The sequence below is a fragment of the Campylobacter sp. S4:11 genome (genome assembly GCF_024723695.1).
Classification (GTDB): Bacteria; Campylobacterota; Campylobacteria; order Campylobacterales; family Campylobacteraceae; genus Campylobacter_D; species Campylobacter_D jejuni_C.
The window spans coordinates 1-57,671 of record NZ_JANQDC010000011.1 but is presented as its reverse complement, the minus strand read 5'-3'; the positions used below and the strand labels follow the sequence as shown (position 1 = coordinate 57,671).

55 protein-coding genes and 1 tRNA gene (1 of these 56 running past the window's edge) are annotated in these 57,671 nt (G+C 29.8%); 49 read left to right on the top strand and 7 right to left on the bottom strand.

Translation table 11 applies throughout. The features are described 5' to 3' along the window. Window positions 1–653: part of a nucleoside recognition domain-containing protein coding region (locus CAMP5053_RS05360; protein ID WP_337217427.1), annotated on the top strand (this coding region is incomplete at its 5' end). Its footprint begins 2 nt before the window's first position; the window shows 653 of its 655 annotated nt. A gap of 15 nt (window positions 654–668) precedes the next feature. Here CAMP5053_RS05360 and tenA read toward each other — a convergent pair. Next, the gene (tenA, locus tag CAMP5053_RS05355) at window positions 669–1,334 is read right to left on the bottom strand and encodes a thiaminase II (protein ID WP_263667090.1); all 666 of its coding nucleotides are present in this window, start codon (window positions 1,332–1,334) and stop codon (window positions 669–671) included. Between the two features lie 145 nt (window positions 1,335–1,479). Between tenA and acpP the strand changes: the two genes are divergently transcribed. From acpP to CAMP5053_RS05335, 4 genes are all read left to right on the top strand, one after another. Beyond that, window positions 1,480–1,713 (top strand): acyl carrier protein, encoded by a 234-nt coding sequence (gene acpP, locus CAMP5053_RS05350; protein ID WP_039617517.1) that lies wholly within the window; start codon window positions 1,480–1,482, stop codon window positions 1,711–1,713. A 19-nt stretch (window positions 1,714–1,732) separates the two neighbouring features. Next, window positions 1,733–2,947, top strand: a complete 1,215-nt coding sequence (locus CAMP5053_RS05345; protein ID WP_039627924.1) for a beta-ketoacyl-ACP synthase II — start codon at window positions 1,733–1,735, stop codon at window positions 2,945–2,947. 1 nt (window position 2,948) lies between these two features. After that, window positions 2,949–3,884: an acetyl-CoA carboxylase carboxyltransferase subunit alpha gene (locus tag CAMP5053_RS05340; RefSeq protein WP_087700711.1), complete on the top strand. Its 936-nt coding sequence runs from the start codon at window positions 2,949–2,951 to the stop codon at window positions 3,882–3,884. Window positions 3,885–3,952: 68 nt separating this feature from the next. Next, window positions 3,953–4,028, top strand: a tRNA-Phe gene (locus CAMP5053_RS05335). Window position 4,029: 1 nt separating this feature from the next. On the opposite strand, the gene CAMP5053_RS05330 is transcribed toward CAMP5053_RS05335, so the two are convergent. After that, window positions 4,030–4,827: a ferritin-like domain-containing protein gene (locus tag CAMP5053_RS05330; protein ID WP_261529584.1), complete on the bottom strand. Its 798-nt coding sequence runs from the start codon at window positions 4,825–4,827 to the stop codon at window positions 4,030–4,032. 81 nt (window positions 4,828–4,908) lie between these two features. On the opposite strand from CAMP5053_RS05330, the gene kpsM reads away from it, so the two are divergent. The 27 genes from kpsM to CAMP5053_RS05195 all read left to right on the top strand — a co-directional run bounded on the left by kpsM (window position 4,909) and on the right by CAMP5053_RS05195 (window position 35,726). After that, entirely contained in the window at window positions 4,909–5,685 is a 777-nt protein-coding gene (kpsM, locus tag CAMP5053_RS05325) for a capsule polysaccharide transporter KpsM (RefSeq protein ID WP_087700713.1), read from the top strand. Beyond that, complete coding sequence (locus CAMP5053_RS05320) at window positions 5,682–6,353, top strand: ABC transporter ATP-binding protein (protein WP_087685146.1); 672 nt, start codon at window positions 5,682–5,684, stop codon at window positions 6,351–6,353. Before kpsM ends, CAMP5053_RS05320 begins: the two co-directional genes overlap by 4 nt. After that, window positions 6,343–7,458 (top strand): capsule biosynthesis protein, encoded by a 1,116-nt coding sequence (locus CAMP5053_RS05315; protein WP_214135666.1) that lies wholly within the window; start codon window positions 6,343–6,345, stop codon window positions 7,456–7,458. The genes CAMP5053_RS05320 and CAMP5053_RS05315 overlap by 11 nt, the downstream gene beginning before the upstream one ends. After that, a complete protein-coding gene (locus CAMP5053_RS05310) occupies window positions 7,458–9,116 on the top strand; it encodes a polysaccharide biosynthesis/export family protein (protein WP_337217426.1) in 1,659 nt (552 codons plus the stop codon). The genes CAMP5053_RS05315 and CAMP5053_RS05310 overlap by 1 nt, the downstream gene beginning before the upstream one ends. Window positions 9,117–9,124: 8 nt before the next feature. Then, window positions 9,125–10,081, top strand: coding sequence for a KpsF/GutQ family sugar-phosphate isomerase (locus CAMP5053_RS05305; protein ID WP_442863256.1), 957 nt, complete (start codon window positions 9,125–9,127; stop codon window positions 10,079–10,081). A 23-nt stretch (window positions 10,082–10,104) separates the two neighbouring features. Further along, entirely contained in the window at window positions 10,105–10,902 is a 798-nt protein-coding gene (rfbF, locus tag CAMP5053_RS05300; RefSeq protein WP_337217425.1) for a glucose-1-phosphate cytidylyltransferase, read from the top strand. 16 nt (window positions 10,903–10,918) lie between these two features. After that, entirely contained in the window at window positions 10,919–12,247 is a 1,329-nt protein-coding gene (rfbH, locus tag CAMP5053_RS05295) for a lipopolysaccharide biosynthesis protein RfbH (protein WP_337217424.1), read from the top strand. Window positions 12,248–12,260: 13 nt separating this feature from the next. Next, window positions 12,261–13,379, top strand: coding sequence for an NAD-dependent epimerase/dehydratase family protein (locus CAMP5053_RS05290; RefSeq protein ID WP_337217423.1), 1,119 nt, complete (start codon window positions 12,261–12,263; stop codon window positions 13,377–13,379). After that, window positions 13,376–14,638 carry a UDP-glucose dehydrogenase family protein gene (locus CAMP5053_RS05285; RefSeq protein ID WP_337217422.1) on the top strand — a complete coding sequence of 421 codons (1,263 nt, stop codon included), beginning with the start codon at window positions 13,376–13,378 and terminating at the stop codon, window positions 14,636–14,638. The genes CAMP5053_RS05290 and CAMP5053_RS05285 overlap by 4 nt, the downstream gene beginning before the upstream one ends. Continuing rightward, window positions 14,639–15,523 (top strand): NAD-dependent epimerase/dehydratase family protein, encoded by an 885-nt coding sequence (locus CAMP5053_RS05280; protein WP_337217421.1) that lies wholly within the window; start codon window positions 14,639–14,641, stop codon window positions 15,521–15,523. It abuts the gene before it with no gap. Continuing rightward, window positions 15,513–16,829, top strand: coding sequence for a protoporphyrinogen/coproporphyrinogen oxidase (locus CAMP5053_RS05275; RefSeq protein ID WP_261529578.1), 1,317 nt, complete (start codon window positions 15,513–15,515; stop codon window positions 16,827–16,829). Before CAMP5053_RS05280 ends, CAMP5053_RS05275 begins: the two co-directional genes overlap by 11 nt. Window positions 16,830–16,831: 2 nt before the next feature. Further along, entirely contained in the window at window positions 16,832–17,935 is a 1,104-nt protein-coding gene (locus CAMP5053_RS05270; RefSeq protein ID WP_337217420.1) for a CDP-glycerol glycerophosphotransferase family protein, read from the top strand. 9 nt (window positions 17,936–17,944) lie between these two features. Then, window positions 17,945–18,664 carry an IspD/TarI family cytidylyltransferase gene (locus CAMP5053_RS05265; RefSeq protein WP_261529576.1) on the top strand — a complete coding sequence of 240 codons (720 nt, stop codon included), beginning with the start codon at window positions 17,945–17,947 and terminating at the stop codon, window positions 18,662–18,664. Continuing rightward, window positions 18,661–19,662, top strand: coding sequence for an alcohol dehydrogenase catalytic domain-containing protein (locus CAMP5053_RS05260; RefSeq protein ID WP_337217419.1), 1,002 nt, complete (start codon window positions 18,661–18,663; stop codon window positions 19,660–19,662). The genes CAMP5053_RS05265 and CAMP5053_RS05260 overlap by 4 nt, the downstream gene beginning before the upstream one ends. After that, window positions 19,655–20,320: a ribulose-phosphate 3-epimerase gene (locus CAMP5053_RS05255; RefSeq protein ID WP_052780926.1), complete on the top strand. Its 666-nt coding sequence runs from the start codon at window positions 19,655–19,657 to the stop codon at window positions 20,318–20,320. Before CAMP5053_RS05260 ends, CAMP5053_RS05255 begins: the two co-directional genes overlap by 8 nt. After that, window positions 20,320–22,509 (top strand): bifunctional glycosyltransferase/CDP-glycerol:glycerophosphate glycerophosphotransferase, encoded by a 2,190-nt coding sequence (locus CAMP5053_RS05250; protein ID WP_337217418.1) that lies wholly within the window; start codon window positions 20,320–20,322, stop codon window positions 22,507–22,509. Before CAMP5053_RS05255 ends, CAMP5053_RS05250 begins: the two co-directional genes overlap by 1 nt. Then, window positions 22,499–23,677, top strand: a complete 1,179-nt coding sequence (locus CAMP5053_RS05245) for a hypothetical protein (RefSeq protein ID WP_337217417.1) — start codon at window positions 22,499–22,501, stop codon at window positions 23,675–23,677. Before CAMP5053_RS05250 ends, CAMP5053_RS05245 begins: the two co-directional genes overlap by 11 nt. A gap of 23 nt (window positions 23,678–23,700) precedes the next feature. Further along, window positions 23,701–24,594 (top strand): sulfate adenylyltransferase subunit CysD, encoded by an 894-nt coding sequence (gene cysD, locus CAMP5053_RS05240; RefSeq protein ID WP_261529572.1) that lies wholly within the window; start codon window positions 23,701–23,703, stop codon window positions 24,592–24,594. Next, entirely contained in the window at window positions 24,594–26,018 is a 1,425-nt protein-coding gene (cysN, locus tag CAMP5053_RS05235; RefSeq protein ID WP_337217416.1) for a sulfate adenylyltransferase subunit CysN, read from the top strand. Before cysD ends, cysN begins: the two co-directional genes overlap by 1 nt. Next, on the top strand, window positions 26,015–27,730 hold the full coding sequence (locus tag CAMP5053_RS05230; protein ID WP_337217415.1) for an SLC13 family permease: 1,716 nt from the start codon (window positions 26,015–26,017) through the stop codon (window positions 27,728–27,730). Before cysN ends, CAMP5053_RS05230 begins: the two co-directional genes overlap by 4 nt. An 8-nt stretch (window positions 27,731–27,738) precedes the next feature. Continuing rightward, window positions 27,739–28,320, top strand: coding sequence for an adenylyl-sulfate kinase (gene cysC / locus CAMP5053_RS05225; RefSeq protein ID WP_337217414.1), 582 nt, complete (start codon window positions 27,739–27,741; stop codon window positions 28,318–28,320). Next, a complete protein-coding gene (locus CAMP5053_RS05220; protein ID WP_337217413.1) occupies window positions 28,320–29,483 on the top strand; it encodes a sulfotransferase family 2 domain-containing protein in 1,164 nt (387 codons plus the stop codon). The genes cysC and CAMP5053_RS05220 overlap by 1 nt, the downstream gene beginning before the upstream one ends. A gap of 44 nt (window positions 29,484–29,527) precedes the next feature. Continuing rightward, a complete protein-coding gene (locus CAMP5053_RS05215; protein WP_337217412.1) occupies window positions 29,528–31,555 on the top strand; it encodes a capsular polysaccharide biosynthesis protein in 2,028 nt (675 codons plus the stop codon). Beyond that, on the top strand, window positions 31,552–32,730 hold the full coding sequence (gene kpsS, locus CAMP5053_RS05210) for a capsule polysaccharide modification protein KpsS (RefSeq protein ID WP_337217411.1): 1,179 nt from the start codon (window positions 31,552–31,554) through the stop codon (window positions 32,728–32,730). Before CAMP5053_RS05215 ends, kpsS begins: the two co-directional genes overlap by 4 nt. 132 nt (window positions 32,731–32,862) lie before the next feature. After that, window positions 32,863–33,993: a DUF829 domain-containing protein gene (locus tag CAMP5053_RS05205; protein WP_337217410.1), complete on the top strand. Its 1,131-nt coding sequence runs from the start codon at window positions 32,863–32,865 to the stop codon at window positions 33,991–33,993. Window positions 33,994–34,002: 9 nt separating this feature from the next. Continuing rightward, on the top strand, window positions 34,003–35,376 hold the full coding sequence (locus tag CAMP5053_RS05200) for a cytochrome P450 (RefSeq protein ID WP_337217409.1): 1,374 nt from the start codon (window positions 34,003–34,005) through the stop codon (window positions 35,374–35,376). Beyond that, window positions 35,373–35,726: a membrane protein gene (locus CAMP5053_RS05195; RefSeq protein ID WP_039625388.1), complete on the top strand. Its 354-nt coding sequence runs from the start codon at window positions 35,373–35,375 to the stop codon at window positions 35,724–35,726. Before CAMP5053_RS05200 ends, CAMP5053_RS05195 begins: the two co-directional genes overlap by 4 nt. Here the strand turns inward: CAMP5053_RS05195 and nusA are convergent. Continuing rightward, window positions 35,723–36,814, bottom strand: a complete 1,092-nt coding sequence (nusA, locus tag CAMP5053_RS05190; protein ID WP_039617565.1) for a transcription termination factor NusA — start codon at window positions 36,812–36,814, stop codon at window positions 35,723–35,725. The genes CAMP5053_RS05195 and nusA overlap by 4 nt on opposite strands. A 123-nt stretch (window positions 36,815–36,937) precedes the next feature. On the opposite strand from nusA, the gene CAMP5053_RS05185 reads away from it, so the two are divergent. Genes CAMP5053_RS05185 through CAMP5053_RS05160 form a run of 6 tightly spaced genes read left to right on the top strand, consistent with a single transcriptional unit; the run spans window position 36,938 to window position 41,128 of the window. After that, window positions 36,938–37,180: an HP0268 family nuclease gene (locus CAMP5053_RS05185; RefSeq protein WP_039617566.1), complete on the top strand. Its 243-nt coding sequence runs from the start codon at window positions 36,938–36,940 to the stop codon at window positions 37,178–37,180. Continuing rightward, window positions 37,177–38,475 carry a tRNA (N6-isopentenyl adenosine(37)-C2)-methylthiotransferase MiaB gene (miaB, locus tag CAMP5053_RS05180; RefSeq protein ID WP_337217408.1) on the top strand — a complete coding sequence of 433 codons (1,299 nt, stop codon included), beginning with the start codon at window positions 37,177–37,179 and terminating at the stop codon, window positions 38,473–38,475. Before CAMP5053_RS05185 ends, miaB begins: the two co-directional genes overlap by 4 nt. Further along, window positions 38,459–39,082 (top strand): lysophospholipid acyltransferase family protein, encoded by a 624-nt coding sequence (locus tag CAMP5053_RS05175; protein ID WP_087700341.1) that lies wholly within the window; start codon window positions 38,459–38,461, stop codon window positions 39,080–39,082. Before miaB ends, CAMP5053_RS05175 begins: the two co-directional genes overlap by 17 nt. A gap of 5 nt (window positions 39,083–39,087) precedes the next feature. Further along, window positions 39,088–40,053: a hypothetical protein gene (locus CAMP5053_RS05170; protein WP_087700343.1), complete on the top strand. Its 966-nt coding sequence runs from the start codon at window positions 39,088–39,090 to the stop codon at window positions 40,051–40,053. After that, window positions 40,050–40,592 (top strand): hypothetical protein, encoded by a 543-nt coding sequence (locus CAMP5053_RS05165; RefSeq protein WP_087700345.1) that lies wholly within the window; start codon window positions 40,050–40,052, stop codon window positions 40,590–40,592. Before CAMP5053_RS05170 ends, CAMP5053_RS05165 begins: the two co-directional genes overlap by 4 nt. Beyond that, window positions 40,589–41,128 (top strand): hypothetical protein, encoded by a 540-nt coding sequence (locus CAMP5053_RS05160; protein WP_087700347.1) that lies wholly within the window; start codon window positions 40,589–40,591, stop codon window positions 41,126–41,128. The genes CAMP5053_RS05165 and CAMP5053_RS05160 overlap by 4 nt, the downstream gene beginning before the upstream one ends. Here CAMP5053_RS05160 and CAMP5053_RS05155 read toward each other — a convergent pair. Next, complete coding sequence (locus tag CAMP5053_RS05155) at window positions 41,115–41,906, bottom strand: membrane lipoprotein lipid attachment site-containing protein (RefSeq protein WP_337217407.1); 792 nt, start codon at window positions 41,904–41,906, stop codon at window positions 41,115–41,117. The two genes, CAMP5053_RS05160 and CAMP5053_RS05155, sit on opposite strands and share 14 nt — an antisense overlap. 72 nt (window positions 41,907–41,978) lie before the next feature. On the opposite strand from CAMP5053_RS05155, the gene lgt reads away from it, so the two are divergent. From lgt to CAMP5053_RS05125, 6 genes are all read left to right on the top strand, one after another. Beyond that, complete coding sequence (lgt, locus tag CAMP5053_RS05150; protein WP_087700350.1) at window positions 41,979–42,794, top strand: prolipoprotein diacylglyceryl transferase; 816 nt, start codon at window positions 41,979–41,981, stop codon at window positions 42,792–42,794. Between the two features lie 77 nt (window positions 42,795–42,871). After that, window positions 42,872–43,651 carry a fumarate reductase cytochrome b subunit gene (locus CAMP5053_RS05145; protein ID WP_337217406.1) on the top strand — a complete coding sequence of 260 codons (780 nt, stop codon included), beginning with the start codon at window positions 42,872–42,874 and terminating at the stop codon, window positions 43,649–43,651. After that, window positions 43,635–45,626: a fumarate reductase flavoprotein subunit gene (locus CAMP5053_RS05140; RefSeq protein ID WP_039617579.1), complete on the top strand. Its 1,992-nt coding sequence runs from the start codon at window positions 43,635–43,637 to the stop codon at window positions 45,624–45,626. Before CAMP5053_RS05145 ends, CAMP5053_RS05140 begins: the two co-directional genes overlap by 17 nt. Next, window positions 45,619–46,344 (top strand): fumarate reductase iron-sulfur subunit, encoded by a 726-nt coding sequence (locus CAMP5053_RS05135; RefSeq protein WP_012661078.1) that lies wholly within the window; start codon window positions 45,619–45,621, stop codon window positions 46,342–46,344. The genes CAMP5053_RS05140 and CAMP5053_RS05135 overlap by 8 nt, the downstream gene beginning before the upstream one ends. Beyond that, the gene (locus CAMP5053_RS05130; protein ID WP_337217405.1) at window positions 46,322–48,547 is read left to right on the top strand and encodes a dynamin family protein; all 2,226 of its coding nucleotides are present in this window, start codon (window positions 46,322–46,324) and stop codon (window positions 48,545–48,547) included. Before CAMP5053_RS05135 ends, CAMP5053_RS05130 begins: the two co-directional genes overlap by 23 nt. Continuing rightward, on the top strand, window positions 48,537–50,354 hold the full coding sequence (locus CAMP5053_RS05125) for a dynamin family protein (RefSeq protein WP_337217404.1): 1,818 nt from the start codon (window positions 48,537–48,539) through the stop codon (window positions 50,352–50,354). Before CAMP5053_RS05130 ends, CAMP5053_RS05125 begins: the two co-directional genes overlap by 11 nt. Here CAMP5053_RS05125 and CAMP5053_RS05120 read toward each other — a convergent pair. Then, window positions 50,344–50,928: an NAD(P)H-dependent oxidoreductase gene (locus CAMP5053_RS05120; RefSeq protein WP_337217403.1), complete on the bottom strand. Its 585-nt coding sequence runs from the start codon at window positions 50,926–50,928 to the stop codon at window positions 50,344–50,346. The two genes, CAMP5053_RS05125 and CAMP5053_RS05120, sit on opposite strands and share 11 nt — an antisense overlap. A gap of 230 nt (window positions 50,929–51,158) precedes the next feature. Here CAMP5053_RS05120 and CAMP5053_RS05115 point away from each other — a divergent pair, with 230 nt between their 5' ends. The 4 genes from CAMP5053_RS05115 to CAMP5053_RS05100 all read left to right on the top strand — a co-directional run bounded on the left by CAMP5053_RS05115 (window position 51,159) and on the right by CAMP5053_RS05100 (window position 54,616). Beyond that, entirely contained in the window at window positions 51,159–51,887 is a 729-nt protein-coding gene (locus CAMP5053_RS05115) for a gluconate 2-dehydrogenase subunit 3 family protein (RefSeq protein ID WP_263667075.1), read from the top strand. A gap of 3 nt (window positions 51,888–51,890) precedes the next feature. Continuing rightward, window positions 51,891–53,612: a GMC family oxidoreductase gene (locus tag CAMP5053_RS05110; RefSeq protein ID WP_261529559.1), complete on the top strand. Its 1,722-nt coding sequence runs from the start codon at window positions 51,891–51,893 to the stop codon at window positions 53,610–53,612. A gap of 225 nt (window positions 53,613–53,837) precedes the next feature. After that, on the top strand, window positions 53,838–54,167 hold the full coding sequence (gene rrpA, locus CAMP5053_RS05105) for a MarR family transcription factor RrpA (RefSeq protein ID WP_087700365.1): 330 nt from the start codon (window positions 53,838–53,840) through the stop codon (window positions 54,165–54,167). Further along, on the top strand, window positions 54,164–54,616 hold the full coding sequence (locus tag CAMP5053_RS05100; protein ID WP_337217402.1) for a lipocalin family protein: 453 nt from the start codon (window positions 54,164–54,166) through the stop codon (window positions 54,614–54,616). The genes rrpA and CAMP5053_RS05100 overlap by 4 nt, the downstream gene beginning before the upstream one ends. On the opposite strand, the gene CAMP5053_RS05095 is transcribed toward CAMP5053_RS05100, so the two are convergent. Next, window positions 54,613–55,695 carry an NAD(P)-dependent alcohol dehydrogenase gene (locus CAMP5053_RS05095; protein WP_214134991.1) on the bottom strand — a complete coding sequence of 361 codons (1,083 nt, stop codon included), beginning with the start codon at window positions 55,693–55,695 and terminating at the stop codon, window positions 54,613–54,615. The genes CAMP5053_RS05100 and CAMP5053_RS05095 overlap by 4 nt on opposite strands. 538 nt (window positions 55,696–56,233) lie before the next feature. Continuing rightward, on the bottom strand, window positions 56,234–56,455 hold the full coding sequence (locus CAMP5053_RS05090; RefSeq protein WP_337217401.1) for a hypothetical protein: 222 nt from the start codon (window positions 56,453–56,455) through the stop codon (window positions 56,234–56,236). A gap of 214 nt (window positions 56,456–56,669) precedes the next feature. On the opposite strand from CAMP5053_RS05090, the gene CAMP5053_RS05085 reads away from it, so the two are divergent. Continuing rightward, on the top strand, window positions 56,670–57,671 hold a 1,002-nt coding region (locus CAMP5053_RS05085; RefSeq protein WP_337217400.1), incomplete at its 3' end, for a type I restriction enzyme HsdR N-terminal domain-containing protein.

Below are 57,671 nucleotides of genomic sequence, written 5' to 3'. Positions count from 1 at the left end.
GTGCGTTTTTGGGCTTAATTGCAGCTAAGATTTTAAGAATGAGTGCTTTTAGAGGACAAGATGAACCTTTTGTAATGGAAATGCCAAAATATAGAATGCCAAATTGGAGCTTAGTATGGTTTATGGTGTTTAACAAAGCAAAAATGTATTTAAAAAAAGCAGGAACATTTATTTTGATAGCTTCTTTGCTTATTTGGTTTGCGAGCAATTTTCCTGCACAAGAAAATAATGCTCAAGATACTTTAACTCAAGAGCTTCAGATAGAAAATAGTTATCTTGGACAATTTGGTAAAGCAATAGAGCCTATTTTTGCACCACTTGGCTTTGACTGGAAACTTAGTGTATCTTTGGTGAGTGGTTTAGCGGCTAAAGAAGTGATGATTTCTACTATGGGTGTGCTTTATTCTTTAGGTGATGAAGTTGATGAGACAAGTTTAAATTTACAAGAAGCTATAAGAGAAAACATCCCTCTTAGTACAGCAGTAGCTTTTATACTTTTTGTTATGATTTATAATCCTTGCTTTGCAGCAACTATAGTTTTTGCTAAAGAAGCAGGAAATAAAAAATATGCATGGTATCTTTTTATATTTACATCTTTATGTGCGTATTTGGTTGCATTTATAGGGATCAATATTGCTAAATTGATAATTTAATCATCTTTATGATGATTAAATTTCCATTTTTTGCTCTAAGGAGTGTTGCCAAAAAGCTATTTCAAGTCTTATGGTAGTGTAAAAAATTTCACTTAATTTTTTAAATTTTTCTTCACTAATGCTATCGGTATAAGAATTAAAAAAGTCTTTAAATTCTTTGATTTCATCTTGAAATTCTTTTCCCGCATAGGTTAAAATCCACTCTTTGTAAGGATGATTTTCTAAGCTTTTTTCACTAAGTCCTTTATAAATTTCTTCTCCTATATATGCATAACCTATAGCACAAGCACTCAAAGCACATAGCATATCCAAATAATCTCCATTTTGTCCCACACTTAGTAAGTACCTTGTATAAGCAATATTGGTTAAACTTTCATCTTTATAGTCTAGTTTTTCTACATCAATACCTAGCTTTAAAATACTTCTATGAAGTTCTAATTCTCCTTCTAAAGTGTAGTTTTGATTTTTAATGGCAAAATGAATTTCTTTAGTATTGTTCGCATTTAAAGCAAGTAGGGCATAACACTTTGCATAATTATTTAAAAAGATGTAATCTTGTTTAAGATAAAATAAAAATATATCTTTTTCTAAAGTGCCATTTTGAAGTTTTTTTACAAATTCATGATGGATATATTGATCCCAAGTTTTTTTATTTTCATTTATAAGTTTATCCAAAAGCATCAATTTCCTTTGTTAAAAATTAAGCTTTTATTTAAACACAGATAGTTAAATTTTTCGTAATAATCTTTAATTTTTGACTTTTTAAACAAGAAATTTATTTTTTTATTGTAAAATGTGGTTTAATTTTTTAAACTAGGAGATAAAAATGGCAATTTTTGATGATGTAAAAAAAGTAGTTGTTGAGCAACTTAGTGTTGATGAAGATGCAGTTAAAATGGAATCTAAAATCATTGAAGATTTAGGTGCAGATTCTTTAGATGTTGTTGAATTAGTTATGGCTTTAGAAGAAAAATTTGATGTAGAAATTCCAGACAGTGATGCTGAAAAACTAGTAAAAATCGAAGATGTTGTTAATTATATAGAAAATCTTCAAAAATAATTTTAATAAGGAGTGCGGTTTGAAACGCGTTGTAGTAACAGGTATAGGAATGATCAATGCTCTTGGTTTAGACAAAGATAGCTCATTTAAAGCGATTTGTGATGGTAAAAGCGGCGTTGATAAAATCACTCTTTTTGATACCACTGATTTTCCAGTGCAAATTGCTGCTGAAGTGAAAAATTTTGATCCTTTAAGTGTTTGTGATGCTAAAGAGGTTAAAAAAATAGATCGTTTTATACAACTTGGTATTAAAGCAGCAAGAGAAGCTATGGAAGATGCTAAATTTGATGAAACTTTAAACAAAGAAGAATTTGGTGTAGTTTCAGCAGCTGGTATAGGTGGTTTACCAAATATAGAAAAAAATTCTGTTACTTGTGCACAGCGTGGACCACGCAAAATTACTCCTTTTTTCATACCATCAGCTTTAGTTAATATGCTTGGCGGGATTATTTCGATCGAACATGGATTACAAGGACCAAATATCTCATGCGTAACTGCTTGTGCGGCAGGAACTCATGCTATAGGCGAAGCTTATAAAAGCATAGCTTTGGGTAATGCAGATAAAATGCTTGTAGTAGGCGCTGAAGCAGCCATTTGTGCTGTAGGTATAGGTGGCTTTGCTGCTATGAAAGCTCTTTCTACTAGAAATGATGATCCAGCTAAAGCTTCAAGACCATTTGACAAAGAAAGAGATGGTTTTGTAATGGGCGAGGGTGCTGGTGCTTTAGTGTTTGAAGAGTATGAGGCTGCTAAAAAGCGTGGAGCTAAAATTTATGCTGAGTTGGTAGGTTTTGGTGAAAGTGCAGATGCGCATCATATCACTTCGCCTACTTTAGAAGGGCCATTGCGTGCTATGAAAAAAGCTTTAAAAATGGCAGGAAATCCAAAGGTAGATTATATTAATGCGCACGGAACTTCTACTCCGGTAAATGATAAAAATGAAACGGCAGCTATTAAAGAGCTTTTCAAGGATCAAATTCCTTTAGTTAGCTCTACAAAAGGTCAAACGGGGCATTGCTTAGGTGCTGCTGGAGCAATTGAAGCTGTTATTTCTTTAATGGCACTTGATCAAGGTATATTACCACCAACTATCAATCAAATCGTAGCAGATGAAAATTGCGATCTTGACTATATACCAAATACTGCAAGAAAAAGTGAAGTTAATGTAGTAATGAGCAATTCTTTTGGTTTTGGTGGAACAAATGGTTGTGTGATTTTCAAAAAAGTAGATTAATATGGCTTCTTATTTAGATTTTGAAAAAAATATTCAGCAAATTGATGAGGATTTAGCAAATGCTAAAATCAAAGGCGATGATGAAGCGGTAAAAATTTTAGAAAAAAATCTTGAAAAAGAAACTCAAAAAGTTTATAAAAATTTAAGCGATTACCAACGCTTGCAGCTTGCAAGACATCCTGATCGTCCCTATGCGCTTGATTATATTCAAGCTATATTAAGTGATGCTTATGAAATTCATGGTGATCGTGCTTTTAGAGATGATCCTGCTATTGTGTGTTATGCAGGTTATATAGGTGGTAAAAAAATTATTGTTATAGGTGAGCAAAAAGGTAGAGGTACTAAAGATAAACTTCATAGAAATTTTGGTATGCCTCATCCTGAAGGTTATAGAAAAGCTCTAAGAGTAGCAAAAATGGCTGAAAAATTTGACATACCAGTATTATTTTTAGTGGATACTCCAGGTGCTTATCCGGGAGTGGGTGCTGAAGAGCGTGGTCAAAGTGAGGCTATAGCTAGAAATTTATATGAATTAAGCGCTCTTAAAACAATCACTATAGCAGTAGTTATAGGCGAAGGTGGAAGTGGTGGTGCTTTGGCTATAGGAGTAGCTGATAAACTTGCTATGATGAAAAATTCAGTTTTTTCTGTGATTTCACCTGAGGGTTGTGCTGCTATTTTATGGAATGATCCATCAAAAAGTGAAGCTGCTACTAAAGCCATGAAAGTAACTGCTGATGATTTAAAAACCCAAGGTTTGATCGATGATGTCATCGAAGAGCCAATGAGTGGAGCTCATAGAGATAAAGAAAATGCGATTAAAAATTTAAGTGATTATGTCTTAAAAGCTATAGAAGAATTAGAACAATATGATAAACGTGAATTAGCAGCATTAAGAATGCAAAAAATCTTTAAATTTGGAGCTTTTTCTGAATAATTTGCATTTTTATGCAAATTTCAACTTTTTTTAAAAAAACTATTGTATAATTACAACTTCAATTCAGTGGTTGGATAGCTCAGTCGGTAGAGCAGCAGACTGAAAATCTGCGTGTCGGCAGTTCGATTCTGCCTCTAACCACCATTCATTTTCTATTATAAAAATCATCTAATTCTTGAAGTTCATTTTCGTTAAATCCTGCTTGAATTCTAGCTGTTTTATTATATACTTTTCCTAAAAGATTAAATTCCTTATATTTAGCACAAAGATCAAGGTAGTTATCATTTTCATTTTTTGCATAATTCCACCAAAAATCTCCTTTATTTACATGTTTAATCTCATCATTTAATATAATGGTAAAAATTTCACCAAATAAACTTTTTATAGGATGATTGGTTGTATTTAATTTTTCTAAAACAAAAGGATTAGCATCAAGTCCTTTTGCTTCAAGTCCTCTATGCACTATGCCCATTCTATGAGCAAGATTATCTTTGGTTAAGAATAAGGCTTTTTCAAGATTATCATGAGCATGGAAATCTCCATATTTAAAACCAAGTTCATTTAAAGTTTTTTCTAAAAGTAAAAAATGCTTAATTTCCTCATCAGCTACCTCAAGCCAATCTTGGTAAAATTTCAATGGTAGGTTTTTAAATCTATAACTAGCATCCAAGGCTAAGTTTATAGCACTATATTCTATATGTGCAACTGAATGTAAGATTTTAGCTAAAGACAAAGTGCTATTTGCTTCTTTTGGACGCCTTATTTTCATAGGATGAAGGATTTTAACTTGTGAGTTTTCACAAATGATCGCCTCATGGGAATGATTAAAATCATACAAATTAGCTTTAAAATTTTCATAAAATTCATTAAATAATTCAATCTTTTTAAAAATATCTTTATGATATAAAATTTTTTCTAATTCTTCAAAGAAATTTCTTTTCATTTTTAAACCTTGTTAAATATTATATAAGATAAAAAAGTATAATATAAAAATTTTGAAAATTTAAAAAGGTTTGCTAAAAATATGTTTAATGTCATACATGCTCTATTTTTTAGAGAGCTAAAGACAAGATTTGGTATTAATAAATATTTGGGCTATTTTTGGGTAATCGGTGAGCCTATGATGGTTGTTTTGGTAATTACTTCTATTGTATCAGCTATTAGAGAATTTCATCATCAAATCATGCCTGAGGGTGTTTCTATCTTTTTATTTTTAGCAGTAGGGATTATACCTTTTTTTATGTTTAGAAGCATTATTACACAACTTTTAAATGGTATAGGTGCAAATTTGGCGCTATATGCTTATAAGCCAGTAAGACCTATACATGTTTTTATTGCAAGAGCATTGCTCGAGTTTTGTATCTATTTTACTATTTTTATTTGTGTGATGTTTTTAGCAGGTTGGTTTTTGCATATGCAAGTTATACCTAAACATTTTTTAGAAGTGATGTTTTCGCTTTTTTTACTTGTGGTATTTGGTTTTGCTATGGGGATGTGTTTTGCTATAGCAGGACATTTTGCAGAGCCTTTAAAAATGGCTTTAAATTATTTAAATATAGTTTTATACTGGACAGCTTTAGTAGTATTTCCAGTATGGATAGTTCCAAAACCTATTTTAGATATTTTATATTATAATCCACTTTTACATATTATGGAGCTTTTAAAATATAATTTTTTTCAAAATTATCCATTACTTGATGATTATAATTACTACTATCCTATTATATGTTTGAGTGTGATTTTGTTTTTTGGTTTGTTTTTTTATTATTTTACTAGAGAAAAGTTGATAGCGGTACGATGATAAAATTAGTTAATTTAACAAAATCTTTTCCTTTACGCAATGGTGAAAGACATTATGTTTTTAAAAATTTAAGTTTTGAGTTTCCTGAAAATTGTAGCATAGGTTTAATGGGGCGTAACGGTGCTGGAAAGTCTACCTTAATGAAACTTTTAAGCGGGTCATTGCTTCCTGATAGGGGTAAGATTATAACCAATAAAAAACTCTCTTGGCCTCTAGGCTTGGCAGGTGCATTTCAACACAGACTCTCAGCAAGGGACAATGCGCGCTTTGTAGCTAGAGTATACGGTTACAAAGGAAAGGCTTTAGAAGAAAAGATTAAATTTGTTGAAGATTTTGCTGAGCTTGGTAAGTTTTTTGATGAGCCTATGAATACTTATTCAGCAGGTATGAGCGCTAGAATATCTTTTGGCTTAAGTATGGCTTTTGATTTTGATTATTATTTAATTGATGAGGCAGGTGCTGTGGGAGATCCTAAATTTAGAGAAAAAAGCTCTAAAATCTATAAAGAAAAATTAAGTCAGTCAAAAGTCATCATGGTTTCACATAATGTAGCTGAAATTAAACAATGGTGTGATAAAATTATATTCATGCAAGATGGACAAGCTACTATATATGATGATGTAGATGAGGGTATAGCGGTGTATCAAGGAAAAATAAATGCAAAATGATTTATTAAAAAAGTTTAAAAATTTAAAGATACTTAACTCTTTTAAAATAGTGTTAATTTTGACAGCATTTGTTGTATTTTATTATGTTTTTATAGCAGCAAATCGTTATGTGAGTGAAAGTATTTTAAGTGTGAAATCAACCACAGGAGATAGCGGAGCTATCACCGGAATTGCTGCATTTTTGACTAATAATTCTTTTTCAAGCGAGGATATAACTTTCTTAAAATCTTACATTCATTCTTTAGATATGTTAAATATTTTAGAAGAAAAAATTCAAATTCGTGAGTTATATCAAAAACAAAAACTTGATTTTTTTTATAGTATTTCTTCATCGGCTGACCAAGAGGATTTTTTAAAGTATTATCAAAATCGTGTTAAGATTATTCAAGAAAACTCAGCCAATGGGCTTTTGCGTGTAGAAGTTGAAGGTTTTGACCCGCAAAGTGCACATTTAATAGCTTCAACTATAGTTAAAGAAAGTGAAAAATTTATCAATGAAATTTCACATAAAGCCGCAAGAGATCAAATGCAATTTGCCGAAGAAGAGCTTTTGCAGTTTAAAAAAAGATATCAAAAGGCTAAAGATGAACTTTTAGCTTTTCAAAATAAATATGGAGTATTTGATCCACTCAAACAAGCAGAAGGCACTCTAAAACTCATAGCCGAACTTGAATCAAAAATAGCAGCTAAAGAAGCTGAGCTTTTGATGATGCAAAGTTATATAAATGATAATGCACCGCAAATTGTTACTATAAAAAGTGAAATCACAGCTTTAAAAAAACAACTTCAAAAAGAAAAATCTAAAGTTTCATCCCCAAAGTCTTCTCAAAAACTTAATGATCTTGCGGCTAAATTTCAAGATCTGACTATAGAAGCAGGTTTTGCAGAAAGTGCTTACACAGCTGCATTAAAAGCTTATGAGAGCGCTAGGATAGAAGCTTTAAGAAAGATAAAACAAGTGGTTATAGTGCAAAGTCCAAGTTTACCTCAAAGTGCTAAATACCCAGAAGCTTTGTATAATATACTCACAGCTTTTATGATTTTATCTTTGATTTATGGAATTGTTAAATTTATTAAAATGATTATAGAGGAGCATAGATACTAATGAAAAAGATATTTTTATTTTTACTTTTACCTTTGTTTTTATTTTCTGCGGTAGATGTTTCTCAAATTGCAAAAATTCAAAATCAACCATTAGCTCCATCTTTAGAGCCACAAATTATAAATTATGATAATAACCAAAGTGATTTTAATCAAACTCAAGCTTCGATAACTAAAGTTTTTGGTGCACATTTATTTAATGGTAATTTTACTAAATTTACTCAACATGTTTATAACCCTGATTATAAACTAGCAGTAGGCGATAGGATTAATGTAAAAATCTGGGGTGCGGTAGAGTTTATACAAACTTTAACAGTAGATTCTCAAGGAAATATTTTCATACCAAAAGTAGGAGCAATTAATCTTTTGGGTGTGAAAAATAGTGCTTTGGTACAAGTTATTACAAAAGCTATTAATAAAATCTATAAAAGCAATGTCTATGTATATGCAGATATGGATATTTATCAAAATGTATCGGTATTTGTTACAGGAAATGTAAATCAACCAGGTCTTTATCAAGGACTAAGTTCAGATTCTATCATACAGTATTTAGATAAAGCTAGTGGTATTAATTTAGAATATGGTAGTTTTAGAGATATTCAAATTTTAAGAGATAATAAAGTCATTAAAAAGGTAGATTTATATGACTTTTTACTTAAAGGTCAGCTTGATCTTTTCCCTTTTAGAATGGGCGATGTGATTTTAGTAGGTAGTGTGCAAAAGTATGTTTTTGTAGAAGGAGATGTGCAAAAACCTTTTAGATTTGAGCTCAGTAATGATATTTTAAATTTAGAAGATATAGCAAAAGTTGCAGGAGCTAAGCCTATAGTAACTAATGCTGTGGTAAAAAGCTATAGAGATGATCATAAATTACATGTAGATGCTTACAGCAAAAAGCAGTTTTTAGGCGTGAAATTATATAATGGTGATGAGATAGAGTTTAGACCTGATTATACTGCGCAAAATATTAGCATTAGTATAGAAGGTGAGCATAGTGGTTTACATTCGGTGGTGATAAAAAAAGGCACAACCTTAGCTGAACTTGCTAAAATGATTACAGTTAATGATCAATCAAACATTAATGCCTTGCAAGTTTTTAGAAAAAGTGTAGCAGCTACCCAAAAACAACTTATTGAAGCCCAGCTTAAAGAGCTTGAAACACTAGCTCTAACAAGCTCTTCGGTTAATGCTGAGCAAGCTAGCATTAGAGCTACTCAAGCTAAAACGATTTTAGAATTTATTGCGCGTGCAAAGCAAGCTCAGCCAAAAGGGCAAATCGTTATAGATAATGTCAAAGCGTATAATTCTATAGTATTAGAAGAAGGCGATGTGGTGAATGTACCTAGTAAAAATAATCTTGTTTTAGTTCAAGGTGAAGTTTCTATACCAGGTGCATTTGTGTATATGGATAAAGAAAAATTAAGATATTATATCAACCTAGCAGGTGGTTTTAGCGATAGAGCAGATATATCAAGGGTTTTAGTAATTAATGCTAATGGTAAAGCAACTAAATACAGCGGTAGAAGCTCAGCAGATATCAAAGCGGGAGATTCTATTTTAGTTTTACCAAAAGTAGATAGTCAAAATTTACAAATCTTTAGCATGTTAACACAAATTTTATATCAAATAGCTATTGCAACTAATGTAGTGTTAAATATATAGGAATTTAGATGAGTCAAATCGATGCGATTAAAATAGCCAAAGAAGTTTTTGAGATAGAATCAAAAACGATTTTAGATTTATGTGATAACTTAGATGAAGATTTTAATAAAGCAGTTGAGTTGATTTTATCTATTAAAGGCAGATGTGTAGTAAGTGGCATGGGCAAATCAGGCCATATAGGAGCTAAGATAGCTGCAACCTTAGCTAGCACAGGTACTCCAAGCTTTTTTATGCATCCGGGTGAAGCATTGCATGGAGATCTTGGTATGCTCACAAGTGAGGATGTGCTTTTAGCTATTTCAAATTCAGGAGAAACTGAAGAGGTTTTAAAACTCATACCAGTGATTAAAAAAAGAAAAATTCCTTTAATTGTCATGGCAGGAAATCAAAACTCTACCCTAGCTAAACAAGCTGATATTTTTATAAACATAGCAGTAAAAAAAGAAGCTTGCCCGCTTCAGCTTGCTCCAACTTCATCTACTACGGCTACTTTAGCTATGGGTGATGCTATAGCAGTGGTTTTAATGAGGGCAAGGAAATTTAGACCTGATGATTTTGCTTTATTTCATCCAGGGGGTAGTTTAGGTAGAAAGCTTTTAACTAGGGTGGGTGATTTGATGGTGTCAAATAATCTACCTATAGTAAGCCCTGAGAGTGAATTTAATGAGTTAGTTGATGTGATGACTAGTGGTAAGTTAGGACTTTGTATAGTGCTTGAGAATGAAAAACTAGTTGGAATCATCACAGATGGAGACTTAAGAAGAGCATTAAGAGCAAATGATAAGCCAAGATTTGATTTTAAAGCTAAAGAAATCATGAGTGAGAGTCCAAAAACCATAGAAGCAAGTGCTATGGCAAGTGAGGCAGAAGAGCTTATGCTAAAACATAAAATCAAAGAAATAGTTGTCATTCAAGATGAAAAAATAGTAGGTATTATACAACTTTATGCGATAGGTAGTGTGTGAGTTATCATTAAGAAAGGATATAAATGAAAGTATTGATTTTAGCAGGTGGTCTTGGAACAAGGCTTTCTGAGGAAACGGGTTTAAAGCCAAAACCTATGGTAGAAATAGGTGGAAAACCTATTTTATGGCATATAATGAAAATTTATAGTCATTATGGGTTTAATGATTTTATTATTTTAACGGGATATAAAGGGCATATTATAAAAGATTATTTTATAAACTACTATACACAATATAGTGATATAACGGTAGATATGTCAGATAATTCTGTTCAAATTCATAATACTAGACATGAACCATGGAGAGTAACTATGCTTTATACTGGGCAAGATTCTATGACAGGTGGTAGGATCTTGCATGCTAAAGATTATGTGGGCGATGAGACTTTTATGCTTACTTATGGTGATGGTGTTAGTGATGTAAATATCAATGAACTAATAAAATTTCATAAAAATCACGGTAAAGCTATCACAATGACTTCTGTGCTTCCTGAGGGAAAATTTGGCGCTTTGGATATTGATAATCCAACAAATCGTATAAAAAGTTTTACAGAAAAACCAAAAGGTGATGCTAGTTTAAATAATGCAGGATGGATAAACGGTGGTTTTTTTGTATGCGAACCTAAGGTGTTTGACTATATCAAAGAAGGCGATATGACAGTTTTTGAGCAAGCACCATTAAAAAATTTAGCTCAAGATGGTGAGCTTTATAGCTACCAACATCATGGTTTTTGGAAATGTATGGATACTTTAAAAGATAAAAACGATCTTACAAAAATGTGGATGGAAAATAAAGCTCCATGGGCTTTATGGAACAATTAAAAATAAAGGGGATTGAATGAATTCTGATACATTAAAACAAGATATTTTAAATAAAGTTAAAGAGTATTATAAATTATATCATGCAAACAAACAAACTCAGTTTATAGAAGGAAAAACTAAAATAAATTATGCAGGGCGTGTTTTTGACGAAAAAGAAATGGAGAATTTAATCGATAGTTCATTAGACTTTTGGCTCACTGCTGGAAGATACTCTGAGCAGTTTGAAAAAAATCTTGCTAATTTTTTAGGAGTAAAATGGGCCTTTTTAGTTAATTCTGGTTCATCTGCAAATTTATTAGCCTTTTATACCTTAACTTCGCCATTACTAAAGGAAAGACAAATTAAAAGAGGCGATGAAGTTATAACTGTAGCTGCAGGATTTCCAACAACAATTGCTCCCGTTGTCCAATATGGAGCAGTTCCTGTTTTTGTTGATATGGAATTACAATTTGCTAATGTTGATGTAACTCAACTTGAAAAAGCTTTAAGTTCTAAAACCAAAGCGATTATGATCGCACATAGCTTGGGCAATCCTTTTAATATTAAAGCTATTAAAGAGTTTTGTGATAAAAATAATCTTTGGTTGATTGAGGATAATTGTGATGCATTAGGTTCTAAATATGATGATAAATATACTGGTACTTGGGGAGATATAGGTACAAGTTCATTTTACCCAGCTCATCATATAACCATGGGAGAGGGTGGAGCTGTTTATACTAACAATCCTTTGCTTAAAAAAATTATATTATCTATGAGAGATTGGGGGAGAGATTGTTGGTGTAAAGGAGGAAAAGATAATACTTGTGGTTGTCGCTTTACCCAGCAGTTTGGAAGTTTACCAAAAGGGTATGATCACAAATATGTATATTCTCACTTTGGTTTTAACTTAAAGGCTACAGATATGCAAGCTGCGATAGGTTGTGCTCAGCTTGAAAAGCTTCCTGAATTTATAGAAAAAAGACAAAAAAATTATCAAAAATTATATAATGGACTAAAAAATCTTAGTGAACTTCACTTAGTAGAAACACAGCCAAATTCTCAACCAAGTTGGTTTGGTTTTATGATTACTCTAAAAGATGGTGTAAAATTTACTCGTAACGAATTTACTAGTTTCTTGGAAGAATGTAATATTCAAACAAGAACATTATTTGCGGGTAATATTATAAGACATCCTGCTTTTGATTCTTTAGAAAAGGACAAAGACTATAGAGTGGTAGGAAATTTAGAGGTAACAGAAAAAATAATGAATGATAGTTTTTGGATTGGAGTGTATCCAGGGATGAGTGAAGAAATGATTGAATATATGATATGCAAAATTCAAGAATTTTGTGCAAAACAAAAGTAAGTTGGAGATTAATATGAATTCTTATAATTGCTTAGATAATCCAATAGTAATAGAGGATTTAGAGTATATTTATAATTCTCTAGCCAAAATTGAAAAACAAAAATTTGATAACTCCACAATTTTATTTACAGGGTGTGCAGGTTTTTTAGGATTTTATTTTATTAATTTTTTTGTCAAATATTCAAAAGACTTAAATATAAAAAAAATTATTGCACTAGATAACTTTATGCTTAGAAAGCCAAAATGGTTAGAACACTTATCGACTGATTATTCTGATATTTTAGAGCTTCATAAATTTGATATTATAAATGATAAAATCGATCTTTTAAAAGATGCTCATAGTGCTGATTTGATAATCCATGCTGCAAGTATTGCAAGTCCTATGTTTTACCGTACTTACCCTATAGAAACTTTAGATGCAAATATCTGGGGATTACGCTCTTTGCTTGATTTTTATAAAAATAAAAGTATTAAAGGATTTTTATTTTTTTCTAGTTCTGAAATTTATGGTGATCCTGATATTAGTCAAATTCCAACTGATGAAGAGTATAGAGGCAATGTAGCTTGTATAGGTCCTAGAGCATGTTATGATGAATCTAAAAGATTTGGGGAGACAATGTGCTCTTTATTTGCACAAAAGTTTAATATGCCAATTACTATAGCAAGACCTTTTAACAACTATGGTCCAGGAATGAGTATAGGAGATAAAAGAGTACCTGCAGATTTTGCTAAAGCAGTTATAGAAGGTAAAAATATAGAAATTCTTAGTGATGGATCCCCAAAAAGAACTTTTTGCTACATTGCTGATGCTATTGCAGGATATTTAAAGGTTTTAGTGTATGGAAAATTTGATTATTTTAATATAGGCATTGATAAACCTGAAATTTCTGTAAAAGAGCTATCATATATATATGCTAAATACTCAAAAGAAATTTTTAATTTTGAGCCACAAGTTAACTTTGCTGTTTCAGAAGATAAAAATTATTTAAAAGATAATCCAAATCGTAGATGTCCAATTATTGATAAAGCTAGAAATAAATTACAATATAACCCTACTATTTTAGTTGAAGATGGCGTGAGAAGATTTTTAAAGTTTTTGAAATTTGAAAAAGAAAATGGGGAGCTTTTATGAAGTCGTTAAAAGTAGCAGTTTTTGGATTAGGTTTTGTTGGTCTTACTACAGCAGTTGGATTTGCAAAAAAAAGCTTTGATGTTATTGGATATGAGATAGATAAAAATAAAGCTTTATTGCTTAACGATGGAAAAATACCATTTCACGAAGAAGGATTACCGGAAGCATTAAATGATGTTTTGGGAAAAAAATTGAAAATCACTAATGATGTAACAGAAGCTTTAAAAGAAGCTAAAATTATATTTTATTGTATTGGTACACCTATGAGTGAAGACGGAAGTGCTGATTTGAATTTTTTATTAAATGCGCTTAGGACAACTGCACAAAATTTAGATAAATGCCAAAAAGAGCCGATTTTGGTGATAAAATCTACAGTTCCACCTTCAAGCTGCAAAGAAGTTTTTATTCCACATTTAGAGTCCTTGGGTCTTAGTGTAGGGCAAAAATGTCATCTTGTAAATAACCCTGAATTCTTAAGAGAAGGCTTTGCATATAGTGATTTTATGAATCCTGATAGGGTGGTTATTGGTAGTCAGGATGCGCAAATTTTTCAAGAGTTAGAAGAGTTGTATAAGCCTTTTAACTCGCCTATATTTTTTACTTCTTTAAATACCGGTGAATTTATTAAATATCTTAGTAATACTACTTTAAGTCTAAATATAAGCTATGCTAATGAAATGAGCATGATTGCACAAAATATAGGCGATATAGATATTATAAGTGCTTTTAAAATATTGCATAGTGATAAAAGATTTAGCGGAAATCCTAGTGGTATAACTAGTTATTTATACCCTGGAATGGGTTTTGGTGGATATTGTTTACCTAAGGATACTCTTGCTTTGTATAAAAAAAGTAAAGATAAAGGATATGAAGCAAAAATTTTAAATGATATTTTAAAAGTTAATGATGAAATTCTTGATTTTTACGCTTATAAAATACAAAAAGAAGTATCTAAAGATAAGAAAATTGCAATTTTAGGCTTAAGTTTTAAGCCAGGAAGTGATGATGTAAGGGATACTAAATCTGCTGCCTTGATTTCTAAACTTTTAAATTTAGGTTTTGAAAATATATATGCTTACGATCCTATAGCAAATGATGTGTTTGCTAAAACTTATGATTATAAATTGTATTATAAAAATAGTCTTGATGAGATCGTTTCTGAATGCGATGTTTTGGTTATAGCTACAGCTTGGATGGAGTTTAAGCCTTTGATCGAAAGACAAGACAAAATTATTTATAATTTAAGATGGGTAAAATAAGTGAAAATTTTAGTAACTGGTGCAACGGGTTTTATAGGGACTAATTTTATCTTACAAATGCACGATAGATATGAGATTATCGCATTAGTAAGAAAGAGCAGTAATATAGATAAAATCAAAGATTATTGCAAAATTTATTATTATGATGAAACAAATAACTCGGTAAAAAATATTTTTATTAGTGAAAAGATAGATGGGGTTGTGCATTTAGCTTCTATTGTTCCTACTGCTACGAACCCATCTGATGATATTGTAAAATTAATTCAAGCCAACATTATTCTTGGTGCTTTTATTTTGCAAAATGTTAGACAATATAGCATTTCTTTTTTTATAAACACAACAACATATTTATTATATGCAGATGGTTTGCAGTTTCTTCCATCTAATTTATATGCTGCTACAAAAAAAGCATTTGAAGATATTATGACTTATTATGCATTGGTTAGTAATGGAGTTTTTGTAAATCTTTTGCTTTTTAATGTTTATGGGAATAATGATCCTTCTACTAGACTATTTAATTTATTAAACGAGATTGCTGAGACTGATAAAGAATTGCCAATGGGAGATGGATCTCAAGTGGTTGATTATTCTCATGTTTACGATGTGATAAATGGCTTCGATTGTTTAATTGAGCTTATACAAAAAGATCCTGAATTTTGTAAAAATAAAATTTTTTCTTTAAAAGGAAAAGAACGTAAAAGTTTAAAAGAAGTTGTTATGCTTTATGAAGAAGTTTTAGGTAAAAAATTAAATATAAAATGGGGTGCAAGAGCACCTAGAAAGTTAGAAGTTATGCAACCTTGGGAAGGTGGAGAAAATCTGCCAAATTGGGAACAAAAAATAAGCCTTAAAGAAGGTTTTTTAAAGATGATTAATGAAAAGTGAAAATATAGTAGTATTGGGAGCTGGTATAGCAGGGATTTCAGCGGCTTATCATTTAAGACAGCAAAATAAACAAGTAAAGGTGTATGAAAAAAGCAGTGAGTATGGTGGTTTATGTGGAGGATTTTTTGTAGATTCTGCTAAGGGTAAATTTTGGTTTGATAATGCGGTGCATTTATCATTTGCAAAAGATGAAAGCGTAAAAAAAGCTTTTTTTGCATCTGCTAAGCACTACACACATGTACCACAATTACTAAATTATTATAAAGGAATTTGGGTAAAACATCCAGCACAAAATAATCTTTATCCTTTGCCTTTAGATGTAAAACTAAAAGCTATTAAAGATATGTTACAAAATACTTATGAAAATATCAAAGTTGAAAACTTTGAGCAATGGCTTAAAACTCAATATGGTGAATTTTTCTCAGAAGAATTTGCTATGAAATATACTAGAAAATATTGGACTTTAGATGCAAAAGATTTAAATACAAATCCTATGTTTGTGGGACCAAGATTTTACAAACCAAGTATAGATGAGATCTTAACAGGTGCTATGAGCGAAGATACTCCGGTGACTTATTATGCTAAAGAAATGTATTATCCTATAAAAGGTGGATATAAGGCATTTTTAGGAAGTATGGCTAAAGAAATAGATATTGTATATCAAAAAGAAGTTGTAGTTATAGATAACGAGGAAAAAATAATCTATTTTTCAGATGGAACTAAAGTAAAATACGAAAAGTTAATTTCTACCTTACCTTTGCCTTTGCTTGTTAAAATGTTAAAAAATACCCCTCAGGATATATTAGAATCGTCAAAGCATCTTTGTGCTACATCCGTAGCTTTAGTATCTTTAGGTTTTGATAAGGAAATTCCAAAGCGTTTGTGGTATTACGTTTATGATGAAGATATACTTTTTGCAAGATTTTATAGTCCATCAGTTAAAAGTAGTTATAATGTTCCAAAAAAATGTTCTAGTATACAAGCTGAAATTTATTTTTCTGATTTTAAATCTTTGGAGAAGATGAGCAATAATTATGGTGATTTGGAAGATTTTTTTATAAAGCATGTTAAAGAAAAGTTATTGCAAATGAAATTTTGCAATGAAGAGGATATTATATGTGAAGATTTTAGAATTATCCCTTATGCAAATGTCATTTTTAATCATGATATGGAAAAACATAGGGATAAACTTCTTGATTATGTAAGAAATTGTGGTATTTTAGCTTGTGGTAGATTTGGAGAATGGGATTATCTCTGGAGTGATCAAAGTTTTTTATCTGGAAAAAATACTGCAGAAAGATTATAAGTATGAGAAAATTTTTTCTACAGTTAAATATATTTATTTTAAATATTTTATATTATATTTTTTACTTTAGTTGTAGTCGTAAAGTATACACTTGTTTTATTGAAAATGAAACAAGTGTATACTATAAAAATGTAGAAATTTTATATAAATATTTTAAAGAGCATAGCTCTTTTGTTGTTAAAATAAATTATAAAAGTAATTTATTGTATAAAATTTGGATTATATCACAATCAAGGATTGTTTTTGTGGATCAAGCAGATTCTATTTTATCTAAAATTTCTTTGCATAAAAAAACTGATTTTGTTCAATTATGGCACGCTGGTGGCGCATACAAAGCTTTTGGTTTTGATGCGTATAGAGAAGATAGGGATGCTAAAAGTGAATTTAGCAGAATAAAAAGAATACACGGGAAGTATACCCATGTTGTTATTTCGGATAATAGCTTGAAAAACATTATGTCTAAAGCTTATAACATACAAGAAGATAAAATTTTAGCTTTGGGTTTAGCAAGAAGTGATTTGATGTATAAGATAAATAATTTAGGCGAAATAAAAAATAAAATTCTAAATTTTTACAATATTAAGGATGATGTGTTTATAGTAATGTATTGCCCGACTTTTAGAACTGAAAATGAGAAAAGATATAGTGATATTAACTTTTTAGAAGTGGTTGAAAAAGCCGTAAGTTTATGTTACAATAAATATTGTATTTTGTACAGAAACCATCCAAGTATCCAGTTGTCAAAAAAATATTTTTCTTCTAATGTTATTGATGTTTCAAATAGAATGGATATAGTAGAATTAATGGCTAGTGCTGATATGTTGATTACAGATTATTCTTCCATTTTATTTGATTTTGCATACTTCTCTAAGCCTATAGTATTGTTTGTTCCTGATTTAAAAGAATATGTATCAAACAATAGAAAATTGTATTTTCAGCCAGAAGATTTGGTTGGAAAGCAAATGGTTGCAAGAAATTTTGATGAATTACATCAATGTATTTTAAATCCTATTGTATCTGATAAAATATGGCATAATTTTATGAGTGCATGTGATGGTCAAGTATGTAAAAAAATTTATCATTTTTTTAGCAAGAGTCGATTATGAGGTATTTTTATGAAAAAAAGTAAAAATATAGCTGTTATTTTAGCAGCGGGTTCTGGAAAGAGAATGGGAAAAACGGTACTTCCTAAACAGTTTTTATCGCTTTCGATGAAGCCTATAATATTATTAACATTAAAGAGAACTTTAAAATCTGATCTTTTTGATCAGGTTGTATTGGTGGTTAGTAAAGATTGGGAGGAATATACAAAGCAGATATTATACAACTATAAAATTTCTTTGGATAAGTTAAGTATTGTGATTGGAGGTGGAGAAAGAATAGATAGTTTAAATTCCGCGGTTAGTTTATTAGAATCCCAAAATTTTCATGAAGATTCCATTGTTGTTGTTTTAGATGCGGTTAGACCTTTTATAACAAAAAAGATTTTATCAGATTCTATATTTTATGCTAAAAAATACGGAGTAGCTGTTGCTGGTATTGAAGTAAAAGATACAATTTATAATATAAAAGAAAATTTTGTTGATGATATTCCTCATAGACATCTTTTAATAAATGGACAAGCTCCGGACTCGTTCAAATTTAAAATATTAAAAAAATCAATTGATAAGATACAAGACTATGAAAAAAAAGTAATCACAGGCACTGTTCAAATTTGTTATTTGCAAGGCTATGATGTTTATGTATTCAATGGCGATGAAAGAAATATCAAAATTACAACCAGTATTGATTATGCTATTGCTAAAATTATAGAAAGAGGCTGGAAAGAAGAATGAAAAAAATGATTTTGAATAATTTTAATAGTTTTTCAATTGTAAATGACAATATCCCTGTTATAGATCATTCTAAAGATGAGGTTTTGATAAAAGTAAAAGCATGCGGTGTATGCAGTAGTGATTATTCTAGAATATTTGATAAAGGTCCATATAGTTTTCCACTGATTTTAGGCCATGAATTTTGCGGAATTGTTGAAGATAAATCTACCCTATCTAGCTTTCAAATCGGTGATTCTGTCGCTGTATTTCCATTAAAACCTTGTTTTAAATGTATAAGTTGCAAAAAGGGTTATTACAACCGGTGTCATAATTATGGCTATTTCGGTTCTCGTGAAGATGGTGGGTTTCAAGAATATATAAAAATTCCCTCTTGGAATTTAGTTCCAATAGATAATATTCCATATGAATTAGCTTGCTTGATAGAACCTGCTTCTGTGGCACTTAATGCAATAAATAAGATAACTATTGATAAAAATGATAAAGTTTGTATTATAGGGACTGGAATTATAGGTCTTTTTATTGGAATTTTTTTACAACATTTGGGCTTAAAAGATATAGCTTTTTTTTCAAGAAATAGTTTTAAATCTGATTTATTAAACAGTGCAGGTTTTTCTATTGTAAAAGAGAATTTAGGCAATTTATCATTTGATCTCATATTCGAATCAGTTGGGTCTAATGAATCTGTTAATTTAAGTATGCAAATTTTAAATTCTGAATCTAAATTGGTGTTAATTGGAAATCCTAGTGGGGATATTATATTAAAAAGAGATTGCTATTGGAAAATTTTAAGAAATGAAGCACAGATTTTTGGAGTATGGAATTCTGAGTATCCTAAAAATTGGTTAGATGCTGTAGAAATTTTTAGAATGGTTGATTTTCATTGGTTAAGAAAATTATTGGCCGTAGGTACTTCGTTTGAAGAACTTATAGATTTAATTAGAAAAAAATATAACAATAATTTACAAGAGTTAAAGGTTATTTGGAGTAATAATGGATAAAAAATTTTCAGCATCTATAGCGTGTGCTTCTATTGTGGATATAAGAGATAGTATTGAAAAATTAAATCATTCGGTTGATTTTTTACATATTGATTTAATGGATAACCATTTTGTAAAAAATTTAGGATTTTCATATGATCAAATTGCAGATATTAGGAAATTATCAAACCTACCTTTTGATTTCCATTTGATGGTAGATAATCCAGAAAATGTTTTAGATAAAAGCATTATTAGAGAAGGTGATATGGTTTCTATTCATATAGAAGCTGTCTTTGATTTTGAAGATATGACAAAAAAGATTAAAGATTTAGGTGCTAGGGTTTTGTTGGCTTTAAATCCAATGGTTCCGATTAAATGTATTGAAATCGTAGCTGATCTTATAGATGGAATAAATTATCTAACTGTAAATCCTGGATTTGCATCTCAGGTACAAACAGATATAGCAAAAATACAAGCAGCTAATATAGGTTCATTTATTAAAGAAAATAAACGTGAAAAATTTATTTTCGAAGTAGATGGTAATATGACTTTAAAAAATATTGAAATTTTTTCTAGTTTTGGAGCAAATTGCTTTGTACTCGGGACTTCTAGTATTTTTCCTAATAATAAGTTGAATATTGACCAACTAAGAGAAATTGTAAAACTAAAGGACAAATAATGTTTTTTTCTATAATAATCCCAGCATATAATGCATCTGAAACAATAGGCTATACATTAGATTCTATTGCAAAGCAAGAGTTTATTGATTATGAGGTGATAATAGTTAACGATGGATCTACTGATAATGGACAGACATTACGTATATGTGAAGTATTTAAGTCAATACATAAGAATATAGATGTAAAAATTATTAACAAAGAAAATGGTGGTTTGTGTAGTGCGAGAAATGCTGGTATATTGAAAGCTCAAGGTCAGGTTTTTATTTTTCTAGATAGTGATGATTTGCTTCCTGAAAATATTTTAAAGACTTATTATGATTATTTTACTCTCTACAATGTCGACATAATTCAAGGTAAACTTTTGAATTTTGACAATAAAAAGCAATGGAAGAGTGCTTCTTATGAAAAGGTAATTACTAATACGCATATACTAGATTATGATAATGAAGATGACATAAAAATTTTTAGCTTGAGCATTAGTCCATGTGTAAGAGCTTATAAAGCTGATTTTATCAAGCAAAATGAAATTAAATTTCTAGATGGTTGTATGATGACTGAAGATCATTACTTTAGTAATTTACTTATTAGTAAAAAGCCTAATATTTTGGCACTTAATCAATATGTTTATTTATATAGAAGAGATAGGGTAGATCAGTCAACAAATACTTGGAAATCTTCTTATTTGAATGATTTGTTTAATGTTCAAGATCAGCTTAAAAATTTTATATTACCTCAATGTGCGAAAAATTATTATGAAAGATTTTTAACTTATGAATTTGTAAAATTTATTTTAAATCCTATGAAAAAATTTTCAAAAACAGAAATTGCACAATACACTCCTATGGTTTTAAAGATTTTATCTTGTATACCACAGCAATACAAAGATCAATTTCTACCCAAAGCATTGGCAGAAGCTACAGATGAAAAAGTACTTTGTAAAGCACTAGTTAAAAGAAAAAACCAACAAAATTTAAAATCTATTTCATGCTTTATATATTTTAAAAAAACTATGCCGTATTTAAAAGAAATAAAAAATAACTTTATTTCTTCTGTGAATTATGTGTATAAAAAAATTTGTAAAGGTAAAGCTAGAAGAGCTTTTGTTGTTTTTTTATATAATACATTTTCTATTTTAATTCCAATAAAAAAAAATAAAGTTACGTTTGCTATAAGACCTAGCGGTAAATTGTATTTTTTAAATGAAATAAAACAAGAGTTGTTGAAAAATAAACACATTGCAGTTAAAACACTTCTTGCTAAAAATAGTGGTTTTTTTGAAGATGTTAGGATTATGTATCACCTTGCAAGATCCAAGGTTATTATTTTAGATGGACATTATTGGTATTTATTTGAAATTAAACCGAGAAAGGGGCAGGAAGTAATTCAGTCTTGGCATGCAGCAGGTGTTTTAAAGAAATTTGGCTTGGATATGTTTAACGTAAATAGTAATGAGTATTTAGAACATAAGAAGCATCATACATCTTATACTTATTCAATGGTTTCTTGCGATGATGCGGTTAAGGCTTATATGAGTGCTTTTGATTTAAAAGAAAATCAGATTTTAAAATTTGGTAATATCATTTCTGATAGAATTATGAAAAATAGAAAAACTCAAAAACAAGCTATGTTGGAGTTAGGACTAGATTATCAAAAAAAACTAGTGTTGTATGCGCCAACTTTTAGAGAATCATATGGTAAATTTACAAACATCGGAACATACAAACCAGCTTTTGATTTTGATAAAATCAAAAAAGAATTAGGAGATGAATATATACTAGCGTGTAGAATTCATCCAAACTATAAAAAGTGTGATTTGCCAGAAGATTTTATAAATCTTAGTTCTTATGATGAAAGTTTAGTCTTGAATGCTACGGAAATTTTGATTACAGATTATTCTTCGATCGTATTTTCTTTTTTGCATTTTCAAAAACCGATTATTTTATATCCTTACGATTTGCCAATATATATGGGTCAAAGAAATACCTATAATGATTACGAAGATACACCAGGTTTCATAGTGTTTAATCAAGAGGATTTGGCAAGTAGTATAAAAGATGCACATCGATTATATACCAAAGAGAACTTACAAAAAGATTGGAATAGATATATGCAGTATTGTGATGGGCAAACTGCTGTAAGAATGGTAAATTTTATTAAAAATTTAATAAAGGAAAATAATGTCAAATAGGATAGTTGAATTTTTTGATGTTTCTTCGATATGTTTTGAGCCATATTTAACCGATAGAAGACAACCGCAAAGACCAAGTCATTTAAGACAAAAAGATTTTGATCAAAATTATGATTATGGGATTATATTTGTGGATATTTTTTATGATATATCTGAAAAAAAAATTCATTGCATAGGTGCTCCTTTATACCATATGACAGATTTGGTATCAGACAGAAATATATCTTTTTTAACAAAATTTAGCCTTTTAAAAAGAAGAAAACATAGTAATATTGAAATACAAACCATAGAAATAGACAGAGTATCACACACAGTGATTAACTACAATAGTTGGCTTAAGCCAGAGTTTTTGCAATTTAATATTTATGGAAAAGTAAATATCAATCTTATCAATGACAATAATTCCTGTTTACTAGAAGATAAAAGAGTTGTTTTGCTTAAAAACAAGGATAATCAATTAAGATGGATTAAAGATTATTGTGATTATTACCAAAAAATACATAACGCAGATATTGTTTTGATTTATGATAGTTCAGAAGAATATTCTTCTTTAGAGTTACTTGAATATTTAAGGAATAATACTAGTATTTCTATTGTTGTGGTTAGATGGCCAGTTCCTTATGGTCCTATAAAGTATGAAAATTCAAATTGGGATTCTGATTATTCGATGTATTTGATGTTTGAACATGCAAAATATCGATTTTTGCAAACTGCGAGATCGGTTTTGTATGTAGATATCGATGAACTTGTTTTGTCTAAAAATAATCAATCGATATTTGAAGAAGCTGAAAATACCAATGAGCCTTTATATTTTAATGGAGAATGGATTGTTAATACAACATTAGAGAAAGAATACTCTTTTAAAGATTTATGTTATTTAGACCGAAGAAAAGGAAAAGCAGTGGTAAAATGGTGCTTAGGTCTTAATGGAGATAACAGATCTTTTCTTGCTGATTGTTTACAATGGAGAGTTCATGATCACTATAGCCATGCTCTTAAAAAAAGTTTGCGAAATAACTTAAATACAAATTTTGAAACAAGACATTTTTTGCCTATTACCAGTGGATGGAGAAGTAAAAATAGATATGAAGTTGTGTCATTAGATGAAAATTTAGTAAAAGATGAGCGGTTGATACTAACATATAAGCAATTAGGTTGGATTAGTTGATTTTATTTAATAAGAAATTCGATTTGACCCATTTAGAATATTTAGAATCACAGTCCATTCATATTATCCGTGAGGTGATAGCTGAGTTTGAAAAACCAGCTATGCTTTATAGTATAGGTAAAGATAGCTCGGTTATGCTTCATCTTTTACAAAAAGCATTTTACCCAAGCTTACCTCCACTTCCTTTAGTGCATGTAGATACCACATGGAAATTTAAAGAGATGATAGAATTTAGAGATAAAAGAGCCAAAGAGCTTGGCATGGAGCTTATAGTCTATCAAAACCCTAAAATCAAAGAATTAAATCTTTCTCCATTTGTGCATGGTTCATCTATGCACACAGATATTGCTAAAACACAAGGTTTAAAACAAATGCTTGATTTATATCAGTTTGATGCAGTATTTGGTGGTGCAAGAAGAGATGAGGAAAAATCGCGCGCAAAGGAAAGAATTTATTCTTTTCGTGATGAAAATCACTCATGGGATCCAAAAAATCAACGCCCAGAATTATGGGATATTTACAACGGTCGTCATAAAAAAGGTGAATCCATAAGAGTTTTCCCGCTTAGTAATTGGACTGAGCTTGATATATGGCAGTATATTTATAAAGAAAATATTCCTTTGCCAAGTCTTTATTTTGCTAAAAAACGACCGGTGGTAGAATATATGGGGGCTAAAATTTTAGTCGATGATGAGCGTATGCCAAAAGAACTTGCTAAAAATGCTAAAGAAGAATTAGTCCGTTTTAGAACCTTAGGTTGCTACCCGCTAACAGGAGCTATAAACTCAAGTGCTAGCAATGTTTTAGAAATCATCGAAGAGCTTTTGCTTTCTAAAACAAGTGAAAGACAAGGTAGGCTTATAGACACTGATGAAGAAGCAAGTATGGAAAAAAAGAAAAAAGAGGGGTATTTTTAATGAAAATGAATGTAGAAAAATACCTAAAAGAACATGAAAATAAAGAGCTTTGTAGATTTATCACTTGTGGTAGTGTAGATGATGGCAAATCTACCCTTATAGGTAGAATGCTTTATGATGCAAAAATGCTTTTTGAAGATCAAATTTTATCTTTAGAAAAAGATAGCAAAAAGCTTGGCAATGCAGGGGAAAAGCTTGATTTTGCGCTTTTAGTAGATGGTCTTGCAAGCGAGAGAGAGCAAGGTATAACCATAGATGTAGCATATAGATTTTTCACAAGTGAAAAAAGAAAATTCATCATAGCAGATACCCCAGGCCATGAGCAATACACTAGAAATATGGCAACAGGTGCTAGCACAGCTGATATTGCTATCATACTTATAGATGCTAGAAAAGGGGTTTTAACTCAAACCAAAAGGCATTCTTATATAGCGAGTTTGCTTGGTATAAAACAATTTATTATTGCTGTGAATAAAATGGATTTGATTGATTATAATCAAGAAATTTTTAATACAATCTGCAAAAATTATCAAGAAATTTTACCATGCTTAAAAAATCATGAACATATTAAAACCCATTTTATTCCTATATGTGCATTAGATGGAGATAATATAGCTTCTAAAAGCATTAATATGTCTTGGTATGATGGAAAAACATTATCTGAGCTTTTAGATACTTTGCCTATCGCTGCTAGTTTAAGCGATGAGTTTATCATGAGTGTGCAATATGTCAATCGTCCTCATTTAAATTTTAGAGGTTTTTGTGGAAATATTGCTAGTGGTAGTATAAACACTAAAGACGAAGTTGTGATTTTGCCTTCCTTGAAAACAAGTAAAGTAAAACAAATCATCACACCTAGTATTAAAAACTTAAATGTACCCGATAAAAATGAAAAAGTTCAAAGTGCTAAAAATGCTAGTTTTCCAAGTGCTATAACTTTAACTTTAGAAGATGAGATAGACATTTCAAGAGGCGATGTAATAGCTTCTAAAAATCATAATATAGAAATTTCAAATTCTTTTAAAGCTATGGTAATATGGATGAGTGAAGTTAAGTTTAATTTAAATGAAAGCTATCTTATCAAAATAGCAAATTTAACTGCTAATGCAGTATTTGAAAAAATTGATTTTAAAAAAGACATTAATACTTTCAAAGAATTTCAAAGCGATGAATTAAAACTCAATGATATTGCTAAATGCACCTTAAAGCTTAATAAAAAAACAGCCCTTAAAGCTTATAAGGACAATAAAACTTTAGGAAGTTTTATTATTGTAGATAAATACTCTAATGAAACCTTAGCAGCGGGTATGGTAGAAGAAATTTTAGCAAGCGAAGAAAAGAGTAGAATTTACACCCAAGCAGAAATAGAACTTAATGCTTACATTAGAAAAAATTATCCTGAATGGGAATGTAAAAAAATATGAAAATTATTGTTGCATTAAGTATTTTAATTTTGCTTATTTTGTTAATTAGCAATAAAATTAAACCTTTTATTTTATTTGGTAGTGTAGCTGTGTTTTATTATCTTTTGGGGTATTTAAATTTAAATACTTGGCTTAGCTCTTACACGAGTGAATCTTTAATAGTGCTTATTTTGCTTTTGCTAGTTTCACTCGCTATAGAAAGAAGCGTTGTGATAAGTTGGTGTTCTAAATTCATCATAGGTAAAAATTATCATCTATCACTTTTAAAGCTTGGAGTTGTTACAGCTAGTATTTCAGCTTTTTTAAATAATACTGCAGTAGTGGCAAGTTTTATGAGTATTATAAAAAATAACAAATTTCAAGCTCCTTCTAAACTACTTATTCCGCTTTCGTATTTTTCCATAGTTGGTGGAACGATGACTTTGATAGGTACTTCAACTAATTTGATAGTCAATTCTTTTGTAGTGCAAAATGGTTTGGAAAGTTTAAAGATTTTTGATTTTTTTGCGGTGGGTTTTTGTATAAGTGTTGGAGTGCTTATAGTGCTTTTGATTTTTAGCTTTTTATTGCCTGAGTATAAAGAAAGAGAAAATGTCATTAATGAGTATTTAATCAATACCAAAGTATTGAAAAATAGCTCATTAGTGGGGAAAACTATACAAGAAAATGGCTTAAGAAATTTAGAGTTTTTGTTTTTACTTGAAATTCAAAGAAAAGATGAGCTTATCATCCCTGTTAGTCACAATGAGCTTATAAAAGAAGGAGATGAGTTAATTTTTAGTGGAGATATTGCGCATTTAGAAGTTTTGAAAAAATTTGATGGCTTGCAAATTGGCTCACAAGATTTAAAATTAGAAACATTAAATTTAGTAGATGTTGTTATAAATTCTGAGTCAAACTTGATAGGAAAAAGTGTTAAAGAAGCAAATTTTAGAGCTAAATTTGATGCAGGGATTGTAGCTTTAAAAAGAGGTTCAAAAAATATTTCAAAAATTGGTCAAAGTTTATTACAAGCTGGCGATAGACTTATTTTAAGCATAGGTAAGGATTTTCATTCAAGAGATAATATCAATAAAAACTTTTACATTATCTCAAATATCATGCAAAATCAAAAGTTAAGTAATATCCAAAGTTTTATAGTGATTTTTGCGTTTTTAACCATCATTGCTTTATCTGCTTTGGAGTTAGTGTCTTTGCTTAAAGCGTTGCTAGTGTTTTTAGCTTGCTTGTTTATATTTAAAATCATAAGTTTTGATGAGGCAAAAAGACGCTTTCCTTTAGAAATTTTTATCATAGTAGGATCTTCTTTAGCTATAACTAAAGTTTTAGTTGATAGTGGTTTGGCTAAAGATTTGGCTGAGTTTATTATAGGAACTTTTGGGGTATATGGATTATATGGTAGTTTTGTGGGAATTTATCTTCTAACTTTACTTTTAACTGAAATCATTACCAATAACGCTGCCGCAGCTTTAGCTTTTCCTATTGCTTATAGCACAGCTTTGGCACTTGATGTTAATCCAACTCCGTTTATATTAGCGGTTGCTTATGGGGCAAGTTGTGCTTTTTTAATGCCACATGGTTATCAAACTCACTTGATGGTAGGTTCAATTTGTGGGTATAAAACTACTGATTTTATAAAAATAGGATGGATAGTTTCTTTGACTTATTCAACTATTGTTTTAACTATAACTCCGGTATTTTTTAGTTTTTAAGGAAAAAAATGAGTAAAAATTTAACTTGGCATGTAAGTAGCATTACAAAAACTCAAAGAGCTAAACTTAAAAATCAAAAACCATGTGTTTTATGGTTTAGTGGACTTAGTGGTAGTGGTAAATCTACTTTGGCAAATGCGGTTGAAAAAAAACTTTTTGAGCGAGGTTTTCATACTTATCTTTTAGATGGAGATAATGTGCGTCATGGACTTAATAAAGATTTGGGTTTTGATGAGGCTTCAAGAGCAGAAAACATAAGACGCATAGGAGAAGTATGTAAGCTTTTTGTAGATGCTGGTATGATAGTACTTTGTGCTTTTATATCACCTTTTGAAAAAGATAGAAAGCTTATAAAAGATCTTTTAGATGATGATGAATATATAGAAATATTTGTTGATACACCTTTGGAAATTTGTGAAAAAAGAGATCCAAAAGGACTTTATAAAAAAGCAAGAAACGGAGAAATTAAAAATTTTACAGGTATAGATAGCCCTTATGAAAAACCTAAAAATCCGCATATACACATAATAAAAGAAGATCTTAATGGGAATGTGGATATGATTTTAGGATTTTTAGATGGGAAAATATAATGTTTAAAGATTTTCATGATAAGTATAAATGTATTTTTATTCATGTGCCAAAGGTAGCTGGTAGCAGTATAGAAAGAGTGATATATCAAACAGATAGATGGCTTGTGGGACATGTAAAAGCAAGTGATTATGTAAAGCTTGATAGAGCTAAATTCGAGAGTTATTTCTCTTTTGGTTTTGTGAGAAATCCTTATGATAGAGTGGTTTCAGCATATCATTATTTAAAAAATGACAGTCCAGATCCCCTTGATATAAAATGGGGTAAATTGAATATTAGAGATTTAGAATTTAAAGAGTTTGTTTTAAAATTACAAGATGATGAATTTAGACAAAACATATTGCGCAAAAATCATTTTTATTTTCAAAACAAATATTTGTGTGATGAAAATATGAATATTTTAGTAAATTTTGTTGGAAAATTTGAACAATTAAATAGTGATTTTAAAAAAATTTTAGGTATTCTCAACAGAAAAGACAGTCTTATACATGTAAATAAAAGTAAGCATTGTGACTATAGAGATTATTATAATTATGAAACATATAAAATTATAAGAGAAATTTATAAGAATGATTTTGAGATTTTTGATTATGATTTAGAGGATAAAAAATATTTTAATATTTCTGATAATACTATCTCAAATATACTGCAAAATAAAATAGAATATAAGAATGGTGTATTAGAAAATTTAAGATTGAAATATTTAACTCAAATTCAAAATTTAAATCAAAATATAAAACTTAAAGAACAAACTATTCAAGATAATTTAACTCAAATTCAGCTATCAAATAATCAATTATCTTTTCAAACCAAATACGGCACAGCCAAGTCTCGTATTCACAACCAGCTTTCTTATAAACTAGGTCAAGCTATGATAGTAAATTCTAAATCTATACTAGGTTATATAAGAATGCCTTTTGTATTATCTTATATAAAAGATAAACACAAACAAGAACAAAAAATCTATCAAGAAAAAATAAAAAAAGATCCTTCTTTAAAACTACCTCCATTAGAAGATTATCCTGATTATCAAGAAGCCTTAAAACTTAAAAATCATCTTTCTTATAAACTAGGGCAAGCTCTTATACAAGCTAATAAAACTTGGTATGGGGGGGGGTATATCAAGTTGCTGTTTGAAGTTGGGAGAGTAAAAAAGAGATTTTAGAAACAAAAATTTGATATAATCTCTCTTTGACTAAAAGAGAGATTATGAGATTTTATACCACATCAAAAAAACTAAAGGAAAATGTTAAAAATTTTTATACAATAGCTCTATATAACACCTGCAAAAACATCACAAAGGAAGATATTTTTGTAGGTTGGGGTAGAAAAAAATCAGGCTTAAAAGCCATAGAACTAGCTAAAAAGCATAATGTAAACTTTTTACTTTTAGAAGATGGTTTTTTGCGTTCATTAAATTTGGGTGTAGAAAATAGCCTGAGTTTTTCTATCGTCAAAGATGATGTGGGAATTTACTATGATGCTATGACTCCATCTAAACTTGAAAATATTTTAAACACTTATGAGTTTAGCACCGAAGAATTAGAGCAAGCAAAAAAAGCTATAGAGCTTATAAAAAAAGAAAAACTTAGCAAGTATAATAATAATCTTTGTTTACCAAAAGAGCTTTTTAACGATAATGAAGAACGCGTACTAATCATCACTCAAGTAGCAAATGATGCTTCTCTTAAATTTGGTTTAGCTGATAGTTTTTTAACTCAAGATATCATAAACGATGCTATTAAAGAAAATCCAAATGCTAAAATATACATTAAAATTCATCCTGATGTGTTAAGTGGTAAAAAACAAAGTGATTTTGTTGTGCAAGATTTACCAAGTAAATATGTAGTTATAAAAGAAAATTATAATCCCATAGAATTACTAAGTCATTTTAAAAAAGTTTATACTAAGACTTCTGGCATGGGTTTTGAAGCTTTGATGTTGGGATGTGAATGTGTGTGCTATGGCGTGCCATTTTATGCAGGCTGGGGTTTAACGCAAGATAAACAAGTATGCAAAAGAAGGCTTAAAAAAAGAAGTTTAGAAGAGGTTTTTTATGCTACTTACATTTTATATAGTGAGTATTTTAATCCTTACTTAAATCAAAAAAGTGATATTTTTGACACTATTCATACTCTAGCAAAATATAAAAAGATAGAACAAGCTAATTCAAATACTTTGTATTTTTTAGGTTTTACTTTGTGGAAGCGTTGGTTTATGAGACCATTTTTTAAAGCCAAGAATAATAAAATCATTTTTTTAAACTCATTAGATGAACTTTACAAAGCGAATTTAAATCCTGAAGATAAAATTTTCATTTGGGGTAAAAAATATGATAAATCATTGCTAGCTAAAGATTTTAATAATGAAATTTTCTTAGTAGAAGATGGCTTTTTACGCTCTGTTTTTTTAGGTTCAGATCTCACACGCCCTTTTTCTTTGATAGTAGATAGTAAAGGTTTGTATGTTGATTCAAGTAAACCAAGTGATTTAGAAGATATTTTGCAAAATCACATTTTTGATGAGAGTTTAAAACAAAGAGCTAAAAAACTCATCACTACCATCACACAGAATAAATTTTCAAAGTATAATGGATTAAAGCATGAAAAGCTAAATTTTAATACCAACAAAAAAATTATTTTAATCCCTGCTCAAGTAGAAGATGATGCTTCTATGATCTTAGGTGGAGCAGGCTTTGATACCTTAAAACTTTTACAAAGCGTAAGAAAGGCAGATAAAAATGCCTTTATAGTTTTTAAACCTCACCCTGATGTTTTAAGTGGCAACCGCAAAGGTTTAAAAGATAAAAGCATTATTTTAAAATATTGTGATGAGATTATAGAAAATGTCAGCATAGATAGTGCTATAAATGCTTGTGATGAGGTGCATACTATAACCTCTACAAGTGGTTTTGATGCTCTTTTGCGTGGTAAAAAAGTAGTGGTGTATGGCAAGCCTTTTTATGCAGGTTGGGGTTTGACAAGCGATTTACATGAAATTTCAAGACGCACAAGAGTGCTTAGTTTAGAAGAACTTGTTGCTGGTGTTTTGATCCTTTATCCAAGGTATATCCATCCAAAAAGTAAAAATTTATGTGAAGTTGAGCTTGCTTTAGATATAATGTTAAAAATGCAAAAAGATTATTTTTCTAAATTTTATTTGCGTTGGTTTATAGATATAAGAATTTATATATTAAGAAAAATAAGAAGATTGATAGAATTTATTTTGATTAGATGAATTTAAGTAAAAAGTTAAAAAAATTTTCTGGTAAAAATGTTTTATTGCTTCAAGGACCTGTGGGAGGGTTTTTTCGTAAAATTGCTACAAAAATTCCAAAAGCTAAGGTTTATAAAGTAAATTTTAATGGTGGAGATTTTTTCTTTTACCCTTTTAAAAGCATTAATTACACTAAAAGCTTAGCCGAGCTTGAAGACTTTTATAAAAAGCTTTTTGAAGAAAAACAAATTCAAGTTATCATTATGTATAATGATTGTAGAAAAGTACATGAGATAGCCATTAATGTTGCTAAGCAAATGGGTATTGAAGTATGGATTTTTGAAGAAGGTTATATAAGACCAAACTTCATTACTTTTGAAAAAGATGGAGTGAATGCAAACTCCACTTTGCCTAGAGAAAAAGAATTTTATCTAAGTCAGAAAAAAATTGATAAAGATTTTAAATTCAAAACTTTCTCAAGCACTTTTAGAAATATGGCCTTTGCTTCATTTTTATACTGGCTTTTTGCTTTTTTATTTTCTTGGTATTTTAACAATTCTTTACATCATAGAAGTTTAAAATTATTTGACTTTTTACCTTGGCTTTGCTCAGTATATAGAAAAAACAAATACAAAATTACAGAAAAAAGTTTAAATGAAAAAATTCTTTCCCTAAAGCAAAAGTATTTTTTAGCTATTTTGCAAGTGCACAATGATACTCAACTATCTCATCATTATAAAAAAACTACAGAAAAATTTATAGAAGAAGTGATCATCTCTTTTGCTAATCATGCCAAAGCAAAGTCTTATCTAGTTTTTAAACATCATCCTATGGATCGTGGTTATAGGGATTACACAAAACTTATAGAAGATTTGAGCTTAAAATACAATGTCGAGGGTAGAATTTTATATGTACATGACTTACACTTACCTACACTCTTAATCAATGCAAGAGGCACTATAGTGATAAATAGCACAGTAGGACTTTCTGCTTTATATCACAATAGCCCTTTAAAGGTTATGGGAAAAGCTTTTTATGATATAGAAGGTTTGACTTATCAAAAAAGCTTGCATACTTTTTGGAAAGAATGCAGAGCATATAAACCTGATGTGGTTTTACATGCTAAATTTAGAAATTATGTGATATATAAAACCCAAGTCAATGGGAATTTTTTCAAAAACGTTAGTTTAAATTGATTTTTATAGCTTAGAGTTTTAATGAATAATTTCAGAGCAAAAACCCCTTATTTTGCCTTTAAATAAGCATTTGACAAAGATAACAACTTTAGCTATATTTTTAAATTCATTTTGAGTTTATTTGGGATTTTAATGGATAAATTGTGTCAAAAAAGAGATGTTTTTTATATAGCTGGTTATGATCCTAGAGGATATAGGCATTATTATGCTATGTTTAAAAAAAATTTAGCTGAGCAAAATGCACTTTTAAATTATGATTATACTTTATCAAAAGCTCAAGCTAATACTTATCCTTTTTGGCAAATTCAAACCCCATATACAAACACCACTTATACTTTTTTAGGTTGGAATGATATAGTTAAAAAAAATTGGTCAGAAGGTATAAAAGATGCTTTGAGTGATTGTTATAGTTTTTTTAGAATTTATACCATCACAGGACTTTTTTTAAAATTCGGTAAAGAATCCCCGCACCAACTCATCACAGGTTATTACCCATTTTTTTATGTACTTTTGAGTTTGATTTTTACTTTAGCTTGTGCTTTTGGAAGCTTATTTTATTTGCAAAATTTTCATATTGTTTTGGGAATTTTGGTTTTTATTTTATCATTAGTATTTTTGCCAAAAATGCTTTATAAACTAGGCAAGAAATTAGCTGTTTTTTGGATAGCTAGAATTTGTTCTTTTTGTGCAAACTGGGAGAAAAATTCTCAAGGTGAACTTGAATTAAGAATGGATGATTTTGCTAGGGTTATTTTTGAAAAATTAAAAGAAAATGTAAATGATAAAAATTACGAACTCATTTTAAGCGCACATAGCGTGGGAACGGTGCTTTGTATAAATGTTTTAGCAAAAGTACTTAGAAAATGCGAAAAAGAAAATATTTCTTTTAAAAATTTAAAGGTTTTAACTTTAGGTGAGTGTATACCTTTAGTAAGCTATCAAAAAAGATCTTTTGAGTTTAGAAAAGACTTAGAGTATTTAGGGGGTAAAAATTTAATATGGTATGATTTTACTTCTATTATTGATGGGGCTTGTTTTACACAAGTTGATTTCATACGCACAAGCGGGGTAAAAGCACAATTTAGCCCAAAATACCTTTCGGCTAAATTTCATACCTTATATAAAAATAAAGATTATAAAAAAATCAAAAAAGACAAATATAAAGCACATTTTTTATATTTATTTGCCACACAAATTCAAGGAGTATATAACTTTTTTGAATTTATCATAGGTAAAAATAAATTAGAAGAAAAAATCAAATAGGAGGAAATCATGGGTCAGTGTCCTTTTCATCCAAAGCCTTATAGAAATAAAGCTTCTACATTAACTACTTTTTTACTAAAAAGAAGATCTTGGCTTGATGGACTTTATGAGCGAAGCTATAAAATGATGATGGGTAGAGTAAAAATGCCTGGATTTGATCTATATGTAGTAAATGATCCAAAAGAAGTTAGACGCATTATGGTAGATGAGGTTAGAGAATATCCAAAAAGCCAACTTTTGCATGAGCTTTTGGAGCCACTTTTGGGTATAAGCATTTTTACAACTAATGATAGAGTATGGGAAAAGCAAAGAGAGCTTTTAAGGCCTTCTTTTGAAATGACAAGGATTTCTAAGGTTTTTAATTTGATGAGTGAAGCAGCTTCTGATATGATGGCAAGATTTGCAAGGTATGAAGATAAAGCGATTGTAGAAGTAGATGAAGCTATGACTTTTGTAACTGCAGATGTGATTTTTAGAACTATCATGTCATCAAAACTTGATGAGCAAAAAGGCAAACTTGTTTTGGATGCTTTTGTAACTGTGCAAGAAGAAACAGTTAAAACAGCTATGCGAAGAATGTTTCGCTTCCCAACTTGGCTTTCAAATCTTTTGGGTGAGAGAAAAAGACTTAAAGCGGGTGGAGTAATACGTAAGGTTTTATCAGATATTATAAAACCAAGATATGATAATGCCCTAAATGATCAAGGAAAATATGAAGATATTTTATCATCATTGCTTATGGTGGTAGATGCAGATACTAATGAGAGATTTTCTTTTAATGAAATTTTAGACCAAGTTGCCATGCTTTTCTTAGCAGGCCATGAAACTACTGCAAGCTCGCTAACTTGGACACTATATATTTTAAGTATTTCTTCAAATGAGCAAAAAAAAGCTTATGAAGAAATCATGCAAGTTGCGGGTGATGAGGAGTTTAAAATAGAACATATTAGAGCAATGAAATATCTTACAAATGTGTTTAAAGAAAGTTTAAGACTTTATCCACCAGTTGGTTTTTTTGCTAGAGAAGCAAGAAATGAAAGCAAAATGAGAGATAAACTTATTAAAAAAGGTTCAGGCGTAGTAGTAGCTCCATGGCTTATCCATAGACATGATAGTTTTTGGGAAAATCCACATGAGTTTGATCCAAGTCGCCATGAAGACAAAAGCAAGATTAAAAAAGACACTTATATGCCTTTTGGTATGGGAGAGCGTGTGTGTATAGGGCAGGGCTTTGCTATGCAAGAGGCTGTTTTGATTTTAGCTAATATTTTAAGGACTTATAAGTTAGAATTAGAAGAAAATTTCGTGCCTGATATTGTAGGAAGACTGACTATAAGATCAGCAAATGGTATGAATATAAGATTTATAAAAAGGCAAAAATGAAAGAAAAATTAGCAGGAACCATACTGCTTTGTGCTATCGTTCCTTTAGCAGTGATTAGTTATCTTTTTATTGTTATAGTGGGTACTTTTGGTAATCCTGCTAGGGTTAGACAGGGTGTGAGAGCGCTTGATCATTTTGTCAATGCTACTTTGTTTAATGGTTATGCTTGGGAGTCTTTATCATCTCATGCTTGGAGAGAACGTGATAAAAGATGGGCTAAAATAGTTATTAAAATCACAGATTTTTTTGATAAAAATCACTGCCAAAAGGCAAATAAAAGAGAACAAGAGGTTGTGGATTTGGTTTTAAAGAAAAAACTTACCGAACAAACCGTCGGCAAGCAGCTTTAATTTTCTCCAAATAAAGCTTTAAGGTTTTTAAACGCTTCTTCTTGGTTATTAGTTTTGTCTTCATTATTTACTTCATTAAGCTCTATCTCATATCCAAGAAGCATGCTAGCTAAGCGTATGTTAATACCACTTTTTCCTATGGCTTTGCTTTTTTGCTCGCTATTTAGCGTTACAATAGCCTTTTTATCTTCGATACTAACCGAGTTTATAATGGCTGGAGCTAGGCTTCTAGTGATTAAAATTGCCATTTCATTAGAATACTCAATGCAGTCGATATTTTCATTTTTTAATTCTTTGCTTACAGCATTGATTCTAACTCCTTTTATACCCACAGTTGCTCCTACTGCATCAACGCTTGGGCTATTAGCTTGTAAGATGATTTTTGCTCTCTCGCCCGGAATTCTTGCACTTGCATAAATATTTATAAGACCATCTTTGATTTCAGGAACTTCAGCTTTTAGTAAAGCTTCTAAAAATTTTGGGCTAGTTCTACTAAGCTCCATTCTCATACCCGATTTATCAATATATACATGTCTAATAACAGCTTTAATCACATCACCTACTTTAAATTTTTCACCTTTGATACGATTTTTTCTAGGTAAATATGCACGAAACTCATCAATTTCTACATAAGTATTTTCTTCACTATCTACTCTTACTACGCTACCAAAAACCATATGTCCTACCATTTTTTGGTATTTTTCATAGATTTTTTCTTCTAAGAGTTTTTGAATGTTATATTCTAATTCTTTATGTAAGATATTTACAGCAGTGCGACCTAAATTTTCTAAAGAACACTCATAAGTTAACTCATCGCCAATTTCTACATCTTTAGCTTCAGCCCTTGCTTTACTTAAAGCGATAAAATGCTCATTTTCATTTTCTAATCTTTCATCATTATCAGCTACTACGATGATTTTTTGATAAAGTTGTAAATTTTTACCTGAATCAACAAAAAATTCATACTTATCACCATAAATTTTCTTAGCAGTATTAATAAGTGCTTTTTTAACTCTTTCTCTTACATCTTCTATTTGTAAATTTTTCTCATTAGCAATGGATTCAATTATATCTGTGATTTTTTCCATAATGACAATACAACCTTAATTTTGGATTTTAAAAGTTTGAAGAATAAAATTATATCTTTAATAAGTTTAATTAAAAGTAAAATTTGATATAATTTCAGATTAAAAAAACTTGAGGATGATGATATGGATTTAAAAATAGCAAGAACCTCTGTTGATGAAAAGCCAAAAAGTATAAGTTTAGAAAGTATTGAAAAGGCTGTGGATAAAGAAGGTCAAAAATTTTTCTATTTTGATAAAGACAATGCGCATAAGCAATTAATTGCTTTAGTAGAGCATTTTGAAAAAAAAGGAAAATGTGTTTATCATAGAACGATCAAATATGGTTTAGATGATACAGATTTTATGTATGAGGTACACATTCTTTGAGTAAAAAACTTTTTATACAAACTTTAGGTTGTGCTATGAATGTTAGAGATTCAGAGCATATGATAGCCGAACTTAAAGAAAAAGAAAATTACGAATTAACTCAAGATGCAAAAGAAGCAGATTTGATTTTAATCAATACTTGCTCAGTGCGTGAAAAGCCTGTGCATAAGCTTTTTTCAGAAGTTGGAAGTTTTGAAAAAATCAAAAAAAATGGCGCTAAAATAGGAGTTTGTGGTTGTACTGCTTCGCATTTAGGAGATGAGATTTTTAAGCGCGCTCCAAATGTGGATTTTGTTTTGGGCGCTAGAAATGTTTCTAAAATTACAAAGGCTGTAAATACGCCAAAATTTTTAGGTAATGATATAGATTTTGATGAGAGTAATTATGCTTTTGCGGATTTTAGAAATAGTCTTTATAAAACTTTTATTAATATCTCCATAGGTTGTGATAAGCATTGTACTTATTGTATAGTGCCACACACAAGAGGAGATGAAATTTCTATACCTTTTGAGATTATTAAAAATGAAGCACTAAAAGCTGTTTCTAAAGGTGCTAAAGAGATTTTTTTATTAGGGCAAAATGTTAATAATTATGGTAAAAGATTTTCTAATACACATGAAAAGATTAATTTTTCAGATCTTTTGGAAAAGTTAAGTGAAATCGAAGGTTTGGAGCGTATCCGCTTTACAAGCCCACATCCATTGCATATGGATGATAGATTTTTAGAAGTTTTTTCTAAAAATCCTAAAATATGTAAGTCTATGCATATGCCTTTACAGAGTGGTTCAAGTGAAATTTTAAAAGCTATGAAACGTGGTTATACTAAAGAGTGGTATTTAGATAGAGCCTTGAAGTTGCGTTCTATGTGTAAAGATGTGAGTATTTCCACTGATGTGATTGTAGCTTTTCCAGGTGAGAGTGATAAAGACTTTGAAGATACTATGGATGTACTTGAAAAAGTGCGATTTGAGCAAATGTTTTCTTTTAAATACTCTAAAAGACCATTAACTAAAGCTGCAACTATGCCAAATCAAATTCCTGATGATATAGCTTCAAAACGCTTGAGTATTTTACAAGCAAGACATACAGAAATTTTAGACGAAATTGTTGCAAAACAAAAAGATAAAGAAATTGAAGTTTTATTTGAAGAATTAAGAAGTGAAGGTTTTGTAGCAGGTAGAAGTGATAATAACTTTTTGATTCAAGTTAAAGGTAGTGAAGAGTTATTAGGACAAATGAAAAAAGTAAAAATCACCAATCCTAGGCGTATGGTGTTAAATGGCGAAATCCTTTAAGATTAATCTTTTAGCTTTTGGAATTTTTTTATTACAATGGCTGATTTTTTTAACTTGCAGAAAGGTTTATTTAGGACAAAAGCTTCCAAAAAGATCATGTGTGATACTTTTTTGGCATGGGCGTCTTGCTCTAATGCCTTTTGCTTATCGTAAGATGGGTATTAAAGGAAAAAAAGCTTATGTGATGATTTCACACCATAAAGATGGAGAAATCATTGCTAGAAATATTGCTTTGTTTGGTTTAGATACTCTAAGAGGTAGTACAAGTAAAGGTGCTTTGGCTTTGCTAAAACAATCTTTTAAAATTTTAGATCAAGGTGATGATGTGATTATTACTCCAGATGGTCCAAGAGGACCTTATCATAGTGTTTCTGATGGTTCTGTGATGATTGCTTTGAAAAAAAATGCTCCACTTTTTTTACTAAATTATGAGGCAAGTTCCTTTTGGGAATTTAAAAGTTGGGATAAAATGATTTTACCTAAACCTTTTTCTAAAATTACTTATAGATTAAGTAAAGAAATAAAAATACAAAATTTAAATTTAGAAGAAGCTAAAGTATTGATAAAAGAAAAATTTGATATGATAAGTCAAATAGATAAAGGATAAACATTATGTTATCTTTTTTTAGAAAATATATTTTACAGCTTTTAATTAGTATTTGTTATGATGAAAAACGGTATATTATAAGATGTCATACTTGGAAAAAATCTCAGCCTATTGATACTTTTGAAAAGAGCTTTGAAGATAAAGAAAAAGCTATAGAATATGTTAAGAATTTAGTTAAAGATTTTCAAATTTATTATATTTGTGCTTTTTTTACTCCTATTGCTCAAGGAGTAGTGCCAAGTTTAAATTTTAAGGAACTTTCTAAATTTGGTGTAGATGCGAATAGTGTTAAATGCATTTCTTTTAGCAATAGTTTGTTGTATGTTTCTCATAGTTCTTTAAAATCTTACCAAGAAGATTATGAGGTTTTTGGTGGTTTAGATTTACTTTATTCACCTTTTTCTTTACTTTATTATTGTATAACAAATAGAGGTTTTGAAAAAAAAATAGGCCTTTATGTGTATAGATACCATGATTTTGTTGCGATGTTAATTTGTAAAAATGAAACTATATTATTTGGAAGCTATTTTAATATAGCAAGTCAAAATTATGATGAAGATGATTTTTTTGATGATATTAAAGAAGAATTTGACTTACAAATTGATGATGAAAATCAAGAAGAAGAAAATGAACAAAATTATGATTTAAAAAGTTTAGAAGAAATGAGTCAAGAGCTTGATAAACTTGAAGAATTAGAAGATGAAAAAGAAGATAGACCTATAAATTCTTTAGAAAATTTTAGTTCTGATATGAAAATGATAGAATATATTATTTCAAGTGTTAAAGAATTTTATCATAATCCTTTATATGAAAATAGTTTTTTAGAAGAGATTGTGATTTTTGATGAAGAAAGTTTTAGTTCAACCTCTTTAGATTATTTAGAGAACGAGCTTTTTATCAAACCAAAAATTGAATTTGTAGATACTTTAAATTTAATGAATGATCTCATGGTGAAGGATTTAAGATTATGAGATATAGTTTAATTAAACCTAAGACAAAGCCAATTTTTAATCTTTTTACCAGAATTTGGATTTATTTTACAAGTATTAGTGTAGCTTTAATTTTTCTATTATTCATAATACTAGTTTTTAAAAATTATTCTACACGGCTACAACTAGATAATAAAAAAGAAGAATTGATTCAAACTATAACTCAAATTAATGCTGGTAAAATTAAATACAAGGAGTTGTTGAGACAAAATGATAAAGTAGAATTGATTTTGGGTAGTTTGACAAAAGAAAATAGAGAAGGTAAAAATAAAACACTATTAAAAAGTATACAAAACCTTTTTGCATTAGTTCCCAAGGATATTTCTCTTGATGAGGTTTTAATGGAGAATAATTCTTTAATACTAAGAGGTATTACACCTTCAAAAGAAATGTTCGCATTGTTATTGGAAACACCTTTAAGAAGTATTTTTTCAAGTTCTCAGGTTAGCTATTATCAATTAGAAAATGGTTGGTATCGTTTTGTTAGTGTTAATATTACCATACCAGAGGAAAATTTATGAATAAAAATGATAAAAGCTTAGAAGAAGCAGATGTATTAAAAATATTAATTTATTCTTTTTCTTTTATTGGACTTTGTGCATTATTGATTTTATTTTTAATTATGCCTTTTTTAAAAGATTATAAAATTGAACATTCAAAATTAGCTAAACAACAAATTCAAAATACTAAAGCTTTACATGAATTACAAGCTTTGGAGAAAGTTATTGCTGATTTTCAAAATGCTAATATGCAAAATTTAAATCAAATTAGTACTGATTTTTCTCAAAAAGAATTAATGAATTTTATGAAAAATTATTTTGATGATATAAAAATTAATCTTATTCCTATACAAAAAGAATCGGAGTATTTGAAATATCAATTTGGAGTTAATGTGAAAATGAAAAAACCTCAAGCTTTTTATTCTTTCTTAAATGACTTGAGAAATTATAAAAATTTAATCGAAATTTCAACTCCGATAGAATTTAAAGCAGAGGAAAAACATATTAACTTAAAATTTAGAATTAAAGTATTTTATGCATCACCTATTCAAAAATAATTACTTCATTATTTTGATAAGGAGTAACTTCTTCTTTATTGCTTTGTTTTGCATCTTGAACTTCTGAGTTTTTTTGTGTTTTTGGCTCTTCTTTGATTTCTTTGATGTTAGTTTTTAAACTAGATGTGATTTCTTTATAAAAAGCAACAAAAACTTTATCAATTTCTAAAGCACTTGCTGCAAGACTTTCATTAAGCTGAGTAGGAACAGCACTGTATACCTCTCTAAAGCTTTCTATGCTTGCTTGACCTTTTATAGGATAATTTAAGATAATAGGATCGTTTAATTTTGCTGAGCTTGTTGTGCTTTGGAAAGTATCTTCTTGATGTAAATTATTTAAATGACTTTGAGCTTCTAAAATAATCATAAAAGAAGACTCTACACTATCACCTCTAAGACTTGAATTTCTTGTAACCTTATCTTCATATAAATTAGCATTAATAACTATATTAAAGGCATAATCAGGATTTTCATTATCTATAATATATCCTTTACTTTGAAGCAATACTTTGCTATCTTCTAAAAGTTGTTTTTTGAGTAATTCTAGGCTTTTATTGATTCTTTGGTTTAGAGTAGATTGCTCAAAATATGAACTATAAAAAGTACTTTTTATAATTTCTACATTATTGATTTTGACTTTAGGGTTATTAGCATTTGTGTGGTTGTGTTCTTCAAAAGTGCTTTTAAAATTTGGCATAGAAATATAATATGTTTTTTGATTACCAGTGCAAGCACTTAAAAATAAGATTATGCTAAAAAATAATAATATTTTTTTCATTTTCTCTCCTTGTGATTTTTATAATTATAACAATTTTTTGCTATATTATATGTTTTATAATAAAGGCTTTTTATGGAATTTTGGCAAAATATTTATGCAAATTTTGATGTGGTAGCTTTTGAAATTTTTGGTTTAAAAGTGCATTGGTATGGCATTATGTATGTGCTAGCTTTACTCGTTGCTTTAATGGTTGCAAAATACTATGCGATTAAAGACAATATGGGAATTTCTAAAGCTATGCTTGATAGCTATTTTATATGGGTAGAAATAGGGGTGATTTTAGGTGCAAGAATAGGTTATATTTTAATTTATGATGCACATACTTTATGGTATCTTACACATCCTTGGCAAATTTTTAATCCTTTTTATAATGGAGAATTCGTAGGGATTAGGGGTATGAGTTATCATGGTGCTGTTGTGGGATTTTTGATAGCAACTTATGCCTTTTGTAAAAAAAATAAGCAAAATTTATGGAAATATCTTGATTTGGTAGCTATTAGTGTGCCATGTGGTTATATTTTTGGCCGTATTGGAAATTTCTTAAATCAAGAATTATTTGGTAGAACTACAGAAGCGCCTTGGGGTATTTATGTAGATGGAATATTGCGTCATCCTTCACAACTTTATGAGGCATTTTTAGAAGGTTTTGTAGTTTTTGCTATTTTACTACTAATAAAAAAATATAAAAAATACAATGGAGAATTAATTGCTTATTATACGATTTTGTATGCTCTAGCGCGCTTTGTGTGTGAGTTTTTTAGAGAGCCTGATTTTGGTATAGGCTTTGTTGCTTTTGGTATGAGCATGGGTCAAATCTTAAGCTTATTAATGTTTTTATTAGGACTAATTTTATCTTTTTATTTAAGAAATATTAAAAAAAATTTATAAATTTTTATTTATTTTAAGAATAAAAGTTCTATAATTGCTCCGATATTAAAACTTATCAACTTTTAAAAGGAGTAAATATGAGCCAACTCATTGAAGGTTTTTTAGGCAAGAGTGTTGATGGCAAAAAAAGTAAAATGCCAGCAAAACTTGACTATATTCAAAGTGCAACAGGCTTAATCTTAGGTTTGTTTATGTGGGCACATATGTTGTTCGTTTCTACCATTTTGGTTAGTGATGATTTTTTTGATTCAGTGGTTCACTTTTTAGAACTAAAATTTATCATTAATAGCCCTATGATGAGCTACATCACTTCTTTCTTAGCTGTCTGTGTTTTGGTTATTTTCTTTGTGCATGCAGGTCTTGCAATGAGAAAATTTCCTATTAATTTCAGACAATACCAACTTTGTAGAACACACTTAAAATATATGAATCATGGCGATTCTTCTTTATGGTGGGTTCAAGCTGCAACTGGTTTTGTAATGTTTTTCTTGGGTTCTGCACACTTAATTTTTATCATTACTAATGCAGATAAGATTAGTGCTGATATGTCAGGTGATAGAGTAGTAAGCCATTTTATGTGGTTATTTTATATTGCATTATTAATCTGTGTTGAATTACATGGAAGTATTGGTCTTTATAGATTATGTGTAAAATGGGGTTGGTTTGAAGGAAAAGATGCAAAAGAAAGTCGTAAAAAACTTAAAAAAGCAAAATGGTTTATTAGTATTTTCTTCTTAGTTTTAGGTGTATTAAGCTTGGCTGCTTTTGCAAAAATAGGCTTTAATAATTACCAAAACAACTCTGTGGCACAAATAGTAAAAACTTATGATGGAGCTAAATATGAACATACAATATAGTGATGCTTTAGTTATCGGTGGTGGTCTTGCAGGTTTAAGAGCTGCTATTGAAGTTGCAAAAAGTGGTCAAAGTGTAACTTTATTAAGTATTTGTCCGGTTAAAAGATCTCACTCAGCTGCTGTACAAGGTGGTATGCAAGCGAGTTTAGGAAATAGTGTTAAAGGTGAGGGAGATAATGAAGATGTGCATTTTGCTGATACAGTAAAAGGGTCTGACTGGGGCTGTGATCAAGAAGTTGCAAGAATGTTTGCACAAACTGCTCCAAAAGCTGTACGTGAGCTTGCTGCTTGGGGTGTACCTTGGACTAGGGTTACAAAAGGACCTAGAACTGTTGTTATCAATGCTCAGAAAACTACCATTGAAGAAAAAGAAGAAGCACATGGTTTAATCAATGCAAGAGATTTTGGTGGTACTAAAAAATGGAGAACATGCTATATTGCTGATGCAACGGGACATTGTATGTTATATGGTGTGGCAAATGAAGCGATTAAACATCAAGTTAAAATCATCGATAGAATGGAAGCAGTAAGAATTATCCATGATGGTAAAAAATGTCTAGGGGCTATTGCTAGAGATTTAACCAATGGAGAATTAATTGCTTATGTTGCTAGAGGAACTATGATTGCAACAGGTGGTTATGGTAGAATTTATAAACAAACTACAAATGCAGTAATTTGCGAAGGTACAGGAGCTGCTATCGCACTTGAGACTGGACTTTGCAGACTTTCAAATATGGAAGCAGTACAATTTCACCCAACTCCAATCGTACCAAGTGGTATCTTACTAACTGAAGGTTGTAGAGGTGATGGTGGTATCTTAAGAGATGTTGATGGTTACCGCTTTATGCCTGATTATGAGCCTGAGAAAAAAGAACTTGCAAGTAGGGATGTTGTAAGTCGTAGAATGATGGAGCACATTAGAAAAGGAAAAGGTGTAAAAAGCCCTTATGGGGATCATTTATGGCTTGATATTTCTATCCTTGGTCGTGCTCATGTTGAAAAAAATCTTCGTGATGTTCAAGATATTTGTAAAACATTTAATGGTATTGATCCTGCTGATGAGGGTCCAAAAGGTTGGGCACCAGTTTTACCTATGCAACATTACTCAATGGGTGGTATTAGAACTAAACCAACTGGCGAAAGCCAATGGTTAAATGGTCTTTTTGCATGTGGTGAAGCAGCTTGCTGGGATATGCACGGATTTAACCGTTTAGGCGGAAATTCATGTTCAGAAACTGTTGTTGCAGGTATGATTGTAGGGGATTATTTTGCACAATATTGTAAAGAAAATGGTAATGATATTGATACAAATATCGTTAAATCTTTCCTTTCTAAGGAGTATGATTACTTAAAATCTCTTGTAAGTAAAGAAGGAAAACATGATGTATTTGAAATCAAAAATAGAATGAAAGACATTATGTGGGAAAAAGTAGCTATCTTTAGAACAGGTCAAGGTCTTGAAGAAGCGGTTAAAGAGCTTGAAGAGTTATATCATAAATCACTTGATTTAAAAGTACATGATAAAGAATTAAAATGTGCAAACCCAGAGCTTGAAGAAGCTTATAGAGTTCCAAGAATGCTAAAAATTGCTTTATGTGTTGCTTATGGTGCACTTTTAAGAACAGAAAGCCGTGGGGCTCATTATAGAGAAGATTATCCAAAAAGAGATGACTTAAATTGGATGAAAAGAACAAATACTTACTGGGTAGAAGGTGAAAGTATGCCTAGAGTTGAGTATGAAGATCTTGATATTATGAAAATGGAAATTCCACCTGCATTTAGAGGTTATGGTGCTAAAGGAAATATTATTGAAAACCCATTAAGCGAAAAACGTCAAGCTGAAGTTGATGCGATCCGTGAAAAAATGGAAGCAGAAGGCAAAGGTAGATATGAAATTCAACATGCTTTAATGCCTTATGAATTACAAGCTAAATTTAAAGCACCAAATCAAAGAATAGGAGTTGATTATGAGTAGAAAATTAACAATAAGAGCATTTAAATATAATCCATTAAGTAAAATTTCTAAGCCTCATTTTGTTACTTATGAGCTTGAAGAAACTCCATTTATGACGATTTTTGTGTGCTTAACTCAAATCAGAGAAAAAATGGATGCGGATTTGAGTTTTGACTTTGTATGTAGAGCAGGGATTTGTGGAAGCTGTGCTATGATGATCAATGGTAAGCCAAAACTTGCTTGTAAAACATTGACAAAAGACTATCCAGATGGTGTTATAGAGCTTATGCCTTTACCTGCATTTAGACACATAAAAGATTTAAGTGTTAATACAGGTGAGTGGTTTGATGGTATGTGCAAACGCGTTGAAAGTTGGGTACATAATGAAAAAGAAACAGATATTTCTAAACTTGAAGAGCGTATTGAGCCAGAAGTTGCTGATGAGACTTTTGAACTTGATCGTTGTATAGAGTGTGGAATTTGTGTTGCTTCTTGTGCGACTAAGTTGATGAGACCTGACTTTATCGCAGCTACTGGACTTTTAAGAACAGCTAGATATTTACAAGATCCACATGATCACAGAACCATAGAAGATTTTTATGAATTAGTGGGCGATGATGATGGTGTATTTGGATGTATGTCTTTACTTGCATGTGAAGATAATTGTCCAAAAGAACTACCTTTACAAAGTAAAATCGCTTATATGAGAAGACAGCTTGTCGCTCAAAGAAACAAATAATCCTAGCCCCCAAGAAAAGGGGGCTCTTAAAACCTTACTAAAACAAATTTGGCAAAATCATAGTGTTTATCTTGACACAAATACACTTTTTGATGAAAGTTTAATTGATACTCAAAAAGCAGCAATTCTTTTAAGTACTAATCTTGATAACTATGAAAGATTTAGCGCTTTAAATGAATTTAAAAGTTTGATGAAAAGTTTAAATTTACGCTTAGATCTTTATGGCATTCAGTATGCACAGGTTTGTTTTATTAACGCTTTAAATTTAGGAATTTTAGACAAAAACGAGCTTTTAAAAGCCTTAGAAAAACTTCAAAAAATCACTGATAATACTTTAATATATGCTTTTGTATCTAGGCAAAAAGCTATTCAAAAAGATTACAAGCAAGAAGTTAAAAACTCACATCAAACACTAGATCTTATTAATCAAAACTTACAAGAGCTTTGTGAAGAAGAAAAAGTTCAAAAACTCTTACAAGAAGCTTTGGTTAAATTTAGTAATATTGATTTTTCTATTGCGGTAACAGGTGTAGTAAATGCAGGTAAATCAAGTATGCTAAATGCACTTTTAAAAAAGGATTTTTTAGGTGTATCTAATGTACCTGAAACTGCAAATTTGAGTGTTTTAAAATATGGCAAAGAACAAAAAGCTAAGATATATTTTTGGAGTGAAGAAGAATGGCAAGATATTTTAAAAAGCTCTAAAGATAATCAAGACATGCAAGAACTAATCAAGCAATTAGAGCAAAATTTTAATCTAAATGAGTATATTGAAAAAGAAAATAAAAATATAGAAATAAAAATTGAAGAATTAAAAAATTACACTAGTGCAAAAAACAAAATCTCAGCACTCATTAAAAAAATAGAGCTTTTTGCATCGCTTGATTTTTTAAAAGATAATGTTTGTATAGTTGATACTCCAGGACTTGATGATGTGATCATCCAAAGAGAGCTTTTAACAAAAGCTTATATAAGCAAAGCTGACTTTTTAATCCACCTTATGAATGCTTCTCAAAGTCTTAGTCAAAAAGATTGTGATTTTATTATAGAATGTTTGCTAACTTCAAGAGTAAGTAAGCTTTTGATTGTGCTTACTAAAGCTGATTTGCTTAGTCAAAAAGACTTGCAAGAAGTAATTAACTATACTAAAAATAAGCTCAAAGAAAATTTAGCACAAAAGCAGCTTAGCCAAGAATTATTAGATAATGTAGATTTTGTGTGTATCTCTTCAAAACTAGCCAATGATTTTTATCAAAAAAAAGGTGGAAATTTAGAACAAAGTAATATTTTAACACTAGAAGAACTTATAGCTAAAAGCTTATATGATAAAAACAAAATTGCTCTAAGTGCTTATAAAAAAGAATTGTTATTACATTTAGAAAAAATAGAAGAAAAAATTAAATTTTCTAATAAAATGCTAAATTACGAAAGCTTTGAGCTTGATAAGCAAAATCAAACTATTATCAATGATTTTAAAGCAAAAAAAGGAAAATTAACGCAAGTAAAAGCAGAGCTAAGTGCTATTTTTAACACAAAAGATGAAAATACTCAAGAAATTTTAACGCTTTTACATTTGCTAGCTAAGAAACTAAAAGAAAAACTTATAGATGAGCTAAAATATAATCAAAATAATAAAATCAAAAACAACACTCAAAGATTAAACACTATCATCGATACGACTTTAAAAGATGGAATTTTTGATCTTTTAAGAGAGTTAAAACAGCAAAGTGAGTATAAGATCAATGAGCTTAAAACCACACTAAGTGTGAAATATGATTTTTTAAAAGCTATTTTAGAGCAAAATTGTGATGATTTTAAAAGTAAAGTTGAAACAAAAATAGAAAGCATTTTTACCAATGATCTTTTTGTGACATTAAAAGCGGAACTTTTAAAAAAATTAGAGTCTACTCAAGATATTTATAAGCTAGAAAGTTCTTTAGAAAATCAAATTTTAGAAAAATTACAAACATTTAATATAGAAAAAATTGCCCTAGATTTAAAAAATAATCAAGAATTTTTTACTAATTTAGAGCTTAGTTTAAATTTATACGAAAAAGAACAAGAAGAGCAAATCAAAGACTTAAAAGACTTGATTTTACAAATAGAGCAAAATGAACAAAACTCCAAAGAGCTTTTAGAAAAAAATAATACAAAATTACAAAGTTTAAAGATTTTAAAAACGGAGCTTTTAAATGCAAAATGACTTGATTAGTGATTTTTTAAAAGCTTATGAAAATGCTTATTGTAAAAGTTTTGATGATAGTTTTGAAGGAAAAATTCTAGCAATCAAAAATGCATTTTTGGAACCAAGTTTGCATTTAAATGATGTCTTTTTAAAAGATCTTGAAATGATTATAGCTAGCTATAAAAGAGCCATTAATGTGGCCATTATAGGGCAATTTTCTAGTGGTAAATCCACGCTTTTAAATTTAATTTTACAAAAAGAATGCCTGCCAACAGGTGTGGTGCCAGTGACTTTTAAACCCACCTTTTTACGCTATGCTAAGGAGTATTTTTTAAGAGTTGAATATGAAGATGGTAGTGATGAGATTGTAGATATAGATGAGCTTTCTAAATTTAGCGATCAAAGAAATGAGCTAAAAGAAACTAAAAGTTTGCACCTTTTTGCACCTATTGAGCTTTTAAAAGATATCACGCTTATAGATACTCCGGGTCTAAATGCAAATACCACCGATACGCTAACTACTTTTAAAGAGCTTTCTTTTATGCATAGTACTATTTGGCTTAGTTTGATTGATAATGCAGGCAAAAAAAGTGAAGAAGATGCTATAAAGGCAAATGCTAAGCTTTTAGAGCGTGGTGGGATTTGTGTGCTTAATCAAAAAGATAAGCTAAGTCAAGATGAGCTAGAAAATGTTTTAAATTATGCTCATTTAGTTTTTGATAAGTATTTTGAAAAAATCATCGCAATTTCATGCAAAGAAGCAAAAATTGATTTGCAAAAGTCAAATTTACCTTTGCTTTATGAGTATTTAAAAGAGCTTGATTATGAGCGTATTAAAAAAGATTTTATCAAAGAAAATCTTAGTGGTTTATGCGAACTTTTGTCAAATCAATATGATTTGTTTCAAAATGCACTAGAGCAATTAGAGCTTAAATTTAATACTATTTTGCAAACTTTCAAAGTAAGCAAGCTAGAGCAAAAAATAAAAATTTTAAATCATAATTGTTTAGATAAATTAAAACTTGTTGGAGAAAAAATTTCTCAAGAAATTTTAAAATTTATCAAAGAAAAAGATAGTAGTTATTATAAAGAAGCCAAGGGCTTATTTAAGAAAAACCTTTATAAAAAAGTTGCTTATAAAGCGCCATATCTTTCAAGTGATGATGCGTTTTTGGCTATGTTTTATAACTCTGAAGCAATGAATAAGGAATTTAAAAGATTAAAAAATGAAATCACTTTAGAATTTAGTCAAATTAAAGATGATTTTTCTTTATTTTTTACTCATTTAGAAGAGCAAATTTTGCTTTTTAAAGCTCAATTTTCAAATTTACAAAAGGAAAATACCTTAGAAAGTGAAAAAGAATTTGCTAGTTTTAGAAGCTTTGCTAGTGCTAGTGAGGAGCTTTTTTTAAAAGATTTTAAGCAATTATTATTTAAAAGCCAACTTGAGCTTGATTTGTTTTTAGAAAAGCTTAATCTAAAAGCTTTAGCAAATTATGAAAGTGCTACTAAGCTTACTTTGGGATTTTTTAGTACTAAAATGAATGCAAGTAAAGAATTTTACGAGCTTGATAGCACTGAGTTTAGCTTGTATCGTCCAAAAACAAGTGAGGTGCATCAAAGAGTATTAACCGAGCTTAATGTATATGAATTTGAAGATTTACTTTTAAATAAACCTGTAGTTTTAAAAATTTATAAAAATTATATGCAAAGCTTTAATGATTTTGTAGAAGCTAAAAGACAGATTATTTTGAATTTAAAAAGTGAATTTGAGGCTAAAAAATCAATGATTTCTAGCATCAAATCCCAAATTTCTAAGCTTTAAAAATTTTTTCTAAGTGCGCTTTGTAGTTGGTGAAATATTCTTGTACTTGAGGATTTTTGATTACATCGTTTGCTATGAAAGTAGGTAAGGCACTCATTCCTAAAAACTCATGTGCTTTGTGAAAGTGTAAATACACTCCATCAACTCCGGTTCCATTAAAAAATTCATTCTTATCATCAAAAGCTTGCATTGGAGCATTCCAAGTTAGTGAAAGCATGTATTTTTTATTTTTTAAAAGCCCGCCTGTGCCATAATTCTTAGTAGGTTCATTATGACTTCTGCCATCGTTTTTATAAAATACTCCATGTCCTGCTGTGAAAACATCATCAATGTATTTTTTTACTATCCAAGGCTCACCCATCCACCAACCAGGCATTTGCCAAATCAAAACATCAGCATTTAGAATTTTTTCTACCTCATCGTTTGTGTTATAGCCTTGATCTATATGTGTTTGTTGAGTTTGTAAACCAAGTTCTTGTAAAGTTTTAAGTGCAAGCTCGTGTAAGCTTGTATTTAGTTTTCCTTTAGAATGCCCAAAATCTTTTGCACCATTTAATAATAATATTTTTTTCATATTCATCCTTTGTGTTTTTAGAAATTATAATTTAACTATAATTTTATGTCAATACTAAAATTTATGTAATATACTATACTATAAGAAAGTGTAAAATAAATATGTTACTTTTTATGATTAATTTTTTTAAAATCATATAAAAATAGTATTATTTTTTTTATTTAAGACCATATTAAAAAAGCAAGGAATAGAATGGATATAATGATACTATCAACAAAAAGGAGGAAAATATGCAAGATAATGTCATTGATCGTAGAAATTTTTTTAAATTAAGTCTTTTGGGTGGTGGTGTGGTTGCTGCTAGCACTATGAGTGGTGGAGCTATATTGCATGCTGCAGAATTAACTCATGTGCATAAGAAAACACAAGGAAGCTCAAATAAAATAAGAGGAAAAATGTTTTTTCAAGTACAGACTGATTTTGATAATCTAAGCGCAGCGTGTGAGAGAATTTATCCAAAAGATGAGCAAGGTGATGGTGCTATAGGCTTAGGCGTGCCTTATTTTATTGACAATCAATTAGCTTCAGCTTATGGTTATAATGATAGAGAATATCTACAAGGACCATTTATAGAAGGAATTGCTGAGCAAGGTTATCAAACCCCAATGAAACGCAATGAGATTTTCTTAGAGGGTGTTAAAGCTTTGGAAATAATATCTCAAAAGCGCTATAAAAAAACTTTTTCATCTTTAAAAGGAGTTGAGCAAGATAAAATTTTAGTTGATTTAGAAAAAAATAAAATCGATTTCATAGGATTTAAATCTTCTGAATTTTTTACTCTTTTAAGGGATATGACAATAGCTGGAGTTTTGTCTGATCCAATTTATGGTGGTAATGATAATAAAAATGGTTGGAAAATGATGCAATATCCTGGTGCTCAAATGAGTTATATTGACAAGATTACAAGCGATGAGTTTTTTGACATAGAGCCTATGAGCTTAGCTGATATGGAAGGATAAATTATGGCAGAAGTATTAAAAAAAGTAGATGTGGTAACAGTAGGGGCTGGTTGGACAGGTGGTATAGTTGCAGCAGAACTTACCAAGGCTGGATTGACTGTCTTGAGCTTAGAGCGTGGTATGATGCAAACTATGGAAAATTTTGCGATGATTCACGATGAGTGGAGATATGGTATTAATTATGGTTTAATGCAAGATTGCTCAAAAGATACAGTAACTTTTCGCCATAATGTTAATGGTTTAGCCTTACCATATAGAAAAATGGGATCTTTTTTGCTTGGAAGTAATGTTGGTGGTGCAGGGGTTCATTGGAATGGTTGGACCTTTAGATTTTTACCTTATGATTTTGAGATTAAAACAAAAAGTTTTGAAAGATATGGCAATAAATTAGGTGATGATTATACTTTGCAAGATTGGGGTTTAACCTATAAAGATATGGAACCTTATTATGATAAGTTTGAAAAAACCTGTGGAATTTGTGGAGAAGAAAACCCACTTGCTGAAAAAATGGGTTTGTTTAGATCAAGTCCTTATCCGCAAGAACCTTTAGAAAACACTAAAATGCTTAAACGCTTCGAAAAAGCTGCAAAAGAAATGAAATTGCACCCATTTAGATTACCTGCAGCTAATTCAAAAGGCGGTTATACTAATCCAGATGGTCAAGATCTAGCTCCATGTCAATATTGTGCTTATTGTGAGCGTTTTGGTTGTGAGTATGGTGCTAAGGCTAGTCCTATCAATACTGTCATACCTAAAGCTATGAGCACAGGAAAATATACTATAAGAACTCATAGTAATGTTATAGAAATACTAAAAAAAGATGGCAAAGCTACAGGAGTTAGGTTTGTAGATACAAGAACTATGAAAGAATATATTCAGCCAGCAGATATTGTAGTGCTTACAAGCTATATGTTTAACAATGCTAAGCTTTTAATGGTAAGTGGTATAGGTGAACAATATGATCCAAACACAGGCAAAGGAACTTTAGGTAAAAACTATTGTTATCAAATCAATATGGGAACAACAGCGTTTTTTGATGAGCAATTTAATACATATATGGGTTCAGGTGCTTTGGGTACAACTTGCGATGACTATAATGGGGATAATTTTGATCACTCAAAAGAGAAGTTTTTACACGGAGCTATGATTTATAGTGTGCAACTTGGAAATCGCCCTATCCAATCAGCTCCGCTGCCAAAAGGAACTCCAAGTTGGGGAGCTGAATTTAAAAAAGCTTTAAATTATAATTTTACAAGAGCTATCACAGTAGGAGGACAAGGCGCATCTTTACCACACAAAAGCAATTATTTGAGTTTGGATCCAACCTATAAAGATGCTTTTGGAATGCCACTGGTAAGACTTACTTATAATTTTACAGATCAAGATCGTGCTTTGCATAAATTTATAACAGATAAAACAGCTGAAGTAGCTAAAAAAATGCAAGGAGTGAGATCGATTAAAAAAGGAGCTTATTTAAAAGATTATAGTATAGTGCCTTATCAATCTACACATAATACGGGTGGAACTACTATGGGTGCTAATCCTCAAACAAGTGTTGTTAATACTTATTTGCAACATTGGGATATGGATAATCTTTTTGTTGTTGGTGCGGGAAATTTTCAGCACAATAGTGGATACAATCCTACTGATACAGTTGGAGCTTTGGCTTATCGTTGTGCAGAGGGTATTTTAAAATATCATAAAAATGATAGACAATTAGTATAGATATATGTGAAGCATTTTGCTTCACATATTATTTTTCGCTACTGTCTTTTTCTTTTTTCTTTTTCCACAAATGAAGCGCAACTCCACATGCACCACCAACAATAGCAGCAATGATAAGATTTGTGATGAAATCCATCGAAATCCTTTTTAATGTATTTCATTTTGATAAAAAATGATTTTGGATTATAATATAAAAAAGCATAATACTATATTAAAGGAAAGTATATGGAAGAAAAGTGCGATTTTACAGAATGTGGGTTTAACTATACCTTGTCTTTGATTTCGGGAAAGTATAAGATGAGTGTTTTGTATTGTTTATTTCGCTATGAAGTTGTAAGATATAATGAGCTTAAAAGATATCTTGGCAATATTTCTTTTAAGACTCTAACGCATACTTTAAGAGAGCTTGAAAATGATGATTTAATCACGCGTAAAGAATACCCACAAATCCCTCCAAAAGTAGAATACCGCCTTGCTAAAAAAGGACAAAGTTTGATCCCTATTTTACAAGCGATGTGTGATTGGGGTGAGGCAAATCAAAAGGAAGAAAAATGATAGAATTATTAGATGGTATAAATTTAGAAAAATACATGGGTATATGGTTAGAAATGGCTAGAAAACCTGCATTTTTTCAAAAAACTTGCAAAAGTGCTAAGGCAGAATATGAGCTAGAGTATGAAGACTCTACACCTATAATTAAAGTCAAAAATATATGCACAAAAGAAAATGGAGAAATTTCTCAAGCAAATGGCAAAGCTAGGGTAAAATCACCAAGGGCTTTAGCGGTTAAATTTAGTATTTTTATGAATGTTTTTAACAAACCAAATTATGAGATTATTTACATTGATACAAATTATCAAGTTTCTATCGTAGGTAGTCCTGATAAAAAATATCTTTGGATTTTATCAAGAGAGATTTTAGCAAAAGAGCAAATAAACTCCTTGCTTGAAATAGCCAAGCAAAGAGGTTTTGATACTAGTGATGTGATTTTTGATGAGTATTAATTTTCTGCACTCATATCGATTACATAGCGGAATTTGGCTTTTCCTGAAGTGAGGTTTTCATAAGCTTTGTCAATCTCACTTGGTTTGATGAGTTCAATTTCAGGATAAATTCCATGTTCTAAAGAAAAATCAAGCATTTCTTGAGTTTCTTTAATGCCCCCAATAAGCGAGCCATATACTTTTTTACCTGCTTTAAATACAAAATGAATGATGTTAATGCTAGGACTTACTTCATGTGGAGGTAATCCTACTATAGCCATTTCACCACCAAATTTTAACAAATCCATATAAGCTAGCGGATCATAAGGGGTCGGTATAGTAGAGATGATGAGGTCAAATCTTTCTTTTACCACGCTTTTGTCTGTACTAGTATAAAAATTACTCACACCCATAGCTAAAGCTTCTGCTTTTTTGTTTTCATTTCTTGCAAAAACACTTACTTTTGCCCCCATTTTTACAGCATATTTAACTGCCATCATACCAAGCCCACCAAAACCTGCTACGGCTACACTTGAGCCTTCTTTGATGTTTGAAAATTTAAGCGGTGAGTAGGTAGTAATACCCGCACAAAGTAAAGGCGCTACTTTGTCAAGTGGAGCATTTTTTGGTACATTGATAGCAAATTTTTCACTTACTACGATGTTGTTTGAGTAGCCTCCATAGGTGTTTTCATTATCATGAAATACATCTTTGCAGTTATAAGTGTAGATGGTTTTACCATTTTCGCAAAATTGCTCTTGAGATTTTTTGCATGCTTCGCACTCTCCGCATGAGTTGACCATACACCCAACCCCAGCATAATCACCTACTTTAAATTTACTCACATTTTCACCCACCGCGATAACTTCTCCTGCTATTTCATGGCCAGGTACGCAAGGGTAGGTTGCCTCGCCCCATTCGCTTCTTGCGGTGTGAATGTCACTATGGCAAATTCCTGCGTATTTGATAGCGATTAAGATGTCGTTTTTGCCTACTTTATGGCGTGTAAATTCAAAAGGTGTGAATTTAGAATCCTTGCTAAGCATAGCATAACCTTTGCTTTTAACACGACCATTTTCTAAAAATATTTTTGAGTCCATTTTCTCTCCTTTGTGATTTTTGAAATTATATTAAAGCTAGGTTTTTATTGCAATAGGGAAAATAAAGTAAGATACTATACTCAAGGTGCGTTTGTGGGTTTTGGTTTGATTTTTAGGTATAATTATTTAATTTTTAAAATTACTATAAAAACTTGAATATATTACGCTTTATTATTTTGTTTTTTATAATTTCTTGGAAATGCAACTTTACCTAACTGCCATAAATATTTATCAATTTCTTTTATATTAAAATTATTTAATTCATAATAATCAATGAATTTATTTATAACATCGCAAAATATTTCATAATTTTTCAAATTAAATTCAAAATTATAAAAATTATTTTTATTTTGAAAATATGTCAATACTTTATCTACATAATAATCATATATAGGAAAAAATAAAGGCTGATGATGTGAGCAGTATTTACTAGCAAAAGAATAAAAATTTTTATCTACTCCATTTATTTTAATATTTGCTATTTTGCTAACTAAGCTTAAGTCTTTATTTTTTAATTTCTCATCAATTTTTAAATTTTTTATATGTTTAGCAACTGGAAAAATTGAAAAAATATTAGTGCTATAAAAATCATTAATGATGATGCTTTTATTAAAATATCATCTATATCATCATTTTTTGGATAGGTTTTTGTAAATAATTTTCTTAATGCACTTTCTTGTAGAGCATAATGTTCGTCTAATTTAAGATAATTTTGCACTTCTTGCAAACTTGGCTTATTTATTTTAACCTGTGGAGTCATTTTTATCCTTTTTAGTTTGAGATATTTTAGCAAAAAATGATAAAATAAGAGCAAGGATGTTTGTATTATACTATTTCAAAGATTAAAAATAAGATTAAATAACTCATAGGTTTAAATAAATTACTTTATAAAATGTGTTTATTTTATAATTTATTTCGCATATTAATATAAAATATATTTTATATTAATGATAGTTTTTATTTAAAGGATTTATATGGATATTTTAGAAGTTCAATATAACAAAGAAGGTAAAATATATTCTCATATTAGAAAAAAATATTTAGTTGCAACTCCAGAAGAAAAAGTTAGACAAGAATTTGTATGTAGATTAGTAAATGAATATAAATATAAAATAGAACAATTAGATGAAGAGTTATCGACAAAGGAAGGCAAAAGAAGTGCAAGAGCTGATATAGTTATATGGAAAAGCATAGAAGAAAAACAAAACAACAATACTCCATTAATTATTGTTGAGTGTAAGGCAGATTATATTCACATAAATGAAAAAGACTATGATCAAGGTGAAAGCTATGCAAGAATACTAAATGCTAAATTTTTCATTACACACAATAGTTATGAAACTAGATTTTGGCGAATTTTAAAAGATAAGGTACCAGGATATAGGCAAGAGATATCAAACATACCATCAAATGGGGCTGATGAAAAAACAATAGAACAGCTTTATAAGGATTTATTAGTTTTCAAAGAAGATGAATTTGCAAATATGCTCCATAAATGTCATAACATCATAAGAAATATAGAAAAACTAGATCCAGCAGCTGCATTTGATGAAATAGCTAAAATTTTATTTATGAAAGTTTATGTTGAAAGAATGCTTTTAAAAGGACAAAATAAAAAATTTAATCAAGAATACATTAAAGAAGCTAGAAAGTATAATGCAAATCCTATTGAAAGTTATTTTGATGGCGCTAAAAAAGAATTTGCAAAAGATAAAATTTTTAAAAAAGATGAAAAGATTAATTTAAAAGAACACACTATATTAAAAATCATAAAAGAGTTGGAAAGTTATAATCTATCTTTAACCTCAGCAGATGTAAAAGGTATAGCATTTGAAAGATTTTTAGGCAGAACTTTTCGTGGGGAAATAGGTCAGTTTTTTACACCTAGAAGTGTGGTTGAGTTTATGGTGGATATGATAGACCCTAAAGAAGGTGAAATTTCTTGCGACCCTGCTAGTGGTAGTGGCGGGGTTTTT

Bases quoted from the DNA above. Each gene is read 5' to 3' on its own strand.
- tenA (WP_263667090.1), bottom strand. From the start codon at position 1,334: ATGCTTTTGGATAAACTTATAAATGAAAATAAAAAAACTTGGGATCAA.
- acpP (WP_039617517.1), top strand. From the start codon at position 1,480: ATGGCAATTTTTGATGATGTAAAAAAAGTAGTTGTTGAGCAACTTAGT.
- CAMP5053_RS05340 (WP_087700711.1), top strand. From the start codon at position 2,949: ATGGCTTCTTATTTAGATTTTGAAAAAAATATTCAGCAAATTGATGAG.
- CAMP5053_RS05330 (WP_261529584.1), bottom strand. From the start codon at position 4,827: ATGAAAAGAAATTTCTTTGAAGAATTAGAAAAAATTTTATATCATAAA.
- kpsM (WP_087700713.1), top strand. From the start codon at position 4,909: ATGTTTAATGTCATACATGCTCTATTTTTTAGAGAGCTAAAGACAAGA.
- CAMP5053_RS05320 (WP_087685146.1), top strand. From the start codon at position 5,682: ATGATAAAATTAGTTAATTTAACAAAATCTTTTCCTTTACGCAATGGT.
- CAMP5053_RS05315 (WP_214135666.1), top strand. From the start codon at position 6,343: ATGCAAAATGATTTATTAAAAAAGTTTAAAAATTTAAAGATACTTAAC.
- CAMP5053_RS05310 (WP_337217426.1), top strand. From the start codon at position 7,458: ATGAAAAAGATATTTTTATTTTTACTTTTACCTTTGTTTTTATTTTCT.
- CAMP5053_RS05305 (WP_442863256.1), top strand. From the start codon at position 9,125: ATGAGTCAAATCGATGCGATTAAAATAGCCAAAGAAGTTTTTGAGATA.
- rfbF (WP_337217425.1), top strand. From the start codon at position 10,105: ATGAAAGTATTGATTTTAGCAGGTGGTCTTGGAACAAGGCTTTCTGAG.
- rfbH (WP_337217424.1), top strand. From the start codon at position 10,919: ATGAATTCTGATACATTAAAACAAGATATTTTAAATAAAGTTAAAGAG.
- CAMP5053_RS05290 (WP_337217423.1), top strand. From the start codon at position 12,261: ATGAATTCTTATAATTGCTTAGATAATCCAATAGTAATAGAGGATTTA.
- CAMP5053_RS05285 (WP_337217422.1), top strand. From the start codon at position 13,376: ATGAAGTCGTTAAAAGTAGCAGTTTTTGGATTAGGTTTTGTTGGTCTT.
- CAMP5053_RS05275 (WP_261529578.1), top strand. From the start codon at position 15,513: ATGAAAAGTGAAAATATAGTAGTATTGGGAGCTGGTATAGCAGGGATT.
- CAMP5053_RS05270 (WP_337217420.1), top strand. From the start codon at position 16,832: ATGAGAAAATTTTTTCTACAGTTAAATATATTTATTTTAAATATTTTA.
- CAMP5053_RS05265 (WP_261529576.1), top strand. From the start codon at position 17,945: ATGAAAAAAAGTAAAAATATAGCTGTTATTTTAGCAGCGGGTTCTGGA.
- CAMP5053_RS05260 (WP_337217419.1), top strand. From the start codon at position 18,661: ATGAAAAAAATGATTTTGAATAATTTTAATAGTTTTTCAATTGTAAAT.
- CAMP5053_RS05255 (WP_052780926.1), top strand. From the start codon at position 19,655: ATGGATAAAAAATTTTCAGCATCTATAGCGTGTGCTTCTATTGTGGAT.
- CAMP5053_RS05250 (WP_337217418.1), top strand. From the start codon at position 20,320: ATGTTTTTTTCTATAATAATCCCAGCATATAATGCATCTGAAACAATA.
- CAMP5053_RS05245 (WP_337217417.1), top strand. From the start codon at position 22,499: ATGTCAAATAGGATAGTTGAATTTTTTGATGTTTCTTCGATATGTTTT.
- cysN (WP_337217416.1), top strand. From the start codon at position 24,594: ATGAAAATGAATGTAGAAAAATACCTAAAAGAACATGAAAATAAAGAG.
- CAMP5053_RS05230 (WP_337217415.1), top strand. From the start codon at position 26,015: ATGAAAATTATTGTTGCATTAAGTATTTTAATTTTGCTTATTTTGTTA.
- cysC (WP_337217414.1), top strand. From the start codon at position 27,739: ATGAGTAAAAATTTAACTTGGCATGTAAGTAGCATTACAAAAACTCAA.
- CAMP5053_RS05220 (WP_337217413.1), top strand. From the start codon at position 28,320: ATGTTTAAAGATTTTCATGATAAGTATAAATGTATTTTTATTCATGTG.
- CAMP5053_RS05215 (WP_337217412.1), top strand. From the start codon at position 29,528: ATGAGATTTTATACCACATCAAAAAAACTAAAGGAAAATGTTAAAAAT.
- kpsS (WP_337217411.1), top strand. From the start codon at position 31,552: ATGAATTTAAGTAAAAAGTTAAAAAAATTTTCTGGTAAAAATGTTTTA.
- CAMP5053_RS05205 (WP_337217410.1), top strand. From the start codon at position 32,863: ATGGATAAATTGTGTCAAAAAAGAGATGTTTTTTATATAGCTGGTTAT.
- CAMP5053_RS05200 (WP_337217409.1), top strand. From the start codon at position 34,003: ATGGGTCAGTGTCCTTTTCATCCAAAGCCTTATAGAAATAAAGCTTCT.
- CAMP5053_RS05195 (WP_039625388.1), top strand. From the start codon at position 35,373: ATGAAAGAAAAATTAGCAGGAACCATACTGCTTTGTGCTATCGTTCCT.
- nusA (WP_039617565.1), bottom strand. From the start codon at position 36,814: ATGGAAAAAATCACAGATATAATTGAATCCATTGCTAATGAGAAAAAT.
- CAMP5053_RS05185 (WP_039617566.1), top strand. From the start codon at position 36,938: ATGGATTTAAAAATAGCAAGAACCTCTGTTGATGAAAAGCCAAAAAGT.
- CAMP5053_RS05175 (WP_087700341.1), top strand. From the start codon at position 38,459: ATGGCGAAATCCTTTAAGATTAATCTTTTAGCTTTTGGAATTTTTTTA.
- CAMP5053_RS05170 (WP_087700343.1), top strand. From the start codon at position 39,088: ATGTTATCTTTTTTTAGAAAATATATTTTACAGCTTTTAATTAGTATT.
- CAMP5053_RS05165 (WP_087700345.1), top strand. From the start codon at position 40,050: ATGAGATATAGTTTAATTAAACCTAAGACAAAGCCAATTTTTAATCTT.
- CAMP5053_RS05160 (WP_087700347.1), top strand. From the start codon at position 40,589: ATGAATAAAAATGATAAAAGCTTAGAAGAAGCAGATGTATTAAAAATA.
- CAMP5053_RS05155 (WP_337217407.1), bottom strand. From the start codon at position 41,906: ATGAAAAAAATATTATTATTTTTTAGCATAATCTTATTTTTAAGTGCT.
- lgt (WP_087700350.1), top strand. From the start codon at position 41,979: ATGGAATTTTGGCAAAATATTTATGCAAATTTTGATGTGGTAGCTTTT.
- CAMP5053_RS05145 (WP_337217406.1), top strand. From the start codon at position 42,872: ATGAGCCAACTCATTGAAGGTTTTTTAGGCAAGAGTGTTGATGGCAAA.
- CAMP5053_RS05140 (WP_039617579.1), top strand. From the start codon at position 43,635: ATGAACATACAATATAGTGATGCTTTAGTTATCGGTGGTGGTCTTGCA.
- CAMP5053_RS05135 (WP_012661078.1), top strand. From the start codon at position 45,619: ATGAGTAGAAAATTAACAATAAGAGCATTTAAATATAATCCATTAAGT.
- CAMP5053_RS05125 (WP_337217404.1), top strand. From the start codon at position 48,537: ATGCAAAATGACTTGATTAGTGATTTTTTAAAAGCTTATGAAAATGCT.
- CAMP5053_RS05120 (WP_337217403.1), bottom strand. From the start codon at position 50,928: ATGAAAAAAATATTATTATTAAATGGTGCAAAAGATTTTGGGCATTCT.
- CAMP5053_RS05115 (WP_263667075.1), top strand. From the start codon at position 51,159: ATGCAAGATAATGTCATTGATCGTAGAAATTTTTTTAAATTAAGTCTT.
- CAMP5053_RS05110 (WP_261529559.1), top strand. From the start codon at position 51,891: ATGGCAGAAGTATTAAAAAAAGTAGATGTGGTAACAGTAGGGGCTGGT.
- rrpA (WP_087700365.1), top strand. From the start codon at position 53,838: ATGGAAGAAAAGTGCGATTTTACAGAATGTGGGTTTAACTATACCTTG.
- CAMP5053_RS05100 (WP_337217402.1), top strand. From the start codon at position 54,164: ATGATAGAATTATTAGATGGTATAAATTTAGAAAAATACATGGGTATA.
- CAMP5053_RS05095 (WP_214134991.1), bottom strand. From the start codon at position 55,695: ATGGACTCAAAAATATTTTTAGAAAATGGTCGTGTTAAAAGCAAAGGT.
- CAMP5053_RS05090 (WP_337217401.1), bottom strand. From the start codon at position 56,455: ATGACTCCACAGGTTAAAATAAATAAGCCAAGTTTGCAAGAAGTGCAA.